54 protein-coding genes and 1 pseudogene (1 of these 55 cut by a window edge) are annotated in these 55,726 nt (G+C 69.4%); 34 read left to right on the top strand and 21 right to left on the bottom strand.

Going from position 1 to position 55,726, the window contains the following annotated elements; translation table 11 throughout:
* Positions 1 to 122, top strand: the 3' end of a protein-coding gene (locus ACFWNN_RS33105) for a LysR family transcriptional regulator (RefSeq protein WP_382443872.1). Its footprint begins 772 nt before the window's first position; only the last 122 of its 894 coding nucleotides appear in the window; the start codon falls outside the window, past its left edge; it ends in the stop codon at positions 120 to 122.
* 120 nt (positions 123 to 242) lie between these two features.
* Here the strand turns inward: ACFWNN_RS33105 and ACFWNN_RS33100 are convergent.
* Both ACFWNN_RS33100 and ACFWNN_RS33095 read right to left on the bottom strand, forming a co-directional pair.
* Positions 243 to 365 (bottom strand): annotated as a pseudogene (locus ACFWNN_RS33100) (pentapeptide repeat-containing protein); the annotation flags it as partial.
* 616 nt (positions 366 to 981) lie between these two features.
* Entirely contained in the window at positions 982 to 1,848 is an 867-nt protein-coding gene (locus ACFWNN_RS33095; RefSeq protein WP_382443871.1) for a hypothetical protein, read from the bottom strand.
* A gap of 71 nt (positions 1,849 to 1,919) precedes the next feature.
* On the opposite strand from ACFWNN_RS33095, the gene ACFWNN_RS33090 reads away from it, so the two are divergent.
* Positions 1,920 to 2,732 (top strand): SAM-dependent methyltransferase, encoded by an 813-nt coding sequence (locus ACFWNN_RS33090; RefSeq protein WP_382443870.1) that lies wholly within the window; start codon positions 1,920 to 1,922, stop codon positions 2,730 to 2,732.
* Positions 2,733 to 2,792: 60 nt separating this feature from the next.
* Entirely contained in the window at positions 2,793 to 4,958 is a 2,166-nt protein-coding gene (locus tag ACFWNN_RS33085) for a putative bifunctional diguanylate cyclase/phosphodiesterase (protein WP_382443869.1), read from the top strand.
* Here ACFWNN_RS33085 and ACFWNN_RS33080 read toward each other — a convergent pair.
* Positions 4,955 to 7,594, bottom strand: a complete 2,640-nt coding sequence (locus ACFWNN_RS33080) for a glycoside hydrolase family 2 TIM barrel-domain containing protein (protein WP_382443868.1) — start codon at positions 7,592 to 7,594, stop codon at positions 4,955 to 4,957. The genes ACFWNN_RS33085 and ACFWNN_RS33080 overlap by 4 nt on opposite strands.
* Before the next feature lie 150 nt (positions 7,595 to 7,744).
* On the opposite strand from ACFWNN_RS33080, the gene ACFWNN_RS33075 reads away from it, so the two are divergent.
* The 5 genes from ACFWNN_RS33075 (at position 7,745) to ACFWNN_RS33055 (ending at position 12,620) form a co-directional block, all read left to right on the top strand.
* The gene (locus ACFWNN_RS33075) at positions 7,745 to 8,338 is read left to right on the top strand and encodes a DUF3558 domain-containing protein (protein WP_382443867.1); all 594 of its coding nucleotides are present in this window, start codon (positions 7,745 to 7,747) and stop codon (positions 8,336 to 8,338) included.
* Positions 8,339 to 8,461: 123 nt separating this feature from the next.
* Positions 8,462 to 8,833 (top strand): transcriptional regulator, encoded by a 372-nt coding sequence (locus ACFWNN_RS33070; protein ID WP_382443866.1) that lies wholly within the window; start codon positions 8,462 to 8,464, stop codon positions 8,831 to 8,833.
* Positions 8,834 to 8,848: 15 nt separating this feature from the next.
* Positions 8,849 to 10,117: a PPE domain-containing protein gene (locus tag ACFWNN_RS33065; protein ID WP_382443865.1), complete on the top strand. Its 1,269-nt coding sequence runs from the start codon at positions 8,849 to 8,851 to the stop codon at positions 10,115 to 10,117.
* The gene (locus ACFWNN_RS33060; RefSeq protein WP_382443864.1) at positions 10,114 to 10,920 is read left to right on the top strand and encodes an ESX secretion-associated protein EspG; all 807 of its coding nucleotides are present in this window, start codon (positions 10,114 to 10,116) and stop codon (positions 10,918 to 10,920) included. The genes ACFWNN_RS33065 and ACFWNN_RS33060 overlap by 4 nt, the downstream gene beginning before the upstream one ends.
* A 119-nt stretch (positions 10,921 to 11,039) precedes the next feature.
* Positions 11,040 to 12,620, top strand: coding sequence for a glycosyl hydrolase family 28-related protein (locus ACFWNN_RS33055; RefSeq protein ID WP_382443863.1), 1,581 nt, complete (start codon positions 11,040 to 11,042; stop codon positions 12,618 to 12,620).
* Here ACFWNN_RS33055 and ACFWNN_RS33050 read toward each other — a convergent pair.
* Both ACFWNN_RS33050 and ACFWNN_RS33045 read right to left on the bottom strand, forming a co-directional pair.
* Positions 12,617 to 14,269 carry a hypothetical protein gene (locus tag ACFWNN_RS33050; RefSeq protein ID WP_382443862.1) on the bottom strand — a complete coding sequence of 551 codons (1,653 nt, stop codon included), beginning with the start codon at positions 14,267 to 14,269 and terminating at the stop codon, positions 12,617 to 12,619. The two genes, ACFWNN_RS33055 and ACFWNN_RS33050, sit on opposite strands and share 4 nt — an antisense overlap.
* Positions 14,266 to 15,738, bottom strand: coding sequence for a hypothetical protein (locus ACFWNN_RS33045; RefSeq protein ID WP_382443861.1), 1,473 nt, complete (start codon positions 15,736 to 15,738; stop codon positions 14,266 to 14,268). Before ACFWNN_RS33045 ends, ACFWNN_RS33050 begins: the two co-directional genes overlap by 4 nt.
* A gap of 89 nt (positions 15,739 to 15,827) precedes the next feature.
* Here ACFWNN_RS33045 and ACFWNN_RS33040 point away from each other — a divergent pair, with 89 nt between their 5' ends.
* The gene (locus tag ACFWNN_RS33040; protein WP_382443956.1) at positions 15,828 to 16,175 is read left to right on the top strand and encodes a sterol carrier family protein; all 348 of its coding nucleotides are present in this window, start codon (positions 15,828 to 15,830) and stop codon (positions 16,173 to 16,175) included.
* Here the strand turns inward: ACFWNN_RS33040 and ACFWNN_RS33035 are convergent.
* Together ACFWNN_RS33035 and ACFWNN_RS33030 are read right to left on the bottom strand one after the other, a co-directional pair.
* Positions 16,172 to 18,142 carry an alpha/beta hydrolase gene (locus tag ACFWNN_RS33035; RefSeq protein ID WP_382443860.1) on the bottom strand — a complete coding sequence of 657 codons (1,971 nt, stop codon included), beginning with the start codon at positions 18,140 to 18,142 and terminating at the stop codon, positions 16,172 to 16,174. The genes ACFWNN_RS33040 and ACFWNN_RS33035 overlap by 4 nt on opposite strands.
* Positions 18,139 to 18,462, bottom strand: a complete 324-nt coding sequence (locus ACFWNN_RS33030) for a type VII secretion target (RefSeq protein WP_382443859.1) — start codon at positions 18,460 to 18,462, stop codon at positions 18,139 to 18,141. Before ACFWNN_RS33030 ends, ACFWNN_RS33035 begins: the two co-directional genes overlap by 4 nt.
* Positions 18,463 to 18,556: 94 nt before the next feature.
* On the opposite strand from ACFWNN_RS33030, the gene ACFWNN_RS33025 reads away from it, so the two are divergent.
* From ACFWNN_RS33025 to arfB, 9 genes are all read left to right on the top strand, one after another.
* On the top strand, positions 18,557 to 19,303 hold the full coding sequence (locus tag ACFWNN_RS33025) for a maleylpyruvate isomerase N-terminal domain-containing protein (protein WP_382443858.1): 747 nt from the start codon (positions 18,557 to 18,559) through the stop codon (positions 19,301 to 19,303).
* Positions 19,303 to 19,623, top strand: coding sequence for a hypothetical protein (locus ACFWNN_RS33020; RefSeq protein WP_382443857.1), 321 nt, complete (start codon positions 19,303 to 19,305; stop codon positions 19,621 to 19,623). The genes ACFWNN_RS33025 and ACFWNN_RS33020 overlap by 1 nt, the downstream gene beginning before the upstream one ends.
* Positions 19,623 to 19,961, top strand: a complete 339-nt coding sequence (locus tag ACFWNN_RS33015) for a hypothetical protein (protein WP_382443856.1) — start codon at positions 19,623 to 19,625, stop codon at positions 19,959 to 19,961. Before ACFWNN_RS33020 ends, ACFWNN_RS33015 begins: the two co-directional genes overlap by 1 nt.
* A complete protein-coding gene (locus ACFWNN_RS33010; protein ID WP_382443855.1) occupies positions 19,961 to 20,302 on the top strand; it encodes a hypothetical protein in 342 nt (113 codons plus the stop codon). Before ACFWNN_RS33015 ends, ACFWNN_RS33010 begins: the two co-directional genes overlap by 1 nt.
* Positions 20,302 to 20,607: a lipoprotein gene (locus ACFWNN_RS33005; protein WP_382443854.1), complete on the top strand. Its 306-nt coding sequence runs from the start codon at positions 20,302 to 20,304 to the stop codon at positions 20,605 to 20,607. The genes ACFWNN_RS33010 and ACFWNN_RS33005 overlap by 1 nt, the downstream gene beginning before the upstream one ends.
* A 96-nt stretch (positions 20,608 to 20,703) precedes the next feature.
* Positions 20,704 to 22,230: an amidophosphoribosyltransferase gene (gene purF / locus ACFWNN_RS33000; protein WP_382443853.1), complete on the top strand. Its 1,527-nt coding sequence runs from the start codon at positions 20,704 to 20,706 to the stop codon at positions 22,228 to 22,230.
* 29 nt (positions 22,231 to 22,259) lie between these two features.
* Positions 22,260 to 23,321: a phosphoribosylformylglycinamidine cyclo-ligase gene (purM, locus tag ACFWNN_RS32995; protein WP_382443852.1), complete on the top strand. Its 1,062-nt coding sequence runs from the start codon at positions 22,260 to 22,262 to the stop codon at positions 23,319 to 23,321.
* 54 nt (positions 23,322 to 23,375) lie between these two features.
* Entirely contained in the window at positions 23,376 to 24,512 is a 1,137-nt protein-coding gene (locus ACFWNN_RS32990) for a SigE family RNA polymerase sigma factor (RefSeq protein WP_382443851.1), read from the top strand.
* Positions 24,513 to 24,521: 9 nt separating this feature from the next.
* Positions 24,522 to 24,944, top strand: coding sequence for an alternative ribosome rescue aminoacyl-tRNA hydrolase ArfB (gene arfB / locus ACFWNN_RS32985; protein ID WP_382443850.1), 423 nt, complete (start codon positions 24,522 to 24,524; stop codon positions 24,942 to 24,944).
* Here arfB and ACFWNN_RS32980 read toward each other — a convergent pair.
* Together ACFWNN_RS32980 and ACFWNN_RS32975 are read right to left on the bottom strand one after the other, a co-directional pair.
* Positions 24,927 to 25,598 (bottom strand): response regulator, encoded by a 672-nt coding sequence (locus ACFWNN_RS32980; RefSeq protein ID WP_382443849.1) that lies wholly within the window; start codon positions 25,596 to 25,598, stop codon positions 24,927 to 24,929. The genes arfB and ACFWNN_RS32980 overlap by 18 nt on opposite strands.
* The gene (locus tag ACFWNN_RS32975; RefSeq protein ID WP_382443848.1) at positions 25,595 to 27,133 is read right to left on the bottom strand and encodes an ATP-binding protein; all 1,539 of its coding nucleotides are present in this window, start codon (positions 27,131 to 27,133) and stop codon (positions 25,595 to 25,597) included. The genes ACFWNN_RS32980 and ACFWNN_RS32975 overlap by 4 nt, the downstream gene beginning before the upstream one ends.
* 130 nt (positions 27,134 to 27,263) lie before the next feature.
* On the opposite strand from ACFWNN_RS32975, the gene ACFWNN_RS32970 reads away from it, so the two are divergent.
* The 3 genes from ACFWNN_RS32970 to ACFWNN_RS32960 are packed head-to-tail and all read left to right on the top strand — an operon-like array spanning position 27,264 to position 30,268.
* Positions 27,264 to 28,232: a Bug family tripartite tricarboxylate transporter substrate binding protein gene (locus ACFWNN_RS32970; RefSeq protein WP_382443955.1), complete on the top strand. Its 969-nt coding sequence runs from the start codon at positions 27,264 to 27,266 to the stop codon at positions 28,230 to 28,232.
* Positions 28,229 to 28,750 (top strand): tripartite tricarboxylate transporter TctB family protein, encoded by a 522-nt coding sequence (locus tag ACFWNN_RS32965; protein WP_382443847.1) that lies wholly within the window; start codon positions 28,229 to 28,231, stop codon positions 28,748 to 28,750. The genes ACFWNN_RS32970 and ACFWNN_RS32965 overlap by 4 nt, the downstream gene beginning before the upstream one ends.
* Positions 28,751 to 28,801: 51 nt before the next feature.
* The gene (locus ACFWNN_RS32960) at positions 28,802 to 30,268 is read left to right on the top strand and encodes a tripartite tricarboxylate transporter permease (RefSeq protein WP_382443954.1); all 1,467 of its coding nucleotides are present in this window, start codon (positions 28,802 to 28,804) and stop codon (positions 30,266 to 30,268) included.
* 60 nt (positions 30,269 to 30,328) lie between these two features.
* On the opposite strand, the gene ACFWNN_RS32955 is transcribed toward ACFWNN_RS32960, so the two are convergent.
* Complete coding sequence (locus tag ACFWNN_RS32955; RefSeq protein WP_382443846.1) at positions 30,329 to 31,822, bottom strand: CoA-acylating methylmalonate-semialdehyde dehydrogenase; 1,494 nt, start codon at positions 31,820 to 31,822, stop codon at positions 30,329 to 30,331.
* Complete coding sequence (locus ACFWNN_RS32950) at positions 31,819 to 32,820, bottom strand: LacI family DNA-binding transcriptional regulator (RefSeq protein ID WP_382443953.1); 1,002 nt, start codon at positions 32,818 to 32,820, stop codon at positions 31,819 to 31,821. The genes ACFWNN_RS32955 and ACFWNN_RS32950 overlap by 4 nt, the downstream gene beginning before the upstream one ends.
* Positions 32,821 to 32,953: 133 nt before the next feature.
* Between ACFWNN_RS32950 and ACFWNN_RS32945 the strand changes: the two genes are divergently transcribed.
* From ACFWNN_RS32945 to ACFWNN_RS32895, 11 genes are all read left to right on the top strand, one after another.
* Positions 32,954 to 33,949, top strand: coding sequence for a Gfo/Idh/MocA family oxidoreductase (locus tag ACFWNN_RS32945; protein WP_382443845.1), 996 nt, complete (start codon positions 32,954 to 32,956; stop codon positions 33,947 to 33,949).
* A 4-nt stretch (positions 33,950 to 33,953) separates the two neighbouring features.
* The gene (locus ACFWNN_RS32940; RefSeq protein WP_382443844.1) at positions 33,954 to 34,814 is read left to right on the top strand and encodes a TIM barrel protein; all 861 of its coding nucleotides are present in this window, start codon (positions 33,954 to 33,956) and stop codon (positions 34,812 to 34,814) included.
* A gap of 14 nt (positions 34,815 to 34,828) precedes the next feature.
* Entirely contained in the window at positions 34,829 to 35,815 is a 987-nt protein-coding gene (locus ACFWNN_RS32935) for a sugar ABC transporter substrate-binding protein (RefSeq protein ID WP_382443843.1), read from the top strand.
* Between the two features lie 15 nt (positions 35,816 to 35,830).
* Positions 35,831 to 36,880: an ABC transporter permease gene (locus ACFWNN_RS32930; protein WP_382443842.1), complete on the top strand. Its 1,050-nt coding sequence runs from the start codon at positions 35,831 to 35,833 to the stop codon at positions 36,878 to 36,880.
* Positions 36,877 to 37,647 carry an ATP-binding cassette domain-containing protein gene (locus ACFWNN_RS32925; RefSeq protein ID WP_285637436.1) on the top strand — a complete coding sequence of 257 codons (771 nt, stop codon included), beginning with the start codon at positions 36,877 to 36,879 and terminating at the stop codon, positions 37,645 to 37,647. The genes ACFWNN_RS32930 and ACFWNN_RS32925 overlap by 4 nt, the downstream gene beginning before the upstream one ends.
* Positions 37,644 to 38,576: a 5-dehydro-2-deoxygluconokinase gene (gene iolC / locus ACFWNN_RS32920; protein ID WP_382443841.1), complete on the top strand. Its 933-nt coding sequence runs from the start codon at positions 37,644 to 37,646 to the stop codon at positions 38,574 to 38,576. Before ACFWNN_RS32925 ends, iolC begins: the two co-directional genes overlap by 4 nt.
* Positions 38,573 to 39,478 carry an aldolase gene (locus tag ACFWNN_RS32915; RefSeq protein ID WP_382443840.1) on the top strand — a complete coding sequence of 302 codons (906 nt, stop codon included), beginning with the start codon at positions 38,573 to 38,575 and terminating at the stop codon, positions 39,476 to 39,478. Before iolC ends, ACFWNN_RS32915 begins: the two co-directional genes overlap by 4 nt.
* A complete protein-coding gene (gene iolB, locus ACFWNN_RS32910) occupies positions 39,475 to 40,362 on the top strand; it encodes a 5-deoxy-glucuronate isomerase (protein ID WP_382443839.1) in 888 nt (295 codons plus the stop codon). The genes ACFWNN_RS32915 and iolB overlap by 4 nt, the downstream gene beginning before the upstream one ends.
* Positions 40,359 to 42,212: a 3D-(3,5/4)-trihydroxycyclohexane-1,2-dione acylhydrolase (decyclizing) gene (iolD, locus tag ACFWNN_RS32905; RefSeq protein WP_382443838.1), complete on the top strand. Its 1,854-nt coding sequence runs from the start codon at positions 40,359 to 40,361 to the stop codon at positions 42,210 to 42,212. The genes iolB and iolD overlap by 4 nt, the downstream gene beginning before the upstream one ends.
* A 52-nt stretch (positions 42,213 to 42,264) precedes the next feature.
* Positions 42,265 to 43,044, top strand: a complete 780-nt coding sequence (locus ACFWNN_RS32900) for a pentapeptide repeat-containing protein (protein WP_382443837.1) — start codon at positions 42,265 to 42,267, stop codon at positions 43,042 to 43,044.
* An 85-nt stretch (positions 43,045 to 43,129) separates the two neighbouring features.
* On the top strand, positions 43,130 to 44,125 hold the full coding sequence (locus ACFWNN_RS32895) for an NADH:flavin oxidoreductase/NADH oxidase (protein ID WP_382443836.1): 996 nt from the start codon (positions 43,130 to 43,132) through the stop codon (positions 44,123 to 44,125).
* A gap of 73 nt (positions 44,126 to 44,198) precedes the next feature.
* Here the strand turns inward: ACFWNN_RS32895 and ACFWNN_RS32890 are convergent, their stop codons facing one another.
* Positions 44,199 to 44,387, bottom strand: a complete 189-nt coding sequence (locus ACFWNN_RS32890; RefSeq protein ID WP_191297952.1) for a DUF3073 domain-containing protein — start codon at positions 44,385 to 44,387, stop codon at positions 44,199 to 44,201.
* Positions 44,388 to 44,560: 173 nt separating this feature from the next.
* On the opposite strand from ACFWNN_RS32890, the gene ACFWNN_RS32885 reads away from it, so the two are divergent.
* A complete protein-coding gene (locus tag ACFWNN_RS32885) occupies positions 44,561 to 45,421 on the top strand; it encodes a hypothetical protein (protein WP_382443835.1) in 861 nt (286 codons plus the stop codon).
* Here the strand turns inward: ACFWNN_RS32885 and ACFWNN_RS32880 are convergent.
* Genes ACFWNN_RS32880 through ACFWNN_RS32860 form a run of 5 tightly spaced genes read right to left on the bottom strand, consistent with a single transcriptional unit; the run spans position 45,364 to position 49,503 of the window.
* Positions 45,364 to 46,545, bottom strand: a complete 1,182-nt coding sequence (locus ACFWNN_RS32880; protein ID WP_382443834.1) for an MFS transporter — start codon at positions 46,543 to 46,545, stop codon at positions 45,364 to 45,366. The two genes, ACFWNN_RS32885 and ACFWNN_RS32880, sit on opposite strands and share 58 nt — an antisense overlap.
* A 43-nt stretch (positions 46,546 to 46,588) precedes the next feature.
* The gene (locus ACFWNN_RS32875; RefSeq protein ID WP_382443833.1) at positions 46,589 to 47,158 is read right to left on the bottom strand and encodes an aerial mycelium formation protein; all 570 of its coding nucleotides are present in this window, start codon (positions 47,156 to 47,158) and stop codon (positions 46,589 to 46,591) included.
* A gap of 60 nt (positions 47,159 to 47,218) precedes the next feature.
* Positions 47,219 to 48,043: a 3-keto-5-aminohexanoate cleavage protein gene (locus ACFWNN_RS32870; RefSeq protein WP_382443832.1), complete on the bottom strand. Its 825-nt coding sequence runs from the start codon at positions 48,041 to 48,043 to the stop codon at positions 47,219 to 47,221.
* A gap of 18 nt (positions 48,044 to 48,061) precedes the next feature.
* On the bottom strand, positions 48,062 to 49,144 hold the full coding sequence (locus tag ACFWNN_RS32865) for a YgfZ/GcvT domain-containing protein (RefSeq protein ID WP_382443952.1): 1,083 nt from the start codon (positions 49,142 to 49,144) through the stop codon (positions 48,062 to 48,064).
* Positions 49,120 to 49,503 carry a Fur family transcriptional regulator gene (locus tag ACFWNN_RS32860; RefSeq protein WP_382443951.1) on the bottom strand — a complete coding sequence of 128 codons (384 nt, stop codon included), beginning with the start codon at positions 49,501 to 49,503 and terminating at the stop codon, positions 49,120 to 49,122. The genes ACFWNN_RS32865 and ACFWNN_RS32860 overlap by 25 nt, the downstream gene beginning before the upstream one ends.
* 71 nt (positions 49,504 to 49,574) lie before the next feature.
* Here ACFWNN_RS32860 and ACFWNN_RS32855 point away from each other — a divergent pair, with 71 nt between their 5' ends.
* Entirely contained in the window at positions 49,575 to 50,417 is an 843-nt protein-coding gene (locus ACFWNN_RS32855) for an aminodeoxychorismate lyase (protein ID WP_382443831.1), read from the top strand.
* 27 nt (positions 50,418 to 50,444) lie between these two features.
* Here ACFWNN_RS32855 and ACFWNN_RS32850 read toward each other — a convergent pair whose 3' ends face one another.
* The 4 genes from ACFWNN_RS32850 to ACFWNN_RS32835 form a co-directional block, all read right to left on the bottom strand.
* Positions 50,445 to 52,979, bottom strand: coding sequence for a glycosyl hydrolase family 18 protein (locus ACFWNN_RS32850; RefSeq protein WP_382443830.1), 2,535 nt, complete (start codon positions 52,977 to 52,979; stop codon positions 50,445 to 50,447).
* 85 nt (positions 52,980 to 53,064) lie between these two features.
* On the bottom strand, positions 53,065 to 53,928 hold the full coding sequence (locus tag ACFWNN_RS32845; RefSeq protein WP_382443829.1) for a biotin-dependent carboxyltransferase family protein: 864 nt from the start codon (positions 53,926 to 53,928) through the stop codon (positions 53,065 to 53,067).
* A complete protein-coding gene (gene pxpB, locus ACFWNN_RS32840) occupies positions 53,925 to 54,512 on the bottom strand; it encodes a 5-oxoprolinase subunit PxpB (protein WP_382443828.1) in 588 nt (195 codons plus the stop codon). The genes ACFWNN_RS32845 and pxpB overlap by 4 nt, the downstream gene beginning before the upstream one ends.
* Positions 54,513 to 54,655: 143 nt before the next feature.
* A complete protein-coding gene (locus ACFWNN_RS32835; RefSeq protein WP_382443827.1) occupies positions 54,656 to 55,267 on the bottom strand; it encodes an FABP family protein in 612 nt (203 codons plus the stop codon).
* Between the last annotated feature and the right edge of the window lie 459 nt (positions 55,268 to 55,726).

Genomic DNA, 55,726 nt, shown 5'->3' with positions numbered 1-55,726 from the left:
GCGGCGACACTCCCGCCGCCGAGACCGTCGTCGTCACCGCGAACACGGTCGGCGCCGCCGCCGGGGTGCTGCTCGACATGGTCTTCGAGGCGCGGGCGGGCAGGCTGCGGGCTGCCGGTTAGCTTCCAGCCGGGGTACTCGTTGCGCATCGCCGTCTCCGGCAGCACCTCCAGCTCGCCGACCTGCCGGGCGGGCACGTGCTCGGACAGCGCGAGGAACGTGCCGACCTGCGCTGCGCGAACGTCGACCTCACCGGCGAACCGGACCTCGGAGAACGCGACCCCGCCGGCGAACTTCGTCTCCGTGAGGTTCAGCCGTCCGTGGAAGGTGGAGCCGGAGAAGAGCGTGGGCTTGCGGATCTCCATGCGGGGCAACGCGGTGATGCCGTAGAACTGCGCCCGCCGCGCGATGAACCTGTTGACCCGCCTGCCGTCCAGCTGGAAGTACTCCAGCGCGGCGCCGGTCAGGTCGAGGTCGTAGAAGTCCTTCCTGCCCTTGTTCCCCCACGAGAGCAGGTCGCGGATCAGCCGTTGCGCGGTGCGCCGGACCTGCTGCTCCCGCTGCGCCTCCTCCGGCACCTCCTCGAGGAACACCGTGTCCGGGTCGGCGCCGTTCTCGGCCCACGTCGGGTGCTTGAACGGCCGCCGCAGGTACGCGCACAGCACGTCGAGCACGGTCTGCTTGTAGCGCGGGGTCGAGTTCGCCAGCCACACCAACGAGTGCATCGCGCCCACCCGCACCTGGTCGGCCTCGTTGCCGAGCAGCTCGACCGACCGCGCGAACCGTTCGTCGGCGACCTTCTCGCTCTCCAGCGAGTGCTTGCGGTCGTTGAGCCACAACGCGTACAGCGCGACGACCGCACCGCCCGCGACCCCGGCCGTCTTCACGATCTCGACGGCGGGCGCCTTGACGAGCCACAGCAGCACCGCGGTCGCGGCGGTCACCACGGCCGCGGAGATGACGGCGAACAACCACTTCACGTCAGTTCCTCCACGCTTCGGGCAGGTCGGCCGCCACGGCGAACGTGCAGCCGTCCGCCTTCACCTCGGCCCACTCGGAGTTCAGGAACTTGGTCTCCCCACCGAACTTCGTCTCGGTGAAGATCGCGATCCCCTGCGCCTTGAACCGGCTGAACCACCCGCGGCCGACGACCTCGGTGTGGTGCATGTGGAACCGGCCGGTCATGGTCGCCTCGGTCACGTAGAAGTGGCCGTGGATCTTCATGTGGTGGAACGAGTTCGAGTCCTCGAAGTGCGCGACCCGCATGTAGAGGTCGCCGACCTGCCGGTACGACAGGTCCATGAACTCCAGGTGTGCCTTGGTGAGGTTGAGGTCGTAGAGCGGCGGGTTCTTCTCCTCCAGCCGCGGCAGCAGGTCCTCGATCAGCCGTTGCGAGGTGAGCCTGACCTCCAGCTCGATCTCCTCGGGATCGGCCTGCCTCTTGCGGTACGGCTGCCGCAGGTACGCGCAGAGGATGTCGAGGACGGTCTGCGTGTAGTCGGTGCGCGACTTCGCGAGGCCCGCCAACGCGTGCATGGCGCCCACGCGCACCTGGGCGGTCTCGTGGCCGAGCAGTTCGACGGCGCGCGCGAACCGTTCGTCGGCCACCCGCGAGCGGTCGTGGTCGATGCGCTGGCTCTCCAGCTCCTGCCGCGCCTCCTCGACCTTGCGCCGGCGGTCGTTCAGCCAGAGCGCGTACAACGCGACGATCGCACCGCCCGCGAGACCGCCCGTCTTGATCGCCTCGTGCTTGGGCGCGCCGGGGTCCACGAGCAGCAGCGCGCCGCCGACCAGCAGAAACGCGCCGATCGACGCGAGAATGGTCGACAGCAGCAAACTTTTCCTCACGAGGTCCGCATTCTGCCAAGAGGCGGGTGCATGATGGGCTGGAACGGTCCGAACGCGGGTGGGGTGAGCGAGTGGAGCGGCCGAACTGGGCGCCGGGGGACATCGACCTGGAACGGCCGAGCGTCGCGCGCGTGTACGACTACTGGCTCGGGGGCGCGCACAACTTCGCCGCGGACCGCGCCGTCGGCCAGAAGACCCTGGAGACCATGCCCGAGCTGCGCGGGGTGGTGCTGAACCACCGCGCGTTCCTGCGCCGGGCCGTCCGGTACCTGCTGAGCCAGGGCGTGCGGCAGTTCCTCGACCTCGGGTCCGGCATTCCGACCGTCGGCAACGTGCACGAGATCGCGCAGGCCACCGACCCGCGGGCGCAGGTCGTGTACGTCGACATCGACCCCGTCGCCGTCGCGCACAGCCGGTCGATTCTGGGCGGCAACGACCACGTGGGCGTGCTGCAGGCGGACGTGCGGGACTGGGTGGGTGTGCTGGCCTCGGACGAGGTCGACAAGCGGCTCGACTTCGACGAACCGGTCGCGGTGCTGATGATCGCGCTGTTGCACTTCGTGCCGGACGAGGACGACCCCTGGGACATGATCGGCGGCTACCGCGACAGGCTCGCGACCGGCAGTTTCCTCGCGATTTCGCACGCGGGTTACGAGGCCGACGAGGAGTCGGACGCCTCGAAGGAGGCGCGCCGGATCTACGACCGCAACGTCACCCGGATGACTTTGCGGGACCTGGCGGAGTTCACCAGCCTGTTCAAGGGGTTCGAGCTGGTCGAGCCCGGTGCGGTGCGGGTGCCGGCGTGGCGGCCCGAGTCACCGGCCGACGTCGAGGAGTCGGGACAGCGTTTTCCGGGGTTCGCCGCGATAGGCCGGAAGGCGTAGAGATGACTGCGGACGGCGACCGGCCGTATGCTCCGCGTTCGTGGCGTTAGGGCCGAGAAGATGACCGATCGGGTTGACCAGCGGGTGCGTGAGGATCGTTCACGACTGAGCCCGGCCGTACTGGCCGGTGCGGGTTCGTTCGCGCGCAGCTGGGCCACGGCCGTGATCGGGTCGAGTTACGTGCCGATGACCAGGGCCGAGGTCGCCCAGCACCTCCAGGACCTCACCGAGATGCTCGTCGAGGCCCTGTTCGCGAGCCCGTTCCGCACCGCGCCGGGCTACGAGATCGGCTCCCGGCTGGTCGACGCGCACTTCACCGGCACCGACACCCTCGGCCGCACGGTCCAGCTGCTCGGCGACGACCTGCTGGCCGAGCTGGGCTTCCCCGGCGACGACCGGCTGCAGTCCCGGCTCGCCGCCCTGCAGGGCTCGCTGGCCGCCGGGTACGCCCGCGCGTTGCGGGAACGGACGCTGGCCGAGCAGGAGGCCATCAGGGCCGCCGTGCTGGACGCCCGCGACCAGGCCGAGTCGATGCTGCGCGCGTCCGAGGCCCGGTTCCGCGCCATGTTCACCGAGGCCGCGATCGGCATCGGCATCGCGGACATCGACGGCCGTATCCTCGACGTCAACCAGGCGTTGCAGGACATGCTCGGGTTCAGCGTCGAGGAGATGCGCCAGTACAACGTGCGCGACCTCATGCACCCCGAGGACGCGGGCAGCGTGTGGCGGCTCTACGACCAGCTGATCGCGGGCGAGTGCGACCACTACCGCGCCGAGAAGCGCTTCCACCGGGCCGACGGCGAGCAGGTGTGGACGCACCTCACGTTGTCGCTCGTCCGCGACGACCACGGCGAGCCGCAGTACCAGGTCGCGATGATCGAGGACGTCACCGACCGCCACCTGCTGCAGAACCGCCTGCGCTACCAGGCGTTGCACGACCCGCTGACCGGCCTGCCCAACCGCGCGCTGTTCCTCGAACGCCTCGGCCGCGTCTTCAACAATCGTGCCAAGCACGTGCGAGCTGGCTTGTGCTACCTCGACCTGGACGGCTTCAAGGTCATCAACGACTCGCTGGGCCACGACATAGGGGATCAGCTGCTGGTCGAGGTCGGCCGCCGGCTCGACCACTCGGTGTCCGGCGAGGGCAAGCTGGTCGCGCGCATGGGCGGCGACGAGTTCGTGATCCTCGTCGAGGGCTCGTCCGGCGAGCAGGACATCGTCGACGTCGCCGACCGCGTGCTGACCGAGCTCGAGGCGCCGATCCGCATCGCGGGCCACGAGCTGTCCGTCTCGGCCTCGATCGGCATCGTCGAACGGCAGCTGTCCGGCACGACGTCCGCGGACCTCATGCGCGACGCCGACATCACGCTGTACTGGGCCAAGGCGGACGGCAAGGCGCGCTGGGCGTTGTACGACCCGGAGCGCAACGCCAAGGAGGTCGCCCGCTTCACGCTGTCGGCCACGATGCCGCGCGCGTTGGAACGCGGCGAGTTCTACGTCGAGTACCAGCCGTTGGTGCGCCTCGAGGACTCCACGGTGACGGGCGTCGAGGCCCTGGTCCGCTGGCAGCACCCGGAGTTCGGCCGGCTCGCCCCGGACCGGTTCATCGAGCTGGCCGAGGAGACCGGGCTGATCGTCCCCTTGGGACGGTGGGTGCTCCGCAAGGCCTGCGAGGAGGCCCGGCGGTGGCTGGAGGAGTTCGGTGACGCGGCGCCGTTCGTGTCGGTGAACCTCGCCGTGCGCCAGTCCCGCGACCCCGAGCTCGTGCGGGACGTCAAGCAGATCCTCGACGAGTGCGGGCTGCCGCCGCACCACCTCCAGCTGGAGCTCACGGAGTCCGCGATCATGGGCACCGCCGACGAGCCGCTGGAAGCGCTGCGGGCGTTGTGCGACATGGGTGTGCGGATCGCGATCGACGACTTCGGCACCGGCTACTCGAACCTCGCGTACCTGAAGCACCTGCCCGTGCACGAGCTGAAGATCGCCGGCTCGTTCATGGAGGGGCTGCGGGCCGAGAACGAGGAAGACCCGGTGGACGCGCAGATCGTGGCGACGCTGGTGCAGCTCGCGCACGCGCTGTCGTTGGGGGTCACGGCGGAGGGCGTGGAGACGCCCGCGCAGGCCGCCCGGCTGCTGCGGCTGGGATGTGACACGGGCCAGGGCTGGTTCTTCGCCCGCCCTGGCCCGCCCGAGAACATCGACAGCTTGTTGCGCGGAGACCTCTAGCGCTTGCTCACGTTGTGCCCGGACACCTCGACCACCGGCTGCGCGCCGCCGAGGTCGGACGTCCGGTACTCGGCCCGGATCGTCTGCGTCTCACCGGGGAACAGCGTGATGTAGTTGTCGGACCAGTCCGCGGGCAGCACCTCGGGACCGCCCTGCCCCTTGCGCAGCGACGCCCGCAGGAAGAACGCGACCGACGTGCCGGTGTTCTTGATCGTCACCGACGTGGCCTGCCTGCCGTCCGCACCCGGAGTCGTGGTCGAGGACACCGACACCTGCCCGGCCTTGAGCGAGCTCAACGACTTCAGGTCCGTGTACTGGGCCTGTGGCGTGTAGTACCAGTCGCCGCCGTTGTAGTTCAGCGTGTCCGCCTTGGTGGACAGCCAGTACACGTTGCGGTCGATCTCCTTGCCGCTGGAGTCCTTGAGCAGCAACCGGACGAAGTACGCCGTCGACAGCCCGGACGGCTGCGGCAGGGTCCCGACCCGCACGGACCCGTTGGCCTTGGCCGGGACGGACCGCGTCTCGTTCGCCTTCTGCGTGCCGTCCGAGTTGAAGACCGTGACCTGCAACTGCAGGCCCTGCTTGGCTTCCAGGCCCATGTTCACCACGGCGAGCGACTTGTCGTCGTAGGAGTACTGGGCGTGCAGGGCCTTGTTCGCCGTCTTGGCGCCGAAGTACGACCCCGCCGTGGCGAGGTTGTAGTTGTAGAGGTGCCAGAAGAGCTTGGGCCACGGGTCGTTCTGCATCCAGTAGATGACGCCCTGCGCCTGGTTCGCGCCGGTGTCGGAGAAGTCGCGGCCGAACGCCTCGAACTGCGCGCGGTTCGTCTCGTACTGCTGGAGCTGGGCCTTCTTGACGAAGTCGTCGACGTTCGACGGCTTGCCGTAGCGGTTGTCGAGCGCGGTGCCCCAGAAGCCGATCTTGCTGAAGTTGCCGGACGGCGACAGGTGGTACTGCTGCGCGTTGTAGTCCGTGAGCTTGTTGATCTCGGCCTGGCTCAGGAACTTCCTGAGCTCGTCCATCTCCGGGATCGCGAGACCGGGACCGATCTCCGACGCGAAGCCCGCCGAGCCGCCCTTCTGGTTGTTGTACCAATAAACCGGCGGCTCCCACCAGTACGGGCCGTCCATCTTCATGCCCGAGTCACCGAGCTGCGGGGAGCTGCGGCGCGCGGCCGCCGTGACGATCGGCGTCTGCCAGTCGGCCCGCTTCAGGGCGTCCAGGTAGATCTTCTCGACGGCGGTCACCGGGGCCTCGTCGGAGCCGATCAGGAACGTGAACACGCTGGGGTGGTTGCGAATGCGCTTGGCCTCGCCCTCGGCGGACGCCCCCGCGACGCGCTTGTCCTCGTCGGTGAAGCCGCCGGTGCCCTGCCACTTCGAGCAGCACTCCCAGCCGGTCATCAGCAGGATGCCCATGCGGTCGGCCATGTCGTAGATCTCGTCGTTCTCGGGCTTGCCCTCGAGACGGATCGTGTTGAGCCCCATGGACTTCGTCAGCAGCATCTCGTCGGCGATCTTCTGCACGTTCGTGCGCAGGAAGAGGTCCGACGCCCAGCCGCCACCGCGGATCAGGATCGGCTTGCCGTTGATCTGGTACTGGATGTTGCCGCTGATCATCTTCGAGGTGACCTCGCGGATGCCGAACGTCGTCTTCTGCTGGTCCGACGCGGCACCGGAGACCGTCGCTGCCGCCGTTGCCTCGTACAGCGGCTGCGCGCCCATCTGGTACGGCCACCAGATCTGCGGGTTGGTGACGTTCAGCGTGAACGTGAGGGTCTTGGTCTCGTTCGCTGCCAGGCTCACGTTCTGGCTGTAGTTCTGGCCCGCCGTGCTGCCGGAGACGGTCGTGGTGACCGCGCTGCCGGTGTTGTTGCGCGCGTCGACCTTCACCGTGACGGTCGCGGTGTTCAGGTTCGGCAACGGCAGATCGGACAGCACGTGCAGGCCCCGCAACGAGACCGCGCCGCTCTGCGCGAGGTCGACGTCGCGGAACAGGCCCTGGTTGCGGTCGGGCGGGAGCTGCGACCAGTCGATGAAGTGGATCACCAGGTCCTTGGCCGGGTCGGACGGCGACGCCTTGATCGCGACCGCGTTGTCGCCCTTGCGCAGCAGGCCGGTGACGTTGAACTCGTGCGTCGGGTACGCGCCGATGACGGTGTCGGTGCCGGCGACCTTCGTGCCGTTCAGCCACACCTCACCGCGGGAGATGACACCGCCGTTGAGCTTGAGGAAGGTGTTCACGCCCGGCTGCGGGTCCGCCTGGAAGACCTTGCGGTACCACCACGGCACCTTGAAGTCGTTGGCGTTGGCCTTCTTCAGGTTGTCCGAGTAGTTGACGTCGCCGTACCTGTTGTTGGCGACCAGCCCGGCCATGACGGTCGACCGCGCGGGCACGGTCAGCCAGCCGGCGTCGGAGTAGCCGGGGCCGGAGATCACCGTGCCGGACTGGGTGGCGGTGGCGCTCGTCTGCATGCGCCAGTCGGGGATGGTGGAGGTCTGTCCGGGGGCGGCGGCCACCTTGAGCGCCGCTCCCGTGCCGGGCACGGGGCCCGCGTTGGCTGAGGTACCTGGCACCAGCAAGGCCAGACCCACCGCCGCCACGACCAGGGTCGGTAGTGGTCGGTTGCGCAGCATGTCGCTCCTCGACGCATCGGGGCGGCGGCGCTTCGGGGTATCGTAAAGAAGGTTTCCTTTTAGTGAGGTCACCGGCAATGCGCCTTACGGGTGACGCGGGACACATCAATCGCCACCCTCCGTGCCCGGCGATCCGATAGCTTGGCCGCCATGCGTCGACTTGCCGTCCCGTTCCTGCTGGCAGCGGTCCTGACCGGGTGTTCTTCGACCGAACCGGGAAAGCCCACCGCAGGGGACTCGGGCACCGGGACGCCGACGACCGGAACTTCAGCCGGAACGGCCCCGGTCAGCAGGCCGAAGGCGGTCGACCTGAAGACGATCGACCCGTGCACGCTCATCACCCCGGAAAAGAAGACGGCGCTGGGTTTGAACGTCGTCAAAGCCGGGGACCCCCTCGCCGATTACGGGGAGGGGAGCAAGCGGTGCAATCAGACGTACGCGGACCAGCTGTACATCTCGAACATCCACACGCTGCTCAACGGCGGGGTCGACCGGCTCAAGCAGACGACGGGTGAGTCGAAGCTCACCCCGGTGAAGGTCGCGGGCTACCCCGCCTACCTGACCCGGCGGGAGTCACCGGGCTCCGCCGGCGCGTGCGAGGTCTACATCGACGCGAACGACGGCCAGTTGCTGCTGGTGAACGGGGTCGCGGGGTTCGCGGACGACAAGGCCACGGTGGACGGTGCGTGCGAGCGGGCCAAGGCGCTCGCGGAGGCCGTCGGTGCTGTTCTCGCGACGAAATGACAGTTGAGTAGATCTACGCGCCTTATACCGGGAACCGGTCACTCGCGTAATGCATCAGAGCTACAGTCGTCCCAAAAGCACACACGGCTCGTTCCCTGAGGGCCGTACTGAGGAGGGTGTGCCGTGTTTCTCGCGGATGGTGGTGGAGGCGCTTCGTCGCCGCCAGAGTTCGGTCAGCGCAAGCTGAAGGTGGACCCGTCCGCCATTCCTCAGGCGAGGAAGGCCTTCGAACAGGCGCTGGCGGAGTTCAACGAGAAGATCACGCCCGCTGTCGACGACCTGCCCACCAAGCCGTGGGCGGGGGACCCGATCTCCAGCGAGACCTCGAAGGCGTTCAACGAGCAGACCTCCGAGAAGGCCCTGGCGGCGCTGAAGTTCTACAAGCAGCAGCTCACCGGCGTCATCGACCAGCTGAAGATGATCGAGGAGCAGTACCGCCAGGTCGAGGGCGACAACGCGGCCATGTGGGGCAAGCACCTGCGGGACCAGGGCTGAGAGGGGGACTGACCGATGACTGACCACCGCTTCCAGGGGTACGGACACCCCGAGCTGTACAAGATGATCAACTCCGGTCCCGGCGTCTCCGCCTCCATCCCGGTCGAGGCCGGCTGGAAGAAGATCGCCGCGACGCTGGCGCAGATCGACGCGGACCTGCACACGGGCCTGAAGAAGATGGGCGCGGACTGGGAGTCCGACGCCGCCGACGCCGCGCAGGGAGCGCTGTCGCCGCTGGCCGAGTGGGCCGGCTTCGCCGAGACCGGCGCGACCACCATGGAGAGCTCCGCGCGCCTGCAGGGCGAGTACATCGCCGACGCGCGCAAGAAGATGCCCGAGGTCGTGCCCGTCACGACCGAGAAGCCCGGCCTCCTCGACATCGCGGCCGGCGCGCTGACCGGTCCGGTCGGCATGGCGCACGTCGTGGGCCAGCAGGTCGACCACGAACGGCAGGAGGCCGCGGCCGACAACGCCGCCGCCCAGGCCGTCAAGGTCATGGAGGACTACCAGTCGGACAGCCGCTGGAACTCCTCGACGCTGGGCGACTTCCCGACGCCGCCGACCGTCGTGATCGACACGCCGCCGCCCGGCGACACGGGCACCGGCAGCACGCGCGTCGGCTACACGCAGACGAGCAGCGGCGCGCCGACCGGCACCACGACCTCTCCGGCGTGGACGTCCGGTCCGACGAACACCGGCACGCAGCAGCAGGTCTCGACCGGCTGGACGCCTCCGCCGACCGACACCACGCACACCTCGTGGACGCAGCCGCCGACGACCACGCCGACGCCGCCTCCCACGTACACCCCGCCGCCCACGAACACCCCGCACCCGACGCCGACCCCCACGCCGGTTCCGCCCGGCGGTCCGGTGTTCACCCGTCCTGGCACGGGTGGCCCCGGCGGTCCTGGTGGCACGTCCGGTGTTCGCGGTGGCCAGCTGGGCACCGGTGGTTCCGGCAAGGCGTTCGGGCCGATGTCCGGCTCGCTCGGCGCGTCCGGCCAGCAGGGTGCGATGAAGCCCGGTGGCATGCCGGGCGGCATGTCCGGGCTCGGCCACGGTCCTGACGGCGTGCGCGGCGGTGCCATGGGCTCCGGCGCGGGTGCCGGTGCCGGCAAGGCCGGTGCCGCGGGTGCCGGTGGCGCGGGCGGTGCCCACGGCCAGAAGGGCGAGGGCGAAGAGGACATCGAGCACAAGGCGGCCGACTACCTCGTCGAGACCGACGACGTGTTCGGCGACGAGCGGATGGTCGCTCCGCCCGTCATCGGCGGCTTGTCAGAGTGAGCCTGTTCGGCGCTCCGGCGGAGAGAGAGCCGATCGCTCTCTCCGCCGAGGAGTTCGACGTGGTGTGGGAACGGATGAACGTCGGCCCCATGCCGCTCGTCCTGAAGGTCCCCACGCCCGGGAAGACGCGGGACGAGCGCATCCAGCTCGAGAACCGGGTCTTCGCGCAGTTGGACCACCGGCGCCTCGGCAACTCCCGCGCGCTCTCGTCCGAGCTGGACGGGTTGCTGCGGATGTTCGTGAAGCCCGAGCGGGAGGCGGACGGCCGCCTCTGGCTCGGCCACAGCCTGCGCGTCCTCGCCGTGGCGAACGGTGACTGGGGCGCGCTCGCGACCTTGCGGGACGACCAGCTGACGTTCCAGCCGTGGGCGGGCTCCGGGCTCGCCTCGGCGGTGCTGTCCGTGCTGCCTCAGCACCCCGCCGGAACAGGGCTTTCGGTGACGTTGCCGAGCGCCGACATCGAGAAGGCGATCGCGAACACCGACGGCTCGCCGAAGTCGATGGAGGCCGCGTTCCGGGGCATCGGGCTGCGCGAGGACGACGCGAAGGCGCTGGTGAAGATGTTCACCGGGCTCGTGCACACCGGAAACTTCGGGGCAGCGGCCAGGGACAAGTACGGCAAGCGCCGGCGGCCGGAGCGCGTGGTGGCGTTCTTCGACACCGAAGAGGGCCGCTACCTGCAGCAACGCCGTGCGTCGAGCGGTCAGCCGCCGTGGAGCACGTTCACGCCGACCGACGGGCGCCGGATGATGCACCAGGTCGACGAGCTGATCGCCGAAGCGGTGCGTTCCGCCGGCGTCTGATGTCTGGTTTGATCTGATCACCGCCGCCGTGGCCAAGACCCCTTGGAGACGGCGAAATGAGCATCGACAGAAGGCTGTTCCTGCTGGCTACAGGGGCTGCACTGGTCGGGACGTCAACGATGACGGGGACTGCTTCCGCGCAGTCCTCAGCCTCGCTGTGGCAAGAGTTCGTTGCCGATCCCTTCAACCACCCGCAGATCCCGAACATCGCCTACGCGGGGTACCGCACCGGTGAGAAGCCCGCCCGTCGTCCCGTGCTGGCGAACGTGCTGTTCTTCGGAGCGCGCAAGGACGGTTCCGCCGACGCCTCCGCCGCGATCAACAGGGCCGTGGAGTTCGTCGGCCGGCTGGGCGGGGGCACCGTCTACGTGCCGCCCGGCCGCTACCGGATCGACGACATCATCCGCATCGGCTACGACAACGTGGTGTTGCGCGGCGCGGGGAGCTCGAAGACGACCTTCTACGCGACGCGGTCGCTGGAGGAGATCGTCGGCATCAACCGCAGCCGGTACGGGTCGGAGAACTCGGCGTGGAGCTGGTCGGGTGGCCTGGTGTGGGTCTGCCACCGGGATCGCTACCAGCCGCTGGTCGACGCGATCAAGGCGAAGAAGTGGCCTTTCGAGGGCTGGACCGGCAACGAGCTGGAGCAGGGTTCGTTGCTCACCAACGTCGTCGGCTCCGCCGCGCGGGGCTCGTTCGTCGTGACCGTCGAGAATGGACGGTCGTTGCGCGCCGGGCAGCGGGTGTTGTTGCGGCTGGACGACTCCGAGTACTCGCTGCCGAAGCACATGTGCGGTGATGTTCCGGGGACCACGACCTACCGCTGGGACGACAAGGACAAGCTCCTGTCGTACTTCCCGTTCCTGTGGCCGGTGCGGGTGGAGTGGGTGCGGGGCAACAGGGTCAAGCTCGCGCAGCCGTTGCCGCTGGAGATCCGGCCGGAGTGGAAGGCGCGGCTGACCACGATGGCGCCGGTCGTCACGGGTGCGGGCGTCGAGGGCATCAAGATCGAGATGTTCAAGGTGCCGACGCCGAAGCACCTGCTGGACAAGGGGTACAACGGCGTCGCGTTCCAGTGCGCGTGGGACTGCTGGGCCGACGACGTGCACGTGCAGGACGTCGACAACGGGTTCTTGCTGGTGTCCTCCAAGGGAATCTCGCTGCTGAACACCCGTGTTTCCGGCCGTGGCCACCACCACGCGTACGCCGTGCGCGAGCAGTCGCACGACAACCTGACCGACGGGTTCGTGATCGAGGCGCCGTCCGAACCCTCGCAGGCGGGCGCGGGCAACCACGGTCTGAACGTCGAAGGCCTGTCGTGCGGCAACGTCTGGACCCGAGGCCGGATGGACCACGACGTCTTCGACACGCACCGCGGGCTGCCGTTCGCCAACGTGCGCACCGAGATCACCATCAACAACGTCGGCGCGCACGGCGGCAGCGCGAACGCGGGACCGTTGTACGGCGCCCGTTTCACGCACTGGAACGTCACCGTCACCAACCAGCGGGCCGGCAACGTCCGGATCGACCAGGTGGCGCCGTGCAGCGCGACCGTGGCGATCTCGGAGGTCCGCGACTTCGGCCAGATCGACAAGCCGGACTTCACCGGCGAGCTGAACTCACGGCTGGAGCTGTACGGCACGACCTCGGTGGTCCCGCGCAACCTCTATGACGCACAACGGAAGTTGCGCCGCGGCTAGCTCATCGCGACGGGCAACGACCACGCCCGGTCGTTGAGGTCGGTGGGGAGCACGACGTTCTCCACCGACCGTCCGATGCGCCGCGTCCAGCCGTTGTCCCACTCCAGCCGGTACGACGTCTGCACGTCCGGGAGCCGCACGGGCGTTGTGCCGCACAGCAGCAGGTGTTGCCCGTAGGTGCGGCCTTCCCGGCTCAGCGTCTGGAGTGCGGCGAGGTGTTCCGGTCGTGGTTCGTCCACGCAGACCAGCAGTTCCGGCATCGCGAGCCCGGCCGCCCGGTGGTCCCAGATCGTGCGGGACCTGTGGTCGGCCAGCGTTCTGACCCGCTGTTCGTGGTCTGCCAGCAGGTCGACGAGGCCGTGGCGGACGTGCGGAGCGCCGTCGAGACCGGCGAACACCTCCGTGCCGAGGAAGACGATCTGCAGCTCTTCCGGTGAGTGCCGGGCCATCAGACCGAGCACGAGCGCTCGGACACCCTCCGCCCGTTGGCCGTCCGGCGCCACGATCTCGCCGTGCGGCCCCATGCCGTCCTGCAGGTGGGTGGACTTGAGGTCGATCTCGATCTTCTGCCCGTACTCGTCCACACCGACCGCGACCCGGTACTGCAGCTTCACCGGCCGCGGGCGCCACACGTGCGTGTTCGGCATGTCGTGCAACGAGAAGAAGTCCGGTGCGGGTTCGTCCTGGAGCATCAACGCGGGGAGCCGGCCGGCCATCTCGTCGAGGTTCGCCGGTGCCTCGCAGTCCTCGACCAGCACGTCCGTCACGTTGCTCGGCCGGTCGAACAGCAGCTGCACCCCGGACTTCCCGACCTCCTCGGCGACGGCCGTGAAGGCGCTGAGGTCGTCGAACCCGCTGACGCAGACCAGCAGTTGCGGCAGCACCTGGTCGAAGCCGCGGTGGTCGAACACCGTCCACGTGTTGCCGACGATCTCCAGCCGCCGCTCCACTTCGGCCTCCAGCTCCGCCACGACCTCGGCGAGATCGGCGTTCCGGTGGTGCGCGATGACGTGCGGTGCCTGGTCGAGCCCGTCGAAGATCCCGCTGTCCCGGGCGTCGACGAAGACCGCCTGGAACAGCTTGGGCGAGTGCGTGCACATCAGCGCCAGCACCAGGCTCCGGAACGCCTCTGCCCTCGGGACGCTCAGATGCGACCCGGTCCGCCACTTGCCGTCGGCGAAGTGCGTCAGTTCCGCGACCACCGGCGCCCCGGCCGCGTCGACGCCGACCGGGACCTTCCACCAGCGCCCCTTCCACGCCAGTGCCTTGGTGAACCGCGTCATCCCGTGCAGTGCCAGGAAGTCCAGGACCTCGACGCGCAGCGGCACGCGTTCCGGCAGCTCGTCGACCGACCGGGCGGTGATGATCACCCGGACGTTCCACGAGGCCGCCGCGATCCACCGGACGGCCTCGGCCAGCCCGGGATCCGTTGCGCTGCAGTGCTTCCAGTCGTCGACCAGCAGCGTCGCCCCCGGCTCCGCGCCGCGTTCGAACCAGGCCAGCAGGTTCTGCCGCCGCCGTTCGTCGCCGGGGTCGAAGCTGACCGCGACGCCGTCCTGCGCACCCCGTCCGATGCGGTAGACGCCCCGCAGGCCCGCGATCCGGCGAGTGGTGAGGTGCGGCGGGCCGATGAGCGCGAGATGGGTCATGGGCGGGCGATCCGGGCGTGCAGGCCGTGCGGCACGGACAGGCCGAACCCAGGCAGGCCAGGCACCTTCGCCGCCTGTTCGGCGTCCACCAGCGACGAGCTCGGGTCCTCCAGCCGGAACTCGATCCCGAACGCCAGGTTCTCCCTGATGAACGGCGGCACCTGGTCCCAGGTGAAGGCCGTGACGATGATGTGGCGTTGCAGGTCGAGCGGCTCACCGGGCCCGTCGAGCAGTTGGAAGCGCGCGAGGTCGTCGCCCAGCACGGCCGCCAGGGTGCGCAACGTCGTGGTCTTGCCGGTCCCGGCCTTGCCGACGATCGCGCCGTGCTTCTGCTCGTCGGTGAAGCCGTGGAACAGCACCTCCCGGCGTTGCTCCAGCGGCACGTCGAGCAGCCCGATCCCGCCCGGTGGCAACGTGTCGAGCGCGATGTCGGGCCCCTGGTGCAACGGCGGCAGGGCCAGCACGTGCGCCGGCGGGCTGGTGCCCATGAGCGCCCCCGGGAGGGCGTCCGCCCACTCCTCCAGGTCGTGCGGCGGGATCGCGGACGGCCAGGCGGGCGGGTGCGACACGGGGAAGGTGTCGCCGGAGAACAGCACGTGGAGGCCGAGCGCGCGGCCGGCGGTGAGCTGTTCGAGCACACTTTGATAGCCGGGGAACCGTTCCAGCAGCACCTCGGCGCTGTCGATGCAGACCAGCAGGGCGGGCAACGGTTCGCCGGTGTGGTCGCGGCGCCGGGCGACCTCCGCGGTGAGGCCGTCCCGGAACCGTTCGAAGATCTCGTCGCCGTCCTCGCCGGTGAGCGCCAGCGCCACGTGCGGGGCCGCGCTCAGGCCGTCGAAGACGCCGATGTTCTTCATGTCGAACAGGGCGAGGTTCAGGTGCTGCGACGAATGCGTCGCCATGAGCCCGAGCAACGCGGCCAGCAGCAGCTGTTCCCGTTGCGCCGCAGGGCCGACGCACGACCCGCACGTGGTGATGTCGAGGTACACCGGCCAGCCGCGCGCGTCCGCCCCGATGGCCGCCTTCAGGTCGTCGCGCTGGTTGATGCCCGTGAGATCCGCCTCGATCCCGTGCAGCGCCAGGAAGTCCGTGGCCTCGCCGTGCAGGTGCCGCCGCAACCCGTCGGGCAGCGCCGCCCACCTCCGCGCCGTCACGACGACCTGCACGCCCCGTGGCGGCCCGAACGCCGCGATCCACTCGACCGTCCGCGCCAGCTCCGGATCGAGGTCCGCGCACAGCTGCCAGTCGTCCACCAGCAGCACGGCACCGGAAGGCGCCCCGCGCTCGAACCAGTCCAGCAGACTCCGGCACCCCGACTGGTCGGCCGGGTCGAACGACGCCGACACCGGCAACGGGTCAGCGCCGCGCCCGATCCGGTAGACCGCCATGTCCGGCGCGGCCGCGAGGGCCGTCGTCAACGTCTCCCTGGTGGCGCGCCCGGGACCGACGACGGCGAAGTTCCTGATCACGGCCCCAGATATACCAACAGCGCCGGGAGGCCCGCTGCCCCTTCGCTAATGTGGGCGACGTGCCAGCGAAGCCCGTCGACCCAGCCGAGATGCGCGCCGCCGTCGAGGCCGTCCTCCCGTGGCTGCGAGGCGAGTCCGACCAGCCAGAACGCCCGGTCCTGGCCGCCGCGGTCCGCCTGAGCCTGCGCACCCTGGAACGCATCGCCCCTGGCCGCAGCGTGGAGGTGCGAGTCCCGCCCTTCGCCGCCGTCCAGTGCGTGGAGGGCCCCCGCCACACCCGAGGAACACCCCCGAACGTGGTGGAGACCGACCCCAGAACGTGGCTCGAACTGGCGGTTGGCGCGCTGGCCTGGCCGGACGCCCTGGACGAGGCCCGGGTGACCGCCTCAGGCACCCGAGCCGACCTCTCCGCGCTGCTCCCGGTCGTGAAGTTCTAGAACCACGACCCGACGGTCTTGATGGCCCCGCCGACGCCGTCGACGACATCGCGCCCGAGCTCCACCGCGTTGCCCACGGTGTCCACCACGACGTCCCCGACGTCACTGGCCAACTCCCCGGCAGTGCCCAGCGCGTTCCGCCCGGCATCCCCCCACCGCCCGTGGGAGATGTCGTCCACGACCTGCCCGCCACCGCGCCAGACGTCCTCGCCCATGTCGACGACCTCCTTGCCGGTGTTGACCCCCCAGTCGAGCACGGGGCCCACCACGGGCAGGTCGGAACCGGGCACCTCGACGGGCACCGGCGAGTCCTGCCAGCGCTGCTCGCTGACCGAACCGCCCTGGCCGGTGGCGATCTTGGCGAGGTTGTCGAGCGACTCGGAGCCCTTGTCGTAGTAGGCGGAGTGCGCGTGCCCGATCCAGCTCTCGCCGGAAGTGCCGAACTGCGTCGCACCGAACGACTTGTCGTACGGCCCGGTCGACGACCCGTCCTTGGTGAACCAGTCGCCACTGGTCCCCTGGATCACCGGGTCGTGCTCGGTGCCACCGACGTACACGTGCCCGGCACCCGGCCCGAGCTGGCTCACGTTGGACGCGCCCACACCCGGCGACCCGACGAACGCGATGTCGTCCGCCTTCAGCCCGTTGTCCATCGCCGAGTAGCCGACGACCGTGCTGCCGTAGCTGTGGCCGATCACCGTCACGTGCGCGTTGGGGTTCGCGACTCGGTAACCCTCGACGTCCGCGGCCAGGAGCCGGCCGCCCTCGATGGCCTGCGCGGGGTCGTTGACCTGGCCGAGCGCGGCGGCGGGTGCGTCGTAGCCGAGCCACTGGATGGCGGCGCCGTCCGGCCCCATCTTCTCGCTGAGGTTGAGAGCCTGATCCGTGCTGAAGCTGGTGAGGTCGGACGTCGTGCCGGGCACGGCGACGGCGAGGTGCTTCGCGGTGTCGGGGTTGCCGTACGCGATCGCCATCGTGCCTTCTTTGTTGCCCGGACCGTCCGGGCTCCAGTGCAGGATGTACGCGTCCTTGCCGATTCCCTTGGCCTGCTCGACGGCCTTGTCCAGCTGGATCTTGGCGTTGTTCGAGTTCTCGAGGCGACGTGCGGCTTCGTCGCGCTCCGCCATGAGCTGGGAGCCCTGGGGGTCGTTGCGCAACGCGCGTTCGGCCTCCGCCGTCCCGGGAGTGACGCCGAGTTCGCGGGCACGGGCCTCGAGCTGGGCGTCCAGCTGCTTCTTCTGCTCTCCGAACCGGTCCACGTCGTTGGTGATGCGCTTGCGGTTCGCGTAGTCGAGCACGTCGGCGGGGAGGCCGCGGAGCTGGCCCAGCTCCTGGAACTTGGTGTTCTTGAGCGCGTCCTGCTGTTCCTTGCTGAGCGACTTCCACCAGTCGGCGACCGCCTTGGGGTCGCTGCCCGGCGGTGGCACCGGGGGAAGTGCGCCACCGAGGGCGCCGAGCTGGACGGCCTTGCTCCAGCCGCTGTCCGAGCGCGCCGACTCCTCGAAGCCCGGCGGGATCTTCGTCAGGGCACTCGCGTAGGAGCGCAGGACGTTGTCGTAGCCCGACTTCACCTTGGTGAGCTGCTCGTTGACCTGGTTCGCGAGCTGACGGGTCTGCTGCTCGTCCATGCCGGGCGGACGACCGCGCCAGACGCCTATCGCCTGGTCCGCGGCGCCCCGCATCTGGCCGTACGCGCGGGAAGCAGCCTGAACGATGTCGACACCGGCGCCGAGTCGTTCGGCCGCGGCCTTCGCGGCGGTGACGGACAACTCGGCCCGTGCGGTGAACTTCGTCGCGGTGTCGCCGGTCCAGTTGCTGACCGCGGTCTTGCCGCCGTTGGCGGCGGACTCGCCCGCCCGGCCGACCGCGCTGATCGCGCCGGTGATGGGATCCGCGGCGGAGGCGATCCGGCCGACATCACCGGACGCGAGCCTGCCGTAGAGGCCTTCCGGATCGGTGTAGCTCACTGTCCGCCCCCAAGTCCGGAGAAGAGCTTCTTCAGCGACGTCGCGTGGTCCTCGTCGGTGCGCAGGTAGGCCTCGGCGTTCGACACGAGCCCCTCCGCCGCGTCGGTCATCCAGGCGGAGCCGCGCTGGAGGTCCTGGGAGTGGGTGCCGACGAACTTCGCCAGTGCGTCCGCGAACTCACCGGCCGCGTCCACCTCGCCGAGCGCACCCGCGTCGAGCCTGAGCATCGAGATCATCTCCGCTGCCTCGCGCACCGCGTCGGAGCCGTTGCCGAACTCCTTGGACGCGCTGCGCAACTGCTCTGGCTCAACGCCGAACATCGCCACCCCCTGTAGGTCCTCGATCACTGCGACGCGAATACATCATCGCCGGTTCCCCACTCGTCGGTGGAGCGTTTCGGGCACGATGTCGCTCATGGTGCAGACGGGGTGGACGGCCCAGCGGTGGACCGCTGTGTTCATCGAGCAGGCGGAGTTGTTCCGCAAGGCAGTGGCGGACGCGGACCCGGCGGCCGAGGTGCCGACCCGGCCCGGGTGGACCGTGCAGGACCTGGTCATCCACGTCGGCAGGTTCCTGGAGACCTCCACCGAGTACCTGCGCACCGGCAGCCGCAACCCGATCAGGCCGACGCCTCCGCAGAGCGGTCTGTCGCCGCTCGAGTACCTCGACCTCCAGCTGGTCGGCGCGGCCGAGGTGCTGACCGCCGTGCCGGGCAACCGGCCGGTGTGGACGTTCTCCCCGTCCGCTCCCGACCTCGCCTGGGTGTGGCATCGCCGGATCGCGCACGAGACGGTCCTGCGCCGCTACGACGCGCAGACGGTCGTCCGCCAGGTCGGAGCTACCGATCCCGATCTCTGCGTGGACGGCATCGACGAGGTGCTGACGACGATCGTCGCGGCGAAGCTCGACGGCGACACCCCGCACGACGTGACGGGCACCGCTTCGGTCCGGTCGACGGACGTGCCGGAGTCGTGGCTGATCTCGCTGACCGCCGGCGAGGTGCCGGAGGTTCGCTCCGCAGCACCCGGCGAGGAGGGCGACGCGCAGGTGACAGGCGAGGCCGAACTCGTCTACTTCTGGCTCTGGAACAGGATGAATCTCAAGGACATGACCGGCGACAAGCAGGTGCTGGACCTCCTTCGCGTCGGCCGGGGGCACTGATGCGCAAGCTCGTGATGGTGGTGCTCGGCGGTCTGCTGCTGTCCGGATGCGCGGCGAACTGGCAGGGCGAAGAGATCAGGTACAAGATCGTCTCGCAGGAACAGCAGTCCTCGTCCGAGTTCTTCAACCTCGAGTTGGTGGGCGATGCGCCGAAGGGCGCGTTGGAGCCCGGCCAGCTGAAGAACAAGGTTCTCTCCACGGATCGAGCCGAGGGCGCTCAGGTCGGTGACGAACTGCTTTGCGTGATCGAGCAGAAGAAGGGCAGCGCGATCGGGGACTCGAACATCAACACCCGACTGCTGAGCTGCAAGAAGGCGTGATGCGCAAGATCGGCGTGGCGCTCGTGGCCTGCCTCGTCCTGGCGGGCTGCGGCGCCTCGGAGTGGCGGCAGCAGGTCCGCTACGAGGTCACCAAGATCTTCGAACGCTCGTATCCCCAGGACCAGAAGAACGCCAATGTACGGCTCGAACTCGTCGGCGAGGTCCCGGACGACGTACCGGAACCGCTGACGCTGACGCCGGCCGTGGTCAGGTCCTGGACGTTGCGCGGCGACTTCGAGGTGGGAGACCAGTTCCTCTGCTGGGTCGAGCAGGAGGACGACGGCTACACCCGGACCGTGACCATCCAGACCGACGTGTCCTCGTGTGAGAAGGCTTGATGCGCAACAAGATCGCCGCAGCGCTCGCGGCCTGCCTGCTGCTCACCGGGTGCGCGGGCGACTGGCAGGCCGAGGTCAGGTTGAAGGTGGCCGCGATCGAGGACAAGCCGGCGCAGCCGACGTATCCCGGCAGCACGAACGTGTGGCTCGACCCGGTCGGAGCGTTGCCGGACGACGCGTACGACCACGAGAACTACCACGGCGGGATTCTCGACATCGAGGAGATCGACGGGGACGTGCGGGTCGGTGACGAGGTCGTCTGCACAGCGAAGCAGCGGACCATCGGCGCTTTGCAGACCAACACGATCAGGACCGAGTTGTTCCGCTGTAAAAAGGCGTGATGCGGAAGACCGTTGTCGCCTTAGGCGCCCTGCTCGCCCTCTCCGGTTGCAGCTCCTCCTGGCAGGCCGAGATGACCTTCAAGGTCACCGAGTTCTACGTCCACGACGCCGGCGGCGGCACCGAGCAACGGGTTCGCCTCGAACCGGTCGGCGACCTCCCGGAGGACGCCGACCGGGAGCACCTGAAGGACGCCTCCATCCTGGAGACCGACCTGCCCGGCACGGTCGGCATGAACGACGGCGTGCGCTGCACCGCGCGGCACGAGTCCGGCGCGACCATGATCAGCGGGTGCAAGAAGGCCTGAAACACCGCCGAACGCATGAGTTTCATCACCTCACCAGGGGTCGGAGGGGGGTCTACCACGGGGTGCTCCACTTACACTCGGGTTGCAGCCAGCCCCATGCGTGAGGGAGCCAATTCGGTGGTCGACGACCATTCCCAGTCCGAACAGGAACCCCGTGAGGAGTGTGGCGTCTTCGGCGTCTGGGCTCCGGGTGAAGACGTCTCCAAGATGACCTACTACGGCCTCTACGCCCTGCAGCACCGCGGGCAGGAGGCGGCGGGCATCTCCGTCGGTGACGGGTCGCAGGTCGTCGTGTTCAAGGACCTCGGGCTCGTCAGCCAGGTCTTCGACGAGCAGGTCCTGCAGAGCCTCAAGGGGCACGTGGCCGTCGGGCACTGCCGGTACTCCACGACCGGGTCCACGACCTGGGAGAACGCGCAGCCGACGTTCCGCACCACGGCGGCCGGCACCGGGCTGAGCCTCGGCCACAACGGCAACCTGGTGAACACTGCGGAGTTGCTGGAGAAGGCGAAGTCGCTGGGCATCAGCAGCCGCAACGGCGCCACCACCGACTCGGACATCCTCACGGCGCTGCTCGCCCACGCGGCGGCGGACAAGGGCATCGAGCAGGCCGCCCTGGAGCTGCTGCCGACGGTCAAGGGCGCGTACTGCCTCACGTTCTCCGACGAGTCGACCCTCTACGCGGCGCGTGACCCGCACGGCGTGCGGCCGCTGGTGCTCGGTCGTCTCGAACGCGGCTGGGTCGTGGCGAGCGAGACGGCCGCGCTGGACATCGTCGGCGCGAGCTTCGTGCGCGAGGTCGAGCCCGGTGAGCTGATCGCGATCGACGAGGACGGCCTGCGGTCGACCCGGTTCGCGACGCCCGAGCCCAAGGGCTGCATCTTCGAGTACGTCTACCTGGCGCGGCCGGACACGACGATCTCCGGGCGCGGGGTGCACGCCACCCGCGTCGAGATCGGCCGCCGCCTCGCCAAGGAGCACCCGGTCGAGGCCGACCTGGTCATCCCCGTGCCGGAGTCCGGCACGCCCGCGGCGATCGGGTACGCGCAGGCCAGCGGCATCCCGTACGGGTCCGGCCTGGTCAAGAACGCCTACGTCGGCCGCACGTTCATCCAGCCGTCGCAGACGATCCGCCAGCTCGGCATCCGGCTCAAGCTGAACCCGCTGCGCGACGTCATCCGCGGCAAGCGGCTCGTCGTCGTGGACGACTCGATCGTGCGCGGCAACACCCAGCGCGCGCTCGTCCGCATGCTGCGCGAGGCCGGTGCTCTCGAGGTGCACGTCCGGATCGCGTCGCCGCCCGTGAAGTGGCCGTGCTTCTACGGCATCGACTTCGCCTCGCGCGCGGAGCTCATCGCGAACGGCCTGGACGACGACGGCATCCGCCGCTCGGTCGGCGCGGACTCGCTCGGGTACGTGTCGCTGGAGCAGCTCGTCGCCGCGACCGAACAGCCCAAGTCGCGGCTGTGCTCGGCGTGCTTCGACGGCGACTACCCGATCGAACTGCCGCAGGACGCGTTGATCGGCAAGCACCTGCTCGAAGGCCTCAAGGGCGTGTCGGGCTCGGCGGCTCCCGTTCTGGCGAGCGGCTATGGTGCCGAAGACGCCTTGCGTCGTCCCTGAGCTCCCAGATCCAAGTGGAAGAAGTTGACGTGACCGACAGCGCCAAGGCCACCTACGCCGCCGCCGGAGTCAGTATCGCCGCAGGTGACGAGGCGGTGGAGAAGCTCAAGCCGTGGGCGGCCAAGGCGCACCGGCCCGAGGTGCTCGGTGGCATCGGCGGGTTCGCCGGCCTGTTCCAGCTCAAGCTCGACCGCTGGAAGGAGCCGATCCTGGCGTCCTCCACGGACGGCGTCGGCACCAAGATCGCGATCGCGCAGGCGCTCGACAAGCACGACACCGTCGGCATCGACCTGGTCGCCATGATCGTGGACGACCTGGTCGTCTGCGGTGCCGAGCCGCTGTTCGTGCAGGACTACATCGCGGTCGGCAAGGTCGTGCCGGACCGGATCGCGTCGCTGGTCAAGGGCATCGCCGAGGGCTGTGTCCAGGCCGGCTGCGCGCTGCTCGGCGGCGAGACCGCGGAGCACCCCGGCCTGATGGGCGACGACGACTACGACATCTCCGGCACCGGCGTCGGCGTGGTCGAGCAGTCCAAGCTGCTCGGTCCCGACCGCGTCCGCGACGGCGACGTCGTGATCGCCATGGGCTCGTCCGGCCTGCACTCCAACGGCTACTCGCTCGCCCGGCACGTGCTGCTGGAGATCGCGCGGATGCCGCTCGAGGGCCACGTCGAGGAGTTCGGCCGCACCCTCGGCGAGGAGATGCTGGAGCCGACCAAGATCTACGCCAAGGACTGCCTCGCGCTCATCGCCGAGACAGAGGTCCGCGGGTTCTCCCACGTCACCGGTGGTGGCCTGGCCGCGAACCTGGCCCGCGTGCTGCCGGAGGGCCTGCACGCCCAGCTCGACCGCGGCACCTGGACGCCCGCGCCGGTCTTCCAGCTCATCGCCCAGCGCGGCCGGGTGGAGCGCGAGGAGATGGAGAAGGCGTTCAACATGGGCGTCGGCATGGTCGCCGTCGTCGCGCCCGAGGACGTCGACCGCGCGCTCGCGGTGCTGACGGCCCGCCACGTCCCGGCGTGGGTGCTGGGCGAGATCACCAAGTCCGCCGAGGGCGGCGCGTCCCTCGTTGGCGATCACCCGCGTTTCTGAGGCAACCTCCTGACTCGGTCGTCGCGTACTAGGCGACGACCGAGGAGGGGGCACTTGGACCGCGACAGCGAGTTCGGCGAGTTCGTCGACGCACGCGCGCTCGTCATGCGTCGCACGGCCTATCTGCTGTGCGGTGACTGGCATCGCGCGGAAGACATCGTGCAGCAGGCGCTGATCAAGATGTACGTCGCGTGGTCGCGCGTGCGCAAGGACAGCGTCGACGCCTACGCGCGCAAGGTGCTGGTGCGCACCGCGATCGACGAGACCCGGCGCGGGTTCTTCCAGCGCGAACGCATCGTCGACGCCGTGCCGGAACGCGCCGTCACGGACGCGACCACCGATCCAGATCTCCGCAAGGCACTCGACGCGTTGCCCGCCGGGCAACGCGCTGTCGTCGTGCTGCGGTACTGGGAGGACCTGAGCATCACCGAGACCGCCCGCATCCTCGGCAGGACGGAGGGCACGGTGAAGAGCCAGGCCGCCAAGGGGCTCGCCGCGTTGCGCGACCTGCTGGAGAACGAGCCGGTGTCGCGGATCCACACCTCCGAGGTGATCCGCAGGGGCAGGACCAGGCTGGTCCGCAGGCGGGCGGCGATCGCGGGCGCGCTGGCGTTCGTGCTGGTGGTGGGCTTCGGCACGGCCGGGTACCTGGCGAGGCCGCAGCTGACCTCCGCCGATCAGACCGGCGCGGCGAGCTCCGGCCTCAACGCCGACGTCGCGTTGACCAACGCCCTGAGCACCGCGGGCGTCCTCCCCGCCGGAGTGACCGCGCAGGACGTGCCGGGGGCGAAGGCGCTGCAGTTCTTCGAGCGCCAAGGACGGCACTACGCGGGGGCGTTGCTGAAGGACGCGCAGGGCACCAGCGCGTTGACGATCATGCTCTACCGCGATCCCGGCGCGACGCCTCCCGCGTGCACGCCGGAGGAGGGCGCGGACTGCCGGATCGAGAAGGTCGGCGACATCGAGGTCAGGTCGAGCCTGTCCCGCCGCGAGAACGGCGTGCTGGCGCACGACGTGCGCTCGTACCGGGCAGACGGGACCTACATCGAGATCCGCAGCGTCAACGTCGGGGAGTTCCTGCCCGACGGCCCCGTCCTGCTCGAGTCGAACTCCCCGCCGAGCAGGCAGGAGCCCGTCCTCGGCCGGGACGCCCTGATAAAGATCGCGACATTGCCGGGCCTCACCTTCTAACCTGGAGGCATGAACGACGTGACCGTGACTCGGACGCTGGTGCTGCCGGCGTCTGAGTTGCGCGAACGTTTTTCCAGGTCAGGTGGGCCGGGCGGGCAGGGAGTGAACACGGCGGACAGCCGCGTGGAGCTCTCGTTCGACCTGGCTGCCTCGCCGACGATCCCCGAGCACCTCAAGACGCGGATGCTCGACCGGCTGGCCGGCCGGCTCGTCGACGGCGTGCTCACGATCGCCGCCTCCGAGCACCGCGCGCAGCTGCAGAACCGTGCGGCGGCGCGCGAACGGCTCGCCGCGATCCTCCGTGCCGCGGCCGCTCCGCCGCCTCCGGTGCGCAGGGCGACCAAGCCGACCAAGGGCTCGAAGGAACGCCGCATCGCGGGCAAGAAGCGGCGTGCCGAGACCAAGCGCGGCCGTTCAGGCTCCTGGGACTAACCCGTAGATCCGTTCCGGCCGCCCGGTTCCTCCGTAGCGCAGCCGCACCTCGGCCCGTCCCGTCGACACGAAGTGCTCCAGGTACCGGCGCGCGCTGACCCTGGCCACGCCGGTCGAGGACGCGCACTCCGACGCTGACAGGCCATCGGGATGCGCCCTGAGAGCGTTCTCCACCAACCGTGCGGTCTCCGGCGTCAACCCCTTGGGCAGCAACGGCTTCGACGTCGGTCGTGCGCCGAAGACCTGGTCCACGTCGGCCTGCCCCGCCGAGGCCAGCCGGTGCAGCTTGTCCCGCAACGACGCGAAGTGCGCGAGCTGGTCGCGCAGGGCGGGGTAGTCGAACGGCTTGATCAGGTAGTGCAGCACGCCACCGCGCATCGCACTGCGCACGGTCTCGACGTCGGTCGCCGCCGTGATCACGATGACGTCCACGTCCTCGTTGGCGCGCAACGACTTCAGCACCTCGAGCCCGTTGACGTCCGGCAGGTAGATGTCCAGCAGCACCAGGTCCGGCTTCAGCGACGCGACCATCTTCACCGCGTCGCCGCCGGTGTGGGCCACGCCGACGACCTCGAACCCGTCGGTGCGCGCGACGTATCCACTGTGGACTTTCGCCACCATGAAGTCGTCGTCGACGACCAGCACCCGGATCACCGGGGCAGCCTTGCCGTGAAGACCGATCCGGACACGGTCACCGAACCACCGCGCCGCAGGCACGCCCGCCGGATCAGCGCGAGCCCGATGCCGCGTTCGCCGTGCGATGCCGCCTTGGTCGTGAACCCGTGCCGGAACACCTCCTCGGCGAGTTCCGGTGCCACACCCGGCCCCGAGTCCCGCACGACGACCTGGACCTCGTCGTCCAGTTGCACCACACCCACCTCGATCCACTTCCCGGTCCCGTTGGTGCTCAACGAACTCAGCGCGTCCAACGCGTTGTCGACCAGATTGCCCAGCACCATCACCAGATCCGCGGACAACGCCTCGTCGACCCTGCCCAGCACGCTGTCCGGAGCCATCCGCAGCGCCGTGCCGCGTTCGGCGGCGAGCGACGCCTTGGCGATCAGCAGCGCGGCCACAGCGGGGTCGCCGATCGACGAACCGACCTCGGTCCGCCACTGGTCCTGCGCCGAGCTGATCTGGTGAATGTAGTTGGTGACCTCGTCGTACTCCTTCAACGAGATCAGCCCGGCGATGGTGTGCAGCCGGTTCGCGAACTCGTGCGCCTGCGCCCGCAGGGTGTCCGTCGCGTGCTGCGAGGCGTCGAGTTCGTGTTGCAGCGCAAGGAGTTCCGTGCGGTCCCGCAACGTGACGACCGCGCCCTCGCCGCCGTCGATCGGCATCCGGTTCAACGTCAGCACGACGCCCTGGCGCAGCACCAGCTGGTCGACACCGGTCGCGCGGCCGGTCAGCACGTCCCGCAGGCGGTCGTTGAGCTCCAGCTCCTCGACGGACCGGCCGACGGCGTCCTCCGGCAACGCCAGCAGGTCGCTCGCGTGGTCGTTGACCAGCGTGATCCGGTTCTGGCCGTCGAGGCCGACGACGCCCTCGCGGATGCCGTGCAGCAACGCCTCGCGGTTCTCGACCAGCGCGGTGATCTCGTGCGGCTCCAGCCCGAGCGTCTGGTTCTTCACGCGCCTGGCCAGCAGCAACGACCCGGTGACGCCGATGATCAGCGCGATCGCCAGGTAGCGCACCACGTCGACCGGCTGTTCCAGCGCGCCGGCGAAGATGCCGGGGTCCTCGGCGCCGGCGATCACCATGCCGTTGACCCGGCGGCTCGTCGGGTCGAACACCGGCACGTGCGCCTCGATCGAGTCGCCCGTGCTCCCGGTCCAGGACCTGCCCTCCAGCGCCGTGGTGCGGGTGTCCAAAGTGGTCCCGATCTGCGCCGGGTCCGGGGAGGCGATCACGAGCCGCTTGTCGTTGAGGATCAGCACGTAGGAGGCGCCGGAGAGGCTGCGCGCGGTCTCGGCGGGCGCGGACAGCAGCCGCCAGTTGCCCATCTCCTCCTGGACCAGCGAGTTCGCCGCCACGGTCTCGGCGACCGAGAGCATCCGGCGTTCCTCGTTGGAGCGAAAGTTGCTGCCCGTCTGGACGACTGTCAGCGCGCCGACTGCGCAAAGTAGCAGGGTGACGACTACGAGTTGCCATGCGAGGAGCTGACTGGCCAGGGAACGGCGACGACGCATGAGACCTCCCGTGACCAGAAAGACCGAAAGAAACCTTAGAAGCGCAAGAGCGACATCAAGGTTTACACCAGAGCAACATGTCCAACCACGCGGATGAGAGGCGGGGATCACAGTGCCGGTGAAGGTGTGGGTGTCGGTGGCGACGGCGTTGCTCGCCGTCCTGCTGGTGCCGCCACTGCTGTCGCCCGGTGCGGACAGCGGTGAGAGCAGCCAGGTTCGGTCGCTGCGCGTGCTCGTGCCGAACGCGCCCGGCGGCGGTTACGACATCACCGCCCGCACGGCGGCGAAGGCCATGGAGGACGCTGACCTGCTGCGCAACGCCGAGGTGTTCAACCTCCCCGGCGCGGGCGGCACGGTCGGGCTCGGCCGCACGGTCGGGGAGCGCGGCAACGGCAAGCTGATCATGTCGATGGGCCTCGGCGTCGTGGGCGCGGTGTACACGAACAAGTCGCCGAACTCGCTGCTCGACACCACCCCGATCGCGAAGCTGATCGAGGAACCGGACATCGTCGTGGTCGCGAAGGACTCGCCGTACACGTCGATGCAACAACTCGTCGACGCGTGGAAGGCGAACCCCGGCACGGTGACGGTCGGTGGCGGTTCGGCCCCCGGCGGCCCCGACCACCTGGCGCCGATGCTGATCGCGAAGGCCGTCGGCCTCCAGCCCAAGACCGTCAACTACATCCCGTTCGACGGCGGCGGCGAGCTGCTGGCGTCCGTGCTGGGCGGCAAGGTCGCGTTCGGCGTCTCCGGCGTCGGTGAGTACCGCGACCAGATCCAGGCCGGCACGTTGCGCGTCCTCGCGGTGACCAGCAAGAACCGCATCGACGGCATCGACGCGCCGACGTTGCGGCAGTCCGGTGTGGACGTCGAGTTCACCAACTGGCGCGGCATCGTCGCGCCGCCCGGCATCTCGCCGACCGACAAGGCGAAGCTGGTCGAGGTGTTCCGCAACCTCCAGAAGACGCCGCAGTGGGCGGAAGCGTTGCAGCGCAACGGCTGGACGGACGCCTTCGCGCCGGGAGACGAGTTCAGGACCTTCCTGGAAAGCGAGAACAAGCGGGTGGCAACGGTGCTCAAGGACTTGGGGCTGGCATGACGACCGTGACTTCGAAGCCTTCAGCCAAGAGCTGGCTTCGCGAACACTCCGAGCTGGGCATCTGCGTCCTGCTGGTCGTCCTCGGCCTGCTGGTGCTCACCGACGCGGTGCAGATCCCGACCGACTTCGCCCAGCGCGGCCCGGTCGGCCCGAAGGCCGTGCCGATCCTGGTCGGCTCGCTGCTGCTGGTCGTCGCCGCCCTGCTGGCCCGTGACGTCCTGCGCGGCGGCAAGGGCGAGGCCGAGGGCGGCGAGGACGTCGACCTGACCGAACCCGCCGACTGGCGCACGGTCCTGCTGCTCTGCGGCGCGTTCCTCGCGAACGCCGCGCTGATCGGCGTGGTCGGCTTCCCGATCTCCGGCGCGATCCTCTTCTGGGGCGCGGCCTACGCGCTCGGCAGCAGGGCGTACGTCCGCGACCCGCTGATCGCCGCGGCCATGTCGATCGTGACGTTCGCGGTCTTCAACAACCTGCTCGGCGTCCCCCTGCCCGGCGGCCCGCTGATGGAGGTGTTCTAGGTGGACCAACTGCTCAACGGCTTCGCCACCGCGCTGACGCCGACCCACCTGATGCTCGCCGCGATCGGCGTGCTGCTCGGCACCGCGATCGGCGTCCTGCCGGGCATCGGCCCGGCCATGGCAGTCGCGCTGCTGCTGCCCGTCACCTACGGCATGGAGCCGACCGGCGCGTTCATCATGTTCGCGGGCATCTACTACGGCGGCATGTTCGGCGGCTCGACCACCTCGATCCTGCTGAACACACCGGGTGAGAGCGCGGCGGTCGTCACCGCGTTCGAAGGCAATCCCATGGCCCGCGCCGGCCGCGGTTCGCAAGCGCTTGCCGCTGCCGCCATCGGCCACTTCATCGGCGGCATCGTCGGCACTCTGCTGATCGTCCTGCTGGCCCCGTTCGTCGCCAAGCACGCGGTCGACATCGGCGCCCCGGACCTGTTCGCCATCATGGTCCTGGCGTTCATCGCGGTGACCTCCGTGCTGGGTGCCTCCCGGATCCGCGGCGTCGCCTCGTTGCTCATCGGCCTGACCCTGGGCCTGGTGGGCCTGGACGAGATGACCGGCCAGCAGCGCCTGACGTTCGGCTCCCTGCACCTGGCCGACGGCATCGACGTGATCGTCGTGGCGGTCGCGCTCTTCGCCGTCGGCGAGGCCCTGTGGGTGGCCGCCCACCTGCGACGCAAGCCGTTCACCCCGATCCCCGTGGGCCGTCCCTGGTTGTCGAGGGCGGACCTGAAGCGCACCTGGAAGCCGTGGCTGCGCGGCCCGGTGATCGGCTTCCCGTTCGGCGCCATCCCGGCAGGCGGCGCGGAGATCCCGACGTTCCTGTCGTACGTGACCGAGAAGCGCCTCTCCAAGCACAAGGACGAGTTCGGCAAGGGAGCCATCGAAGGCGTCGCGGGCCCGGAGTCCACCGCCTCGGCCTCCGCCGCCGGCACGCTGGTGACGATGCTGACCCTGGGCCTGCCCACCACGGCCGTCGCGGCCGTGATGCTCGCGGCGTTCCAGACCTACGGCATCCAGCCCGGCCCGCTGCTGTTCCAGCGCGAAGCCGACCTGGTCTGGGCGTTGATCGCGTCGCTGTTCATCGGCCTGACGTTGCTGCTGGTCCTGAACCTGCCGCTGGCGCCCCTGTGGGCGAAGCTGCTCCGGATCCCCCGTCCGTACCTGTACGCGGGCATCCTGTTCTTCGCCTCGGTCGGCGCCTACGCGGTCAACGCGGACATCTTCGACCTGCTGCTGATGTTCGTGATCGGCCTGCTGGGCTTCGGCATGCGCCGCTACGGCCTGCCGGTGCTGCCCGCGATCATCGGCGTGATCCTCGGCCCGGCCGCGGAACAGCAGATGCGTCGCTCGTTGCAGCTCTCGGACGGCTCGCTGACCGGTCTGGTGAACAGCCCGATGGCGATCGTCGTCTACGTGATCATCGCGGTGATCCTGTTCTTCCCGCTGATCAAGCGGTTCCTGCCGAAGCCGACGCCCCCTGCTGCGGCGGCCGAGGAACGCGAGAAGGTCGACGCCTGATCGCGGCACGAAACGAGAAAGCCCCCGCTCTCCCGGCGGGGGCTTTCTCGTTTCTCATGCTCAGCCGTGGGTCGGGAAGCCCAGGTTCACGCCGTGCTGCTGCGGCCACCGTGCCGTCACGGCCTTGGCGCGCGTGTAGAACTTCACGCCCTCCGCGCCGTGCACGTGCGTGTCGCCGAACAGCGAGTCCTTCCACCCGCCGAACGAGTAGTAGGCCATCGGCACGGGGATCGGCACGTTGATGCCGACCATGCCGACCTGCACGCGCCGCTGGAACTCCCGCGCCGCCAGCCCGTCGCCGGTGTAGATGGCCGTGCCGTTGCCGTACTGGTTGGCGTTGACCAGCTCCAACGCGTCCTCGAACGTGTCGGCGCGCACGACCGACAGCACCGGCCCGAAGATCTCGTCGGTGTAGATCGTCATGTCGGCGGTGACGTGGTCGAACAGCGTCGGCGCGAGCCAGAACCCGTTCTCGGCACCGGCGGGCGCGTGCCCACGGCCGTCGACGACCAACGACGCACCAGCAGCTTCACCGGCATCCACATAGGACTGAACCCGGTCGCGATGAATCCCGGTCACCAGCGGGCCCATCTGCGCGGACGGGTCGGTGCCGGGCAGCACGGACGGGTGCAGATCACGGGTCCGGGAGGCGATCTTCGCGACCAGCTCGTCGCCGGTGTCGCCGACCGCGACGACCACCGAGATGGCCATGCAGCGTTCGCCTGCGGAGCCGTAACCAGCGGAGACAGCGGCGTCGGCGGCCACGTCCAGGTCGGCGTCGGGGAGCACGACCATGTGGTTCTTGGCGCCGCCGAGAGCCTGTACTCGCTTGCCGGCCGCCGTGCCGCGCGCGTAGACGTGCCGGGCGATCGGGGTCGAGCCGACGAACGAGGCGGCTGAGACGTCCGGGTGGTCCAGCAGAGCGTTGACCGCGAAGGCGTCGCCTTGCAGGACGTTCAGGACGCCGTCGGGCAGCCCGGCCTCCTTGAACAGCTCTGCCAACCGCAGTGAGGCCGACGGGTCGCGCTCGGAAGGCTTCAGGACGAAGGTGTTCCCGCACGCGATCGCGACGGGGAACATCCACATCGGCACCATCACGGGGAAGTTGAACGGCGTGATGCCCGCGACGACGCCGAGGGGCTGCCGCAGCGAATAGGCGTCGACACCGCGCGAGACCTGCTCGGAGTGCTCGCCCTTCAGCAACTGCGGGATGCCGCACGCGAACTCGACGACCTCCAGGCCGCGCTGCACCTCACCGGCCGCGTCGGACAGCACCTTGCCGTGCTCGGACGTGATGATCGCGGCCAGTTCGTCGCGGTGCGTGTGCAGCAGGTGGCGGTACTCGAAGAGGATCCGCGACCGCGTGGCCAACGACGACTCCGACCACGACTGCGCTGCCTTCAACGAGGACGACACCGCGAGGTCGACGTCCGCCTGCTCAGCCAGCACGACCTGCGCGGCGACCTCACCAGTGGCGGGGTTGAAGACGTCAGAGGTCCGGGACGACACCCCGGTGGTGCGGGCGCCGTCGATCCAGTGGGGGATGGTGCTCAACGCAAGCCTCCTGGCGGTGCGGTGGTGTTGCGAACGACGAGAGAGGGAGTGAGGAGATGGCGCACGGGATCGGTGCGCTCCGAGCGGACGCGCTGCAACAACGCATCCGCGGCCAACCGGCCGAACTCGGCACGGGGCTGGTCGATCGTGGTCAGGGAGACGTGCCGCAACGCGGCCAAAGACGTGTTGTCGTACCCCACAACGGAAACATCCGAAGGAACGCGCAACCCGGCGTCCTCCAACGCAGAGATCGCACCAACGGCGTTGAAGTCGTTGCAAGACAAGATGGCCGTGGGCAAAGCATCATCCGAAATCAACGAACGAATCGCACGCGCACCAGCAGCATCGGTGTACTCGGAAGACACGACCTGGGGCTTGAGCCCGAACGACTCCATCGCGGCGACGTACCCGCGCCGCCGTGGCCCTGCCTGCGTGCCCTCACCGCCGTCTAAATGGGCAATGCGCTTATGCCCCAACGAAACCAGGTGCTCCACGGCAAGGCGGGCACCGACCTCGCCGTCGTCGTTCACGGTGTCCACAGAGGTCACCCGAGACGAGCGAGCCACCAGAACCACGGGAAGTTGCTCGGCGGCCTTGCCGATCGCGCCACCGGGAACCACCGGCGACAGCAGGATCAAACCCGCGGGGCGAAAGGAAAGCAGCGACTCCAACGCGCGCCGCTCACGGGCGGGCGAACGGCCGCCGGTGTTGATGATGATGTCGAAGCCCTGGTCGCGGGCCACCTCGTCGATGCCGTCCACGACCTCGGCGAAGAACGCGTTGTGCAGGTCGGACACCATCACGCCGAGCACGGTCGAGGTCCGCGAGGCCAACGACCTGGCCATCGCGTGCGGCGAGTACCCCAGCTCCTCCGCGGCCTTCAGCACCGCGCTGCGTCGCATCTCGCTCACCTTGGGTGAACCGCGCATCACCAGCGACACCAGTGCGCGGGACACGCCGGCACGCAGTGCGACGTCTTCCATCGTCGGCCTGACCACCTGAAACACCTCCCCTCGCGTTACGGGCAGGAAACGGACCCTTGACACCCGTGTGGCCGAAGTTACAGCATTGGAGCGCTCCAACCAATAGAGCGCTCTAACAGTTCAAGGCGATGAACAGGGGAAACCTGCGATGCGGATCGGAGTAGCGGGTGTCGGCAGGATCGGCACCATGCATGCCACCAACCTCGCCGCACTGGATCGAGTCGACGAGGTTCTTCTCTTCGACCCGGTGCCCGGCAGGGCAGCGCAGGCGTCGGCCGAGCTGACCGGCACCAAGGCGGTGGACGACCTCGACACGTTGCTGGGCAACGTCGACGGGGTGTTGCTCGCCACGCCGACGAACACCCACCCCGACATGCTGCGCGCGGCCATCGCGAAGGGCGTTCCGACGCTCTGCGAGAAGCCGATCGCGAGCGACGTCGCCGAGATGGCCGCGCTGATCGAGGACGTCGAGAAGTCCGGTGTCGAGGTGCTGGTGGGCTTCCAGCGCCGCTTCGACCCGGCCATCTACGAGCTCAACCGCCGCATCAGGGCGGGCGAGGTCGGGGACATCTACCTGGTCAGGGCCGTCGGCAACGACGCGAACCCGCCGGACTTCTCCTACCTCCCGGCCTCCGGCGGCATCTTCCGCGACCTGCTGATCCACGACCTCGACTGCGTGCCGTGGCTCGTCGGCGAACCGGTCGTCGAGGTCTACGCGAGCGGGTCCGTGCTGGTGCACCAGGCGTTCGCGGACGCCGACGACGTCGACAACGCCGTGGTGATGCTGAAGTTCGCGGGCGGCGCGCACGCCACGCTCGCCGGCGGCCGGCACGACCCGGTCGGCTACGACCACCGCATCGAGGTGCTCGGCAGCAAGGACTCGCTGGTCGCGGGCGTGGACGCGAAGACCCCGCTCAACTCGCTCGAACCCGGTGGCCACGTCGCCGGACCGGACGCCTACCCCGGTTTCCCGGAGCGCTTCCACCGCGCGTACGTCAACGAGATGAACCTGTTCACGCAGGTCATCAAGGGCGAGGTCGCGAACCCGTCGCCGGCGCGAGAGAGTTTGATCAGCCTCCGCCTGGCCGAAGCTTGTGAGCAGTCGCGTCGCACCGGCGCGCCCGTGAAGATCGAGGGGAACTGAGGGCATGGCGAAGATCGCGGGAGCACCCATCTCCTGGGGTGTGTGCGAGGTGCCGGGCTGGGGCAACGTGCTCCCGTCCGAGACCGTCCTCTCCGAAATGCACTCCCTCGGGCTCACGGCCACCGAACTCGGCCCGCCCGACTACCTCCCGGCCGACCCCGAGCAGCTCAAGACCCTCCTCAGTGGACACGAGCTCACCCTCGTCGGCGGCTTCCTGGCCGTCACGCTGCACACCGACGTGCAGTCCACTCTGGACGAGGCCGACCGCGTCGCCGCGATCCTGAAGGCGGGCGGTGCCGAGGTGCTCGTGCTCGCCGCGGCCACCGGCCTGGACGGCTACGACGAGACGCCGAAGCTCAGCGACGACGAGTGGAACACCCTCGTCGGCACCTGCGCGAAGATCCGCGAGATCGCCGCAAAGCACGGACTGCACACCGTGCTGCACCCGCACGTGGGCACCCACGTCGAGCGGGAGGCGGAGGTCGACCGGTTCCTCGCGGACTCCGATCTCCAGCTCTGCCTGGACACCGGCCACCTCCTCATCGGTGGCACGGACCCGGTCGAGCTGGCGCGCCGCTACCCGGACCGCATCGGTCACGTGCACCTCAAGGACGTGCGTGACGAGATCGCGGCGAAGGTGCGCAGCGGCGAGCTCAGTTACACCGATGCCGTGGAACAGGGCATCTACGTGCCGCTCGGGGACGGCGACGTGGACGTCGAAGCGCTGGTGAAGCTCGTCCAAGAGGCGGGCTACACCGGTTGGTTCGTCCTTGAGCAGGACACCCAGCTCAAGGACGGAAGTCCGGTGGACAAGCCACTTCAGGACACCGCGCGCAGCCTTGCGCACCTCAGCAAGATCCTCTGAAGGGACTGGAGACGATGAAGTCTCGTCTGTTCACCCGAGCGGGCGTGGCGCTCGCGGGTGTAGCTCTGCTCGCCGCCTGTAGTGGTCCCACCGGTACGCAGTCGCAGAACACGGGTGCCAACAACGCTCCGGCGGCGTCGGGTGACCTCAAGGTCTCCGTCATCACGCACGGCACCGCGGGCGACGCGTTCTGGAGCGTCGTCAAGGTCGGCGCCGAGGACGCGGGCAAGCAGCTCGGCGTCGGCGTCACCTACAACTCCGACGGCGACCCCGGCGCCCAGGCCAAGCTGATCGACAACGCCGTGTCGCAGAAGGTCGGCGGCATCGTGGTGTCGATGGCGAACCCGGACGCGCTCAAGACGTCCATCGAGAACGCCGTGAAGGCGGGCATCCCGGTCATCACCATCAACTCCGGCAGCGCGAAGAGCGCGGAGTTCGGTGCCATGGCGCACGTCGGCCAGGAGGAGACGATCGCCGGTGAGGAAGCCGGCAAGAAGCTCAAGGCCGCGGGCAAGACCAAGCTGCTCTGCGTGATCCACGAGGCCGGCAACTCTGGCCTCAACCAGCGCTGCGACGGCGCCCGCTCCGGCTTCGGCGGCGCGGTGGAGAACCTCCAGGTCGACATCTCCAACCCGACCGACATCGAGGCCCGCATCAAGGCGAAGCTCCAGTCCGACGCCGCCGTCGACGGTGTGCTGGCGCTGAACCCGCAGGTCGCCGTGAACGCGGCCGCCGCGATCAAGGGCGCGAGCTCCAAGGCGCAGGTCGCGACGTTCGACCTGAACGCCGACGTGGTCACCGCGATCAAGGCCGGCGAAGTGCTCTTCGCCGTCGACCAGCAGCAGTACCAGCAGGGCTACCTGCCGATCGTGATGCTGAAGCTCTACAAGGACAACGCCAACACCCTCGGTGGCGGCAAGCCCGTCCTCACCGGCCCCGGCTTCGTCGACAAGGACAACGTGGACAAGGTCGCGGAGTACGCCAAGAACGGCAAGAGGTAAGGAGGAGGCGGGGAGATGACCGTGACAGCCACAGCTCCACCGGCTGCCGACGAACGGCTGGGCAAGCCGAGGGCGATGGATCAGCTGATCAAACGCCCTGAGATCGGCGCCATGCTCGGCGCACTGCTGGTGTTCCTGTTCTTCTCCGTGGTCACCGAGCAGTTCCTGAGCGTGGGTGGTGCGGCCACCTGGCTGGACGACGCGTCCATGCTCGGGATCATGGCGGTCGCGGTGGCACTGCTCATGATCGGCGGCGAGTTCGACCTGTCCGCCGGCGTCATGACCGCGTCGACCGCGCTCGTCACGGCTCTCCTCGCCACCCAGCTCGGACTGAACGTCTGGCTGGCGTTGCTGGTGTCGCTCGCCTTCGCACTGGCGGTGGGCGCGCTGAACGGCTGGCTCGTGATGCGCACGGGCCTGCCGAGCTTCATCGTGACACTGGGCAGTTTCCTGGCCCTGCAAGGCCTGAACCTCGGCATCACGCGACTCGTCACCGGCAGCGTGCAGGTCTCGGGCATGCGGGAGACCGCGGGCTACGAGTCGGCGGGCTTCCTGTTCGCGTCGACGTTCCAGATCGGCGGCACGAGCTTCTACGTGTCGATCATCTGGTGGGTGCTGTTCACCGTGGTCGCGTCGACGTTGTTGATGCGCACCAAGTTCGGCAACTGGATCTTCGCGATCGGCGGTGCCGCGCAGAGTTCACGCGCGGTCGGCGTGCCGGTCGTGCGGTCGAAGATCCTGCTGTTCATGACGACGGCGTTCGCGGCGTGGCTCGTCGGCTCGATCAACATCCTGCGGTACGCGAGCGTGCAGGCGAACCAGGGCATCGGCCTGGAGTTCCAGTACATCATCGCGGCGGTCATCGGCGGCTGTCTGCTGACCGGTGGCTTCGGCTCCGCGGTGGGTGCGGCGATCGGCGCGCTGATCTTCGGCATGGCCCGGCAGGGCATCGTCTACGCCGGCTGGAACAGCGACTGGTTCCAGCTGTTCCTCGGCGTGATGCTGCTGGCCGCGGTGTTGGTGAACAACATGCTGCGCCGCCGCGCGGAAAGGGTCAGGCGATGACGTCCCTCATCGAGACCGAGAACATCGGCAAGACCTACGGCAGCGTCATCGCGCTCAGCGATGTGTCCACTGTGGTCAACGCGGGTGAGGTCACCTGCGTGCTCGGCGACAACGGCGCCGGGAAGTCGACCCTGATCAAGATCCTGGCCGGTGTCCATCAGCACGACCAGGGCTCGTTCAGGGTCGAGGGCGAGGAGATCCGCTTCTCGTCGCCCCGCGAGGCCCTGGACCACGGCATCGCGACCGTGTACCAGGACCTCGCGGTGGTGCCGCTGATGTCGGTGTGGCGCAACTTCTTCCTCGGGTCGGAACCCACCACGAAGTTCGGGTTCCTGGACCGGAAGAAGGGCAAGGAGATCACCAAGAAGGCGTTGTCGGACATGGGCATCGACCTCCGCGACGTCGAACAGCCCGTCGGCACGCTGTCCGGTGGCGAACGGCAGTGCGTCGCCATCGCCCGCGCCGTGCACTTCGGCGCCAAGGTGCTGATCCTCGACGAACCGACCGCGGCACTCGGCGTGAAGCAGGCCGGTGTGGTGCTGAAGTACGTGGCCCAGGCGCGTGATCGCGGCCTCGGCGTCGTGCTGATCACCCACAACCCGCACCACGCCTACCCGGTCGGCAACCGGTTCCTGCTGCTCAAGCGGGGTCGCGCGCTCGGCTCGTACGAGAAGTCCGAGATCGACATCAACGAGCTCACCAAGCAGATGGCCGGTGGCGCCGAACTCGAGGCGCTGGAGCACGAGCTGCGGGGTGTCGAGGCGTGACGTCGCTGGAAGTGCTGACCGTCGGCCGGGTCGGGGTGGATCTCTACCCGGAGCAGTCCGGCGTGCCGCTGGCCAGGGTCAGCACCTTCGCCAAGTCGTTGGGGGGCACCGCGACCAACGTCGCGGTGGCCGCCGCCCGCCTCGGCCGCCGTGCCGGAGTGCTGACGAAGGTCGGCCCCGACGGCTTCGGCACGTACGTCCGCGAGGCGCTGGAGGGCTTCGGCGTCTCGTCGGAGCACGTCGGCACCTCGCCGGATCTCCTCACCCCGGTGGTGTTCTGCGAGCTCAACCCGCCCGCCGACCCGCCGTTGCTGTTCTACCGCCTGCCGACCGCGCCGGACATGACGATCGGCGAGGACGACGTGCCGTGGTCGCTCACCCGTGAAGTCCCGCTGCTGTGGGTGACGGGGACGGGCGTCTCCGCCGAGCCGTCGCGCGGGTCGCAGCGGATGATGCTCGCGAACCGGGCCCGCAGCGGCCACACCGTGCTCGACCTCGACTACCGGCCGATGTTCTGGCCCGACGTCGAGACCGCGCGCGCCGAGATCAGCTGGATGCTCGACCACGTCACGGTCGCCGTCGGCAACCGGACCGAGTGCGAGGTCGCGGTCGGCACGTCCGACCCCGACGAGGCCGCCGACCGGCTGCTGGCGCGCGGGATCTCGTTGGCACTGGTCAAGAAGGGCGCCGACGGCGTGCTCGTGGCCACGCCCGAGGGACGCTGGACGGTCGCCCCGAACCCGGTCGAGGTGGTCTGCGGGCTCGGCGCCGGGGACGCGTTCGGAGGTTCCGTGGTGCACGGCCTGCTCTCCGGCTGGGACCCGGTGAAGATCGCCCGCTACGCCAACGCCGCCGGCGCGATCGTGGCGTCCCGGCTGGCCTGCGCCGATGCGATGCCGGACCAGAAAGAGATCGAGGAACTGCTGTGATCACCGATGGCCAGTGGCGCGAGCTGTTGTGGCGACGGGCCGAGGACCCCGGCTCGATCCGGCGCGCCTACCAGGCCCGCAAGCGCCGGAACTCGTTGCTGAACGGCAAGTCCACGCTGTTCCTGGTCGCGGCGGACCACCCGGCCCGAGGTGCTCTGGGGGTCGGCGGCGACCCGCTCGCGATGGCCGACCGCCGCTCGCTGCTGTCCCGCCTGCTCACGGCGCTGGCGAACCCCGACGTCGACGGGGTGCTCGGCACGCCGGACGTGATCGAGGACCTGCTGCTGCTCGACGGGTTGAACGACCGCGTGGTCATCGGCTCGATGAACCGCGGTGGGCTCGCCGGCGCGGACTGGGAGATCGACGACCGGTTCACCGCGTACGACGCGTCGTCCATCGCCACGTTCGGGCTCGACGGCGGCAAGATGCTGCTGCGCCTGGTCGACTCGGACCCCGGCACGATCCCGACGCTCGAAGGCTGCGCGCGGGCCGTCACGGAACTGGCCGAGCACGGCCTGATGGCGATGGTCGAGCCGCTGCCGTACAAGCGCGACCACAACGACAAGCTGGTGCTGCAGAAGGACTCCGCGGCTCTGTCGCGGGCTTCGGCGGTGGCCGCCGGGCTGGGCTCGACCTCCGCGTACACCTGGCTGAAGCTGCCGGCGCCCGAGGAACCCGAGGTCGTGCTGGACACCACCGCGTTGCCCGCGCTGGTGCTCGGCGGCGTTCCGTCCGAACGGCCGGAGGACGACCTCAAGTCGTGGGGGCGATCGCTCCAGCACCCGACCGTGCGCGGCCTGGTCGTCGGTCGTGCGCTGCTCTACCCGCCGGACGGCGACGTCGCCTCCGCCGTCGCCGCTGCCGCCGACATCCTCCGTACCGCAAAGGGAATCACGGAATGACGCTGCACCGTCCACACGGGACTCTGTCGACCTCGACCGACGTGATCGCGCTGGCGCCGGAGGACGCGGGCTGGACCTACACGGGCCTGCGCGTGCTGGAGATCGAGGCCGGGTGGGTGCGCACGATCGAGACCGGGGAGTTCGAGGCGTTCGTGCTGCCGCTGTCCGGATCGCTCACCGTGGAGGTCGACGACGAGCGGTACGAGCTGCAGGGCCGCGAGTCGGTGTTCACCCGCGTCACGGACTTCGCCTACGTCCCGCGCGACGCCTCCGTTCGACTGTCCTCTGAGGACGGTTGCGCGGTCGCGCTGCCGATGGCCCGCTGCGAGAACAGGCTGACCCCGAAGTACGGCCCTGCCGAAGGCGTTCCGGTCGAGGTGCGCGGCTCCGGCAACGCGACCCGCCAGGTCACGAACTTCGGCGTCCCCGGTGTCTGGGACCACGCGGACAAGCTCAACGCGTGCGAGCTGATCACCCCGGACGGCAACTGGTCCTCGTACCCGCCGCACAAGCACGACGAGTCCGAGCCGTGCGAGGTGAACAACGAGGAGATCTACTACTTCCGCATCGCCGACCGCGACGCGATCACCCCGTCCCGCACCGGTTTCGGGTTCCACCGCACCTACACCGACGACGGCACGATCGACGAGGACGTGACCGTGCGCGACGGCGACGTCTTCCTGATCCCGCGCGGCTACCACGGCCCGTGCGTCGCGGCGCCGGGCTACCCCATGTACTACCTGAACGTTCTCGCAGGTCCGGGGCCCGAACGCTCGATGGCGTTCTGCGACGATCCGGCCCACACCTGGATCCGGGACCGCTGGGCGACCCAGGAGCTCGACCCGCGTTGCCCGGTCACGACTGCCGAGGGGCGGACCAAGTGAAGCTCACGACCGCGCAGGCCCTGGTCCGCTGGATGCTGGCGCAGCGGACCGAACTGCACGACGGCACCACCGCGCCGCTCTTCCCCGGCGTCTTCGCGATCTTCGGCCACGGCAACGTGCTCGGCCTCGGCAACGCCCTGGAGGAGGTGCGCGACCGCCTTCCGGTGTGGCGCGGCCAGAACGAGCAGGGCATGGCGCTGGCCGCCGTCGGCATCGGCAAGGCCACGCACCGCCGTCAGGTGGGCGTCGCGACGTCGTCCATCGGCCCCGGCGCGCTGAACATGGTCACCGCGGCCGGTGTCGCGCACGCCAACCGCCTGCCGCTCCTGCTGCTGCCCGGTGACACGTTCACCGGCCGCGCGCCCGACCCGGTGCTCCAGCAGGTCGAGCACTTCCACGACCCGACCGCGACGGTCAACGACGCGTTCCGCGCGGTCAGCCGCTACTTCGACCGGATCACCAGGCCCGAGCAGCTGCTCTCGACGTTGCCGCAGGTGGCGCGGGTCCTCACCGACCCGGCGGACTGCGGCCCGGTGACGCTGGCGCTGCCGCAGGACGTCCAGGCCGAGTCCTACGACTTCCCCGACGCGCTCTTCGCCCCGGTCGTGCACCGCCCGTTGCGGCAACGCCCTGACCTCATCGCACTGGCCGAGGCCGCGACCGCGATCCGCAACGCCTCCAAGCCACTCCTCGTCCTCGGCGGCGGCGTCCGCTACTCGGGCGCGGCCGGCCGGGCGCTGCGGTTCGCCGAGCAGCACAACATCCCGGTCGTCGAGACCACGGCGGGCCGCACGCTGGTCCCGCACGAGCACCCGCTGCACGCCGGTCCGCTCGGCATCACCGGCTCGACCTCGGCCAACGTCCTCGCGGGCGAGGCCGACGTGGTGATCGCCGTCGGCACCCGCCTGCAGGACTTCACCACCGCGTCCTGGACGGTCTTCTCCCCGGACGCCCACCTGGTCTCGCTGAACGCGGCCCGCTTCGACGCCGTGAAGCACGGCTCGTTCGCCCTGGTCGCCGACGCCGACGAGGGCCTGCGCGAACTGACCGACGTGCTCGCCTCCTGGCAGGCACCCGCGGAGTGGTCCGCGCGCGCCGAATCCGAACGGACCAGGTGGGACGCCCACATCACGTCCCTGCGCGCGCCGACCGAGGGCCTCCCGACGTACGCGCAGGTCGTCGGTGTCGTGAACGACGTCAGCGACCCCACCGACTACGTCATGACGGCGTCCGGCGGCCTGCCCGGCGAGTTGATCGGCGGCTGGCGCGCCACCGGCGAGTCCACGATGGACGTCGAGTACGGCTTCTCCTGCATGGGTTACGAGCTGGCCGGCGCCTGGGGAGCCGCGATCGCCCACACCCGGGGCGTCGTCACCACGCTGCTCGGCGACGGCAGCTACCTGATGATGAACTCCGAGCTGTTCTCCGCTGCCTTCGCGGGCCACGGCTTCGTCGCCGTCGTCTGCGACAACGACGGCTACGCCGTGATCCACCGCCTCCAGACAGGACAGGGCGGCGCGGGCTTCAACAACCTCTACCCGGACTGCACCACGTCCCATCAGGACCCGCCGCGCACGGACTTCGCGGCGCACGCGGCGGCGCTGGGCTGCGCGGTCTTCGCCGTCGACGCGCTCGCGGACCTCGAAAGCGCTTACCGCAAGGCGCGCGAGGCAGCCGTGGCCGAGCAACGCCCGGCCGTGGTCGTGATCCGCACGCACCCGTCGTCGTGGACGGAGGCCGGGGCGTGGTGGGAGGTCGGTGTGCCGGAGGTCTCACACCGCGCGGAGACCGCCCAGGCCCGCGCAGAGGTGCTCGAAGGCAAGGCGAAGCAGGTTCGCTACCTGAGCTGAACTCCAACAGCGGATACCGCGACACCGTTCTCTGTGGTGAAGATGGCCCACAGTGAACAAGCGGATGTCCAGGCTCGGGGCGGTGGCCCTGGTCGTACTCGGTGTCGCCCTGCTGGTGCCACAGGCGTCTCCGCGATCGATGGTCTTCGGTGGACTGCTGGTCGCCGCGGGAGCCGCGCTGGCCTGGCGCCAGGTCAGGGACGGCCAGTTCGTCGACCGCTACCGCCGGGCGCTCGACCACCTCGGCAGCGACGTGGCCGGGGAACGGCTCGACGGGCTGCGGCTGCTGGAGGAGATCGCGAAGGATTCGGCGCGGAGCCGGCCGCTCGTGGACGACACGGTGGCCGACTTCCTGCGCGACCGCTCGCCGTGGCCGACCGAGGAGCAGCCGTCCGGTGAACGGCAGGACGTCGAGGCCGCCCTCGCGCTCCTCACCCGGTGGCCGACCATCGGGCTCGACCTGTCGCACGTCGACCTGCGCGGCGCCGAGCTCGGCAAGCTGGAGCTCGCGGGAGCGGTGATCCGCCGGTCCAACCTCACCGGCGCGCGGCTGCTCGGCACGTGCCTCGACGGGTGCGTGCTCGACGCCAGCGAACTGCGGGACGCGGACCTGCGCGGGGCGTCGTTGCGCAACGCCTCGCTGCGGGTGGCCTGCCTCGAAGGCGCCGACCTGCGGGCCGCCGACCTCACGGACGCGGACCTGCGCGGCGCCGACATGCGGGCCGTCAACCTGGACAAGGCCGCCCTGACCGGAGCCCGCGTGAACAGGGGCACGTTGTGGCCGCCGGACTTCACGCCCGCACGTGTCTCAGCGTCACTGTTCAGTGACTGAGACAACCCCGACGCCGGGAACAACCCGCCCCTGACCTCCCTTGAACGTTTCGTCAGGTCTCGAACGTTCTCAAGGGAGCCCTTCCGTGAGCCAGCTCTTCTCCCCGTTCACCCTCCGCTCGGTCACGTTGCCCAACCGCATCGCGGTCAGCCCGATGTGCCAGTACTCGGTGTCGAAGGAAGACGGCGTGCCCACCACCTGGCACCTCGTGCACCTGGGTTCCCGCGCGGTCGGCGGCGCGGGCCTCGTCATCGCCGAGGCCACGTCCGTGGAGCCGCGCGGCCGCATCTCGCCGCAGGACACCGGCATCTGGAACGACGAGCAGGTCGAGGCGTGGAAGCCGATCGTCGCGTTCATCAAGGAGCACGGCTCGGTGCCCGCCATCCAGCTCGCCCACGCGGGCCGCAAGGCGATCGGCGACTGGGTGCCGGTGTCGTCCACGACCGAGCCGTTCCCCGGCGGCAACCAGCCGGAGAAGCTGACCAGCACGTCGGAGATCGTCAAGGCGTTCGTCGACGGCGCGCTGCGGGCGCGGGAGGCCGGCTTCGAGGTCATCGAGATCCACGCGGCCCACGGCTACCTGCTGCACCAGTTCTACTCGCCGCTCACGAACGAGGGCAGCCTGGAGGAGCGCATCGCCCTGTCCGTCGAGATCACGGCTGCGGTGCGGGCGGCGGTCGGCCCCGACGTGCCGGTGTTCGTGCGGATCACCGGGAGCGACTGGGTCGAGGGCGCGTGGACGTCCGACGACAGCGTCGTGCTGGCACAGGCGCTCAAGGCCGCGGGTGCGGACCTGATCGACGTGTCCAGCGGCGGCATCGTCGCGCAGGCGGACATCCCGATCGGGCCCGGCTACCAGGTGCCGCTCGCCGAGGCGGTGCGGCAGAAGGCAGACGTGCCCACGGGTGCGGTCGGCCTGATCACCGAGGCGAAGCAGGCCGAGCAGATTGTGACGGACGGTTCCGCCGACCTGGTCCTGCTCGCGCGCGAACTGCTCCGCGACCCGTACTGGCCGCTGCACGCGGCGCAGCAGCTGGGTGTGGAGGTCAGGGCGCCGAAGCAGTACGCCAGGGCGTTCTGAAAGAGCCCTCAGAGTTCAAGGGCTGGGCACCGGGGTCACCGGTTGCCCAACCCTTGAACTCCGAAGGCTGAATTCAGCGACGGTAATCGTCGTAGTCGTCGTACGGGTCGTCGTGTGGCTCGTCGCCACCACCACTCCCGTTCGCCGACCTTTCATCAGTCGACAGCTCGCGCTGCAACGCAGCGAAGTCGGTCTCATGAGAGCTGTATTTGAGCTCCCTGGCGACCTTCGTCTGCTTGGCCTTAGCTCGGCCGCGCCCCATGGCTCGACCCCCTCGCACAGGGACGGGGGCGGCCGGGGGAACGGCGGCCCCACTCGTCTCGACAACTGATTCCTGGTAACTACCGTACCGTGCCGATGGGGTTCCTCGCGACGCGGTAGGCGTGAGACGTACCGCCAAATCTCGCGGTGGCCCCCGAGTGGAAGGATGCACAGGTGCCAAGACCGTTCGTCGCCTACCTACGGGTGTACGAACCGTTATCGGTGTTGGACGCGCAGCTAGCCTCCAAGGTCGAAAAAGCCCTGGAAGCAGGCCCCGTCGCCCGCTCGGAGGCAGGCGAGAGGGAACGCGAGCTGTGGTTGCGATCACAGTTGGGACAAAAGCTGCTCCCGGGCGAGTCGTTCGACGTCATGACGATCAGTCCGGCCGAGGTGCCGACCTCGGAGGCCGCGCGTGTCGGACCGGGTCCACTCGTGTGTCCCCTTGACCTCCGGGCAAGGTCCGCCGCCGCTCTGGTGGGCTTCCTGGCCACCGCGCCGCCGATCCTGCAGGACGCCGCCCTCGACCTGAGCGCCGAAACGGTCCGGGCGCGCGCGTCCGCCGTGATGGCCGAGCTCTCCGGGGGCGCGGTCCACGTGATCTCCACGACGTGGACGGTCCCGCTGCCGTGGTTCACCCTCGTCGACCCCGCCCAGCGCCGTGTCGTGCTGGCGAGCGCCCAGGACGACCCCGAACGGCAGGTGTCGTGGCGCGTGGCGATGGCGGACGCCCGGCGCAGGGTGGCGAGGTCCCTCAAGATCGTCAGGGGCTCCCTGGGCGAGGACGGGCCCGCCAAGATCCTCGCCGACACGGGCCGCTGGCTGGAGCACTTCCACCCGCACTCGGCCGTCGAGCTCGACTACGGCGGCCTGGTGCAGCTGCTGGAGGACAAGGACCTGCTGGAGGACACCTCCGCGGCCGACGTGAACGCCATCGTGGACGCCCTCGAGGCGGACGACGCCGAGGAGGTCGCGCTGCGCTACGAGACCGTGCGCGAGTTCTGGTCGGAGCTCGCCCGCAGGGAACGCCACGGCTGAAGCAGCACCCGCGCGGTCACCCCGCAGGCCGCGGCGAGCACCATCGCCGCAGGCCACGCCACGGTCGTCGCCACGAAGGCGGCGATCGGCGGGGTGATCGCGGCGCTCAGGTAGTTGGCCGAGTTCTGCATCGCGAGCGCCGTCCCGCTGCGGCCCGCCGGCGCCAGCTCCATCGCCTCGGTGACCGCGAGCCCGTTCCAGCACACGGACACGGCCGTCGTCGGGATCAGCACGGCCACCAGCGCCCAGACCGGCGCCTGGTCGAGTGCCGCGATCAGCACCAGCCCGCCGACCGTGACCAGGGAGAGGATCTTCAACGGCCCGATCCGGTTGCGCACCCGGTCCGACCACACGCCCACCCCGAGCCGGGCCGCGCCACCGATCACCTGGGCGATCGCGAAGATCGTCGCCGCCGCCCCGACCGCCACGCCGCGATGGTCGTGCAGCAACGCCACGAGCAGGGTCGTCGTCGTGAACTGCGGCACCACGAGCAGTCCGCTGGCCAGCGACAACCGCAGCAGCCTCGGGTCCTTCAAGATCAGCCCGTGGTCCGTCGACGCCCGGATCGCGCCCGGCGGTTCGCGGACCCAGATCGCCACCGCCAGCGCCACCAGGCCGGTCGCACCGGCCAGCACCACCATCGCACCCGGCACCCCTGCCAGCGCGGCCACAGCGGGCAGCACGGCGGCCGTGAGCGCCGCCCCGAGCGGCGTCGCGGTCTGCCGCACCCCGATCGCGAACCCGCGCTGGGAGGCGCCGAACCACGACATGACGGCCCGCCCGCTCGCGGCGTTGACGCTCGCCCCGAAGAGCCCGGCGCCGAGCAACGCGGCCCCGGCCACCCAGGCGTTGCCGAACGCGGCCGCCGCCAGGCACCCGGCCGCCCCCACGCCGCCGATGGTCATCACGAGCCGTTCGCCGTGCCGGTCCGCGGCGAAGCCCCACGGCACGAGCGCGATCATCGTGCCCAGGTTGACGGCGCCCAGCAGCAGCCCCACCTGGGGCAACGTCAGGTCGAAGTGCTCTCTGAGCTGGGGGCTGATCGCCGGCAGGCCGAGGAAGACGGCCGCGTTGGTGCCCTGCGCCAGAGCCCCGATGCACAGAACGACCCAGCGATACCCCATGGGGGCACGCTAGGTCGCCTGTTCAGAAAGTGGAACGGTTGTCTTATCTCTTGGGACGGTGGTGTCCGCGCTCCGCGGCCAGCAGCTCGTCGACCGAGGCACTCCCGCGCTGGTAGCGCGAGGCGATCTCGGCGTTGAGCTTGTCCACGACCACCTGCACCTCGCGCCGTCGCACCGACACGGACGCCTCTTCCGAGATGAACGTCTCCAGCACTTCGATGAGCTTGGGGTCGTCCAAGGAGCTCACGTCGGAGAGGTCCACGTCGGAGATGAGCGCCTCGACGTGCCGTTGATGCGCATCAGCCCGTGACGGCTCATGGGTCTGATAGCGACCGAGACCGGTCGCGGGACCCACGGCGTTCGTGGAGAGAATCGTGGCCAGCTGCTCTACGACGGCCGAACCACCGGAGCTGCGACGCTCCTGCTCCGCGCGCACGATGTCGATGCGCGCGTGCAACAGCCGTCGCAGGTAGGACAGATCTGTCTCTTCCTGCGCAGCCTCGTCGCGGAGCTCGCGCACCTCTACGAGCGGGCGCTGCTCGACGCCCTCCGTGTAGTCGGGGGCGAGCACCCTGTCGATTCGGCGGCGCCCGCCAGGACGCACCTCGATCACGTGTCCATCCTGCGGTAGATCCTCCTCACCCGCCAACACATCCCATGCACCAAACTTGTCTCAAATGTGCACACCCAGGAGCTTTCGCGCCTCGTCCGGTGTCAGAGCGGGTCGCTGGGCGATCTTGGACAAGCCCGCGGCACGTGCCACGAGCTGTGCGTTGTCCCGCACCGGCACCCCCCGCGAGTAGCTGATGGTGTCTTCCATACCCACTCGGAGATGCCCACCCGCACCCAAAGCGGTGAACATCACGGGAAGGGTCGTCCGGCCGATCCCGGTGGCGGAGAACGTCGCGCCGTCCGGCAGCGCGTTCACCGCGGCGACCAGCGTGGCCGCGTCCCCCGGCATACCGCCCGGCACACCCATCACGAAGTCGACGTGCACGTGCCCGCCCGCGGGCAGTCCGTGCTGGTCCAGGAGGCGCTTGAGCGACGCGAGCTGCCCGATGTCGAAGATCTCGTACTCGGGCACGATGCCGCGTTCCTGCATGCCCTTGTGCAGGGAGACGATGAACTCCCAGCGGTTCATGAACACGTCGTCACCGAAGTTGACGGTGCCCATCGTGCAGGACGCCGAGTCCGGCGCCGCCTCCAGCACGCGCAGCCGGTCGGCCTCGGGATCGTGCACCGACCCGCCGGTCGACAGCTGCACGACGAGGTTGGTCTCGGCGCGCAGAGCCTCGACGGTGGCCTTCAGGCGACCCAGGTCCAGCGACGGCTTGGCGTCCTCGCCGCGGATGTGGACGTGGATCATCGCCGCGCCGACCTGCTCGCAGCTCTGCGCCGTCTTGACCAGCTCTTCCAGGGTCACCGGAAGCTGCGGGACGTCGGCTTTCGCGTGCTCCGCTCCTGTTGGAGCGACAGTGATGAGCGTGCCCTGAGACATGTACCGGACTTTAGGGGCTCACGCCCTCAAGTTGCGAACAGCCTCTCGACCCAGTCCGGGCGTGTCCGCGGGCACCGAGTCGGGGTCGATTCGGGCAGGAACCTCCCGTTCGGGGGCTCCCGCGAGCAGCTCGGCGTCGATCGGTACAGACCGCTTGACCAGCGCCAACGCGATCGGGCCCAGCTCGTGGTGCTGCACGACGCTGCCCACCCGGCCGACCGCGCGGCCGTCCAGCGTGACCGGGTCACCGGTCTCCGGCGTGCCGTCGGCAGAACCATCCAGGTGGAGTAGGAGCATTCGCCTGGGCGGGCGTCCCACGTTGTGGACCTTCGCGACCGTCTCCTGGCCGCGGTAGCAGCCCTTGCTCAGGTGCACGGCCGGGTCGATCAGCCCGACCTCGTGCGGGATCGTGCGCTCGTCGGTGTCGATGCCCTGGCGTGCGCGCAGCGACTCGACCCGCAGCGCCTCGAAGGCGAAGCTGCCGGCCGGGCGCGCGCCCGCGTCCGTGATCCGCTGCCACCACGCCGCCTTCTCGTCCCGCGGGACGAGAAGGTCGAACGAGTGCTGACCGGGCCACGACGTGCGGCGCACGAATCCCTCGCCGAGCGCGTCGGCGCCGGACGGCACCGGGACGCCGAGCTTCTCCAGCAACGCGGGGGCGTCCGGGCCGGTGATCGTCAGCAGCGCGAACTCGGCGCCGGCGTCGCGCGGCTCGACCTTCGACCAGAAGACCATCTTCTTCAGGTACGCGAGCAGGTCGTCGACCTTCTCGACGTCCAGGAACACCGTGCCGCCGACGTTCGCGACGACCATGTGGTGCTCCAGTCGGCCCTGGGCGTCCAGGACCAGCGCCTCGGTCGCCGAGCCCTCGCCCAGCTGCTCGAAGTGCTGGCTGGTGAGCTGGTGCAGCCAGGTGAGCCGGTCCTGGCCAGGGATCGCGATGACACCCCGGTTCGAGCGGTCCACCACGACGACCGCGCGGGCGGCCGAGCGTTGTTCGGCGAACGGGTCCCCGTAGTGCCAGGCGACGCCGGCGTCGGTCGAGTCGTCGGGCGGCGGGACGGCTCCGGGGAGAGTCACTCGGTCTCCTGGTTCAGGCAGTCGCGGCAGGTGCCGGACAGGGCTAGATGGGTTGCATCAAGTTCGAACCCGTCCCGAGCCCGCAATGTTCCGACCAACGGGTCGAGAAGCTCACACGGGATCTCCTGCACCGCGCCGCACATGTGACACACGAGGTGCACGTGCTGGTGATCGTCGACCGAGTAGCTCGGCGCACCGTGGCCCAGGTGCGTGTGCCGCACCAGTCCGAGCCGGTCGAGCAGGTCGAGCGTGCGGTAGATCGTCGTGATGTTGACCGTCGGCGCCGTCTCCTGGACGCGCTGACAGATCTGCTCGGGTGTCGCGTGTTCCAGCGACCTGACCGCGTCCAGCACGAGCTGACGCTGCGGCGTCATCCTCATGCCGCGGTCGTGCAGCGTTTTGCGCAGCCCTCTTGCGGTCTCCACGCACCTGATGTTAGTAGGCTCGTTCCATGCGCGTGCTGGCACTGCTCGACGGAACCCTCGCTGACCCCGACTCGCCGCAGATCCGCGTCGAGGACCTCGGACTCATGCGCGGTGACGGCGTGTTCGAAACGATCCTCGTGGTCGACGGGAAGCCCCGCGAACTCACGCCCCACCTGGACCGGCTCGACCGGTCCGCGGCCATGCTCGACATGGCGCCCCCTCCTCGTGCGGAGTTTGAGCGCGCGGTCGAGCTCGTGATCGGCAACTGGGCCGGTGGCGCCGAGTTCGCCCTCAAGCTCGTCTACACCCGCGGCGTCGAGGGCGGCGACGGCACGCCCACCGGCTTCGCACTGGGCATGGAGATCGGCGCGAAGGTGCTCAAGCAGCGCGCCGAGGGCCTGTCCGCCGTGACGCTGGACCGCGGCATCGACGCCGACCTCGCGTCGCGCGCGCCGTGGCTGCTGCTGGGCGCCAAGTCGCTGTCGTACGCGATCAACATGGCCGCGCTGCGCGAGGCCGACCGCCGCGGTGCCGCCGAGGTCGTCTTCACGACGTCGGACGGCTCGGTGCTCGAAGGCCCGACCTCGACGCTGATCCTGGTGCGCGGCAAGACGTTGGTGACGCCGCCGTCCGAGCTCGGCATCCTGCCCGGCACCACGCAGTACGCGCTGTTCCGCGCCGCAGAGCGCGCCGGCTGGACCGTCTCCGTGGAGCCGATCCAGACCAGCGAGCTCTACGACGCCGAGGGCGTGTTCCTGGCGTCCAGCGTCCGCAAGATCACGCGGGTGAACGTGCTGGACGGCAAGCAGCTGGCCGACTCGTCGGCCCTGCTCACCGAGCTGCAGGGCCTGTACGAGTCGGAGTACTGAGAAGGGGCGCGGCCGCGCCCCTTCCGGTCAGCGGAGTCCGGCGTCGACCGCGGCCATCAACGGGCCGCGGTCACCCGACATCTCCCAGAACATCGCGCCCAGCAGGTTCTTCGACTTGAGCCAGGCGGTCTTCTTCTGGATCGACCAGGCGTCGTCGAAGGTCCACCACTGGTTGCCGGTGTAGCAGGACGTCGCGACCGCCACCTCGTCGTGGAAGACGGTGCAGTTCGGCACCGACGCGACCAGGTTGGCGTACCCGCGCGTGCCCGACTCCTCCGGGAACTGACCGGGAGCCGCACCTCCCGCGGTCTGCCACTCGCCGTTCTTGCCGCCGTTGGCCACGTTCTGCCAGCCGCGGCCGTAGAACGCGAGCCCGAGCGTGATCTTGCGGGACGGCACGCCCGCGTCGAGGTAGGCCTGCACGGTGCTCTCGACGCTGAACTTGGTGGTGTACGGGTCGTCCGGGTCCGGGTAGAGGTTGCCCTGGTGACCGGTCCGGTTCGGCTCCCACGAGTTGTCGCTGCCGGAGCCGTGGAAGTCGTAGCCCTGGACGTTGAAGATGTCCATCGACTGCGCGACCCGCCCGAGCTCCCAGCCGGCCTGGATCTTGCCGGGGTCGGCCGGGGTGAACGCGGTGAGCTGGTAGCGCTTGCCGGTCGTGGTGCTGTAGGCGTCCATCTGCCGGCGGAACTCCTCGATCAACAGGGTGTTGTTGACCTTGTCCTGCGGCCCGAAGTGGTTGCCCGCGTGGCCTTCCGCGCCCGGCCACTCCCAGTCGAGGTCGAAGCCGTCGAAGATGTTCGCCGCCGTGCCTGGGCCGCCCGCACCGTTGTAGACGGGCAGGTTTCCCTTGAGGTAGACGTCGATGCACGACGCCACGAACTTCTTGCGCGCCGCGTCCGTCGCCGCCACGTCGGAGAAGTACTTGGAGTACGTCCAACCGCCGAGCGAGATCAGCACCTTGAGGTTCGGGAACTTGGCCTTGAGCTTCTTGAGCTGGTTGTAGTTGCCGCGCAACGACTCCCAGCCGCTGTCCGCCACTCCGTCGACGGACTGCGCCGCGCTCATCGGCCTGCTGTAGTCGGCTTCCGCGTCACCCGCGCCGTCACCCTGGTTCGGGTCCTGCGGGTTCGGGCTGGTGCCCTTCGTGACGCCGTGCAGACACGTCAGGTTGACCGGGTCGATGTTGCCGAACGCGTAGTTGACGTGCGTCATCTTCGCGGCGTCCATGTCCTTCACGAAGTACTGGCGTCCGTAGATGCCCCACTGCACGAAGTACCCGACACGGGCATAACCGCCGACGATGTCACCGGTGCGTTCGTTCAGCGCGTTGCTCGGCTGGGACACGTTGTCGTAGATGTCCCTTGCCCTGACGGTGAACGTGTAGTTCGTGGACGGCGAGAGGCCTGCGATCACCGCGGTGGTGCCGGTGACCGTCGTCTTGACGGTGCTGCCGACGTAGACGTCGTAGTTCGCGACGCCGCGGTTGTCCGTGGAGGCGTTCCAAGCCAACGTGACGCTGCCGGCGTCCTTGGCCGTCGCGCGCAGGTTGCCCGGCGCGGTCGGCGGCGTGGTGTCGTCGGCGGGGTTGTTGGTGGTGACGCTGACGGCGTTGCTCGCGGGGCTTTGCGTGCCCTTGGAGTCCTTGGCCCGCACCGTGAACGTGTACGCGGTGTTCGGGGTCAGGCCGGTGATGGTCGCGGACGTCGTGGTGGAGGTGCCCACGACGTTGGTGCCGCTGTAGATGTCGTAGCTCGACACCGGTAGCGAGCCGGACGTGGAGGCGTTCCACTGCAGGCTGACCGAGCGGGTGGTCTTCGTCGGCGACGTGAGGTTCGTCGGCGCGGTCGGCGGGGTGTCCGCGCTGCCGTCGCAGTTGGCGTTGCTGATGCGGCACGTCACCGGGTCGACGTTCTGGCTGATGGAGAACGTCGGGCTGTACGGCTCAGTGGTCGCGCCGGGGTTGATGGTCTTGTTGTAGTAGGCGGGGGTCACGGTGACCTGGGTGCCGTTCTGCGCGACCGTGCCGTTCTGGCCGTTGCTCACCGTCACGCCGTTGGGCAGCGTGAACTGGATGGACCAGTCCGTGACGGCGGCACTGCCGTGGTTGCGCACGACGAACTTCGCGCTGCCTCCGGCGACCGAGTACTCGGCGGTCAGCCCGGTCGGAGGCGGCGGTGCCGTGCCACTCCCGTCGCACGCCATGTTGTTGATGGTGCAGGAGGTCGGGTCGACCGCCTGGGTCATCGAGAACGTGGGGCTGTACGGCTCGGTGTTGCGTCCGGCCGGCAGGTTGTTGATGTAGAAGGCAGGAGTGAGCGTCACTCTCGTGCCGTTCTGGGTGATCGTCGCGTTCTGCGGGTTGCTCGCGGTCACCCCGGCGGGCAGGTCGAACTTGACCGACCACCCGTTGAGCGCGGTCGTGCTCGCGTTGGCGACCACGAACTTGCCCGTCGTACCGGAGCGGGAGAAGGTCGCGGTGATACCCGTGTCGGCCTGTGCGGGGACAGCCAACGCGAGGAGCGCGACCAGACTTGTTAACAGGGCAGGGATTCGGCGCATGCGGAACTCCAGTTTGGTAGAGATTCCGCGGCGGCCTGGTGGTCACGGTATTTGGTCTGGACCACTCCGTCAATGGCTGCCGGCGTCAGTCGACGGGCCTGAACCGGATGGTCGTCCCCGGCCGCGCCTGCCCGAGAAAGCCCAGGTGGTGGTGGTCGACGACGCCGATGACGGGGTAGCCGCCCGTCGTCGGGTGGTCGTTGAGGAACACCACGGGTTGCCCGTCCGGCGGCACCTGCACCGCGCCGGTGATCATTCCTTCGCTGGGAATCTCCCCGTCACGACGATTCAGCTTGGTCCCCTGCAGCCGCGCGCCGACTCGGTTGCTGCGGTCCGACACCGTCCACACGCCTTGGCGCAGCTGGCTTTCCGCGTCGTCGAACCAGTCGTCCCGCGGGCCGAGCCTGATCGGGATGACCAACGTTTGCAGGGCTTCGGCGGGAAGCACGACATCGGCGTGGTTCGGTTGGCCCGGCGTCCCAAGTCTTAGGACGTCGTTGTCCCGCAACGGGTCTGGACCGATTCCGCTGAGCAGGTCGGTGGACCTGCTGCCCAGCTCCTCCGCCGCCTCGATGCCGCCGGAGAGGGCGACGTACGTGCGCAGCCCGGTTTCCGGCGTGCCGATGGTGACGCGTTGTCCGGCGGCGACGAGGAGTGGCTGGTGCGAGTCCCTGAGCCTGCCGTCGACGTGGACCCTGGTGCTGGGCCCGGTGACCGCGATGGTGCAGGCGGTCCCGGCGCGCAGCTCCGCGCCACCGAGGAGGAGCTCCAGTCCGGCGGCGCTCTCCTCGTTGCCGACGAGGCGGTTGGCGAGCTTGAGGCTGTGCTGGTCGAGCGCGCCGGAAGGGGGGACGCCGAGGTGCGCGTGGCCCGGTCGGCCGAGGTCCTGGACGAGGGCCTGGGGACCGGTCTTGAGGACGGTGATCGTGCGGGGCGCGGTCGTGCTCATGCGATCACGAACCTGACCTGGTCGCCCGGCTGCATCAGGGCCGGGGTCTCGGCCCTGGCGTCGAACAGGGTGATCTCGGTGCGCCCGATGAGCCGCCAGCCGCCCGGTGTGGCCCGCGGGTAGGCCGCGGTGAACTCGCCGGCGATGCCGACCGAGCCCTGCGGAACCTTGGTCCGCGGCGAGTCGAGCCGGGGTTGCTGGAGGACCTGCGGCAGTCCGGTGAGGTAGGCGAAGCCCGGCGCGAACCCGCAGAACGCGACCTCGTAGGTGGCGGCGGTGTGCTGCTTGACGACGTCGTCCGGCGTCGTGCCGGCTGTCTCGGCGACCAGTTCGAGGTCGGGGCCGTCGTAGATCACCGGGATGGTGATCTCGCGCGGGTCCGTTTTCGGCGCGGTGCCGAGGTCGACGGTCCGCAGCACCTCCCTGACCCGGCCGAGCGCGCCCTTGACCAGCACCGTTCGCGCCGCCGGGACCAACTCCTCGACGCCGTCCAGGTGCTCGAGGGCCGCGCGCACGGCCGCCACCTCGCTCAACGAGTCGACCTCGACCAGGAGCGCGTCGGCTCCGCAGCGCCGCAGAAGCATGCACCCATGCTACGGGGAATCGTGGGATTGTTGAACAATCCGACACGCAGATCGTTGAACAATCCGGCGATCCAGCAGTGTCAGGAGTGCCGCGATCACGCCGGACCGATCACCGATCCGGCGTCCACCAGACCTCCGGCGAGCTAGCCGACGATGCGCTTGAGGTGAGCCGACGCGTGCGGCTGCATCTCCTGGCCCACCATGGCGCGCTCCTCGACGTACGCGAGGTCGCCGTTCACCACGCCGTACAGGCGCTGAGCGGCCTTGACCTCCTTGGCCGTGGCGGAGCGGATGACGGCGTCCGTCTCGAACTCCCACGACGTCTGCGTGCGCACCTTGCCGTAGTACAGCTCCACGATGCCCGTGTTGTGCGTCAGCAACAGCTCGATCGAGTCGTCCGGCTGCGGCCGCCAGAACCCCTGCTCGCGAGCAGCCGGCCGAATGACCTCGCCGGCCTCGTTGAGCAGCCAGGACCGCGCCTCGTAGACGAGGAACGGCCGCCCGTCGTGGGCGAACGTGATCTGCTGGCCGAAGCGGAACGGCCCCTCGATCGTTGGGTAGACGATCTCGCCCTCGCCTCGCCACACCCCGACCAGGGGAAGGACGCCCAGCAGGGCGTCGTTCAGGTCCGCACCCTCGCGGAGGTTCGCCGTGTCGCCGGGAATCGGCATGTCGGCGAACTGCGGGAGGTTGCGTTCCCTCGTGGCGGCCGCGCGTTCCTCGGCCAGGCGGATGGCCTCGTCGCCGCTGCTCATCGCTGGTCGGAGTAGAGGCGGTAGACGACGTAGCCGGCGAACCACATAACGGCGATCGTCACTAGCACCAGGAGTCCGGTGAAGATGTGTTCCACGGGGAGAGGATATCTCGGGCGGGTTGACGTGCAGGGTTGTGGTGGTGGACGACACCGGGTCGCGTCGGTTGGCGTGCCGCGCCGGTTGAGTGGGTCGTCCCCCTGTTGCGTTGGCGGCCGGCGGTTTGTGCGTGCGTAGGTGGGCGCGTTGGGCTGGCCTGTTCCTGTTTCAAGCGCGGGGCTCCGCCCCGGACCCCGCCAATCTGATCAAAAGCCGGGGCCAGCGCCCTCGGCGGGTTGATGGCACGCCTGTTGGTTTGGGCGGCTTGCTGTTGCGTTGTTGGTTGCGTTGGTGGGGTGGCTTCGTCACGAGTCGAGCCAAGAGCGGGCCACATCAGAGGAGGGGTGTCAAACGGACGAAGAG

Origin of the sequence: Lentzea sp. NPDC058450 (genome assembly GCF_042721395.1) — a bacterium.
GTDB lineage: Bacteria > Actinomycetota > Actinomycetes > Mycobacteriales > Pseudonocardiaceae > Lentzea.
Note: the sequence above shows the minus strand (reverse complement) of the source record. Positions and strands in the feature narration are given on the sequence as shown.

What these genes read in the sequence shown, in the direction of transcription:
- ACFWNN_RS32835 (WP_382443827.1), bottom strand. Translation starts at nt 55,267, where the DNA reads ATGAGCAGCGGCGACGAGGCCATCCGCCTGGCCGAGGAACGCGCGGCC.
- ACFWNN_RS33065 (WP_382443865.1), top strand. Translation starts at nt 8,849, where the DNA reads ATGACTGACCACCGCTTCCAGGGGTACGGACACCCCGAGCTGTACAAG.
- ACFWNN_RS32945 (WP_382443845.1), top strand. Translation starts at nt 32,954, where the DNA reads ATGCGGATCGGAGTAGCGGGTGTCGGCAGGATCGGCACCATGCATGCC.
- arfB (WP_382443850.1), top strand. Translation starts at nt 24,522, where the DNA reads ATGAACGACGTGACCGTGACTCGGACGCTGGTGCTGCCGGCGTCTGAG.
- ACFWNN_RS33015 (WP_382443856.1), top strand. Translation starts at nt 19,623, where the DNA reads ATGCGCAAGATCGGCGTGGCGCTCGTGGCCTGCCTCGTCCTGGCGGGC.
- ACFWNN_RS33020 (WP_382443857.1), top strand. Translation starts at nt 19,303, where the DNA reads ATGCGCAAGCTCGTGATGGTGGTGCTCGGCGGTCTGCTGCTGTCCGGA.
- ACFWNN_RS32860 (WP_382443951.1), bottom strand. Translation starts at nt 49,503, where the DNA reads ATGAGGATGACGCCGCAGCGTCAGCTCGTGCTGGACGCGGTCAGGTCG.
- ACFWNN_RS32975 (WP_382443848.1), bottom strand. Translation starts at nt 27,133, where the DNA reads ATGCGTCGTCGCCGTTCCCTGGCCAGTCAGCTCCTCGCATGGCAACTC.
- ACFWNN_RS32880 (WP_382443834.1), bottom strand. Translation starts at nt 46,545, where the DNA reads ATGGGGTATCGCTGGGTCGTTCTGTGCATCGGGGCTCTGGCGCAGGGC.
- purF (WP_382443853.1), top strand. Translation starts at nt 20,704, where the DNA reads ATGCGTGAGGGAGCCAATTCGGTGGTCGACGACCATTCCCAGTCCGAA.
- ACFWNN_RS32965 (WP_382443847.1), top strand. Translation starts at nt 28,229, where the DNA reads ATGACGACCGTGACTTCGAAGCCTTCAGCCAAGAGCTGGCTTCGCGAA.
- ACFWNN_RS33005 (WP_382443854.1), top strand. Translation starts at nt 20,302, where the DNA reads ATGCGGAAGACCGTTGTCGCCTTAGGCGCCCTGCTCGCCCTCTCCGGT.
- iolB (WP_382443839.1), top strand. Translation starts at nt 39,475, where the DNA reads ATGACGCTGCACCGTCCACACGGGACTCTGTCGACCTCGACCGACGTG.
- ACFWNN_RS32960 (WP_382443954.1), top strand. Translation starts at nt 28,802, where the DNA reads ATGCTCGCCGCGATCGGCGTGCTGCTCGGCACCGCGATCGGCGTCCTG.
- ACFWNN_RS32940 (WP_382443844.1), top strand. Translation starts at nt 33,954, where the DNA reads ATGGCGAAGATCGCGGGAGCACCCATCTCCTGGGGTGTGTGCGAGGTG.
- ACFWNN_RS33040 (WP_382443956.1), top strand. Translation starts at nt 15,828, where the DNA reads ATGCGCGCCGCCGTCGAGGCCGTCCTCCCGTGGCTGCGAGGCGAGTCC.
- ACFWNN_RS33010 (WP_382443855.1), top strand. Translation starts at nt 19,961, where the DNA reads ATGCGCAACAAGATCGCCGCAGCGCTCGCGGCCTGCCTGCTGCTCACC.
- ACFWNN_RS33055 (WP_382443863.1), top strand. Translation starts at nt 11,040, where the DNA reads ATGACGGGGACTGCTTCCGCGCAGTCCTCAGCCTCGCTGTGGCAAGAG.
- ACFWNN_RS32855 (WP_382443831.1), top strand. Translation starts at nt 49,575, where the DNA reads ATGCGCGTGCTGGCACTGCTCGACGGAACCCTCGCTGACCCCGACTCG.
- ACFWNN_RS33075 (WP_382443867.1), top strand. Translation starts at nt 7,745, where the DNA reads ATGCGTCGACTTGCCGTCCCGTTCCTGCTGGCAGCGGTCCTGACCGGG.
- ACFWNN_RS32925 (WP_285637436.1), top strand. Translation starts at nt 36,877, where the DNA reads ATGACGTCCCTCATCGAGACCGAGAACATCGGCAAGACCTACGGCAGC.
- ACFWNN_RS32850 (WP_382443830.1), bottom strand. Translation starts at nt 52,979, where the DNA reads ATGCGCCGAATCCCTGCCCTGTTAACAAGTCTGGTCGCGCTCCTCGCG.
- ACFWNN_RS33050 (WP_382443862.1), bottom strand. Translation starts at nt 14,269, where the DNA reads ATGACCCATCTCGCGCTCATCGGCCCGCCGCACCTCACCACTCGCCGG.
- ACFWNN_RS33085 (WP_382443869.1), top strand. Translation starts at nt 2,793, where the DNA reads ATGACCGATCGGGTTGACCAGCGGGTGCGTGAGGATCGTTCACGACTG.
- ACFWNN_RS33025 (WP_382443858.1), top strand. Translation starts at nt 18,557, where the DNA reads ATGGTGCAGACGGGGTGGACGGCCCAGCGGTGGACCGCTGTGTTCATC.
- ACFWNN_RS32870 (WP_382443832.1), bottom strand. Translation starts at nt 48,043, where the DNA reads ATGTCTCAGGGCACGCTCATCACTGTCGCTCCAACAGGAGCGGAGCAC.
- ACFWNN_RS33080 (WP_382443868.1), bottom strand. Translation starts at nt 7,594, where the DNA reads ATGCTGCGCAACCGACCACTACCGACCCTGGTCGTGGCGGCGGTGGGT.
- ACFWNN_RS32930 (WP_382443842.1), top strand. Translation starts at nt 35,831, where the DNA reads ATGACCGTGACAGCCACAGCTCCACCGGCTGCCGACGAACGGCTGGGC.
- ACFWNN_RS32890 (WP_191297952.1), bottom strand. Translation starts at nt 44,387, where the DNA reads ATGGGGCGCGGCCGAGCTAAGGCCAAGCAGACGAAGGTCGCCAGGGAG.
- pxpB (WP_382443828.1), bottom strand. Translation starts at nt 54,512, where the DNA reads ATGCTTCTGCGGCGCTGCGGAGCCGACGCGCTCCTGGTCGAGGTCGAC.
- ACFWNN_RS32845 (WP_382443829.1), bottom strand. Translation starts at nt 53,928, where the DNA reads ATGAGCACGACCGCGCCCCGCACGATCACCGTCCTCAAGACCGGTCCC.
- ACFWNN_RS33030 (WP_382443859.1), bottom strand. Translation starts at nt 18,462, where the DNA reads ATGTTCGGCGTTGAGCCAGAGCAGTTGCGCAGCGCGTCCAAGGAGTTC.
- ACFWNN_RS32935 (WP_382443843.1), top strand. Translation starts at nt 34,829, where the DNA reads ATGAAGTCTCGTCTGTTCACCCGAGCGGGCGTGGCGCTCGCGGGTGTA.